At 70.8% G+C, this 54,128-nt stretch carries 54 protein-coding genes (2 of these 54 cut by a window edge); 27 read left to right on the top strand and 27 right to left on the bottom strand.

Annotation, left to right across the window (positions count from 1 at the left end; genetic code table 11):
- The 4 genes in view from CS1GBM4_RS21750 to groL are tightly spaced (at most 26 nt apart) and all read left to right on the top strand, a layout consistent with a single transcriptional unit that may run on beyond the window.
- On the top strand, positions 1–908 hold the 3' end of the coding sequence (locus tag CS1GBM4_RS21750) for an ABC transporter ATP-binding protein/permease (RefSeq protein ID WP_186420847.1). Its footprint begins 922 nt before the window's first position; the window shows 908 of its 1,830 coding nt (coding positions 923–1,830); its start codon lies off the left edge, out of view; the stop codon is at positions 906–908.
- Entirely contained in the window at positions 898–2,181 is a 1,284-nt protein-coding gene (locus CS1GBM4_RS21745) for a glucoamylase family protein (RefSeq protein ID WP_186420846.1), read from the top strand. The genes CS1GBM4_RS21750 and CS1GBM4_RS21745 overlap by 11 nt, the downstream gene beginning before the upstream one ends.
- Complete coding sequence (locus tag CS1GBM4_RS21740; RefSeq protein WP_186420845.1) at positions 2,171–3,751, top strand: glycoside hydrolase family 15 protein; 1,581 nt, start codon at positions 2,171–2,173, stop codon at positions 3,749–3,751. The genes CS1GBM4_RS21745 and CS1GBM4_RS21740 overlap by 11 nt, the downstream gene beginning before the upstream one ends.
- A 26-nt stretch (positions 3,752–3,777) precedes the next feature.
- A complete protein-coding gene (groL, locus tag CS1GBM4_RS21735; RefSeq protein WP_186420844.1) occupies positions 3,778–5,403 on the top strand; it encodes a chaperonin GroEL in 1,626 nt (541 codons plus the stop codon).
- Positions 5,404–5,471: 68 nt separating this feature from the next.
- Here groL and CS1GBM4_RS21730 read toward each other — a convergent pair whose 3' ends face one another.
- Positions 5,472–6,047, bottom strand: a complete 576-nt coding sequence (locus tag CS1GBM4_RS21730; RefSeq protein WP_244607341.1) for an HPF/RaiA family ribosome-associated protein — start codon at positions 6,045–6,047, stop codon at positions 5,472–5,474.
- A gap of 80 nt (positions 6,048–6,127) precedes the next feature.
- Positions 6,128–6,976: a universal stress protein gene (locus CS1GBM4_RS21725; RefSeq protein ID WP_186420843.1), complete on the bottom strand. Its 849-nt coding sequence runs from the start codon at positions 6,974–6,976 to the stop codon at positions 6,128–6,130.
- A gap of 275 nt (positions 6,977–7,251) precedes the next feature.
- Here CS1GBM4_RS21725 and CS1GBM4_RS21720 point away from each other — a divergent pair, with 275 nt between their 5' ends.
- Both CS1GBM4_RS21720 and CS1GBM4_RS21715 read left to right on the top strand, forming a co-directional pair.
- Entirely contained in the window at positions 7,252–7,899 is a 648-nt protein-coding gene (locus CS1GBM4_RS21720) for a BON domain-containing protein (RefSeq protein WP_186420842.1), read from the top strand.
- A 61-nt stretch (positions 7,900–7,960) separates the two neighbouring features.
- Positions 7,961–10,561 (top strand): HAD-IC family P-type ATPase, encoded by a 2,601-nt coding sequence (locus tag CS1GBM4_RS21715; protein WP_186420841.1) that lies wholly within the window; start codon positions 7,961–7,963, stop codon positions 10,559–10,561.
- Here CS1GBM4_RS21715 and CS1GBM4_RS21710 read toward each other — a convergent pair.
- Together CS1GBM4_RS21710 and CS1GBM4_RS21705 are read right to left on the bottom strand one after the other, a co-directional pair.
- Positions 10,511–10,693, bottom strand: a complete 183-nt coding sequence (locus tag CS1GBM4_RS21710) for a hypothetical protein (protein ID WP_186420840.1) — start codon at positions 10,691–10,693, stop codon at positions 10,511–10,513. The two genes, CS1GBM4_RS21715 and CS1GBM4_RS21710, sit on opposite strands and share 51 nt — an antisense overlap.
- A 173-nt stretch (positions 10,694–10,866) precedes the next feature.
- Positions 10,867–11,655, bottom strand: coding sequence for an ATP-binding cassette domain-containing protein (locus CS1GBM4_RS21705; RefSeq protein ID WP_244607340.1), 789 nt, complete (start codon positions 11,653–11,655; stop codon positions 10,867–10,869).
- A gap of 397 nt (positions 11,656–12,052) precedes the next feature.
- Here CS1GBM4_RS21705 and CS1GBM4_RS21700 point away from each other — a divergent pair, with 397 nt between their 5' ends.
- On the top strand, positions 12,053–12,586 hold the full coding sequence (locus CS1GBM4_RS21700) for an Hsp20/alpha crystallin family protein (RefSeq protein WP_186420839.1): 534 nt from the start codon (positions 12,053–12,055) through the stop codon (positions 12,584–12,586).
- 181 nt (positions 12,587–12,767) lie between these two features.
- A complete protein-coding gene (locus tag CS1GBM4_RS21695; RefSeq protein ID WP_186420838.1) occupies positions 12,768–13,658 on the top strand; it encodes a universal stress protein in 891 nt (296 codons plus the stop codon).
- 10 nt (positions 13,659–13,668) lie between these two features.
- On the opposite strand, the gene CS1GBM4_RS21690 is transcribed toward CS1GBM4_RS21695, so the two are convergent.
- Positions 13,669–13,995, bottom strand: a complete 327-nt coding sequence (locus CS1GBM4_RS21690; protein ID WP_186420837.1) for a cytochrome c — start codon at positions 13,993–13,995, stop codon at positions 13,669–13,671.
- A gap of 255 nt (positions 13,996–14,250) precedes the next feature.
- Here CS1GBM4_RS21690 and CS1GBM4_RS21685 point away from each other — a divergent pair, with 255 nt between their 5' ends.
- Genes CS1GBM4_RS21685 through CS1GBM4_RS21675 form a run of 3 tightly spaced genes read left to right on the top strand, consistent with a single transcriptional unit; the run spans position 14,251 to position 19,114 of the window.
- The gene (locus CS1GBM4_RS21685; protein ID WP_186420836.1) at positions 14,251–15,249 is read left to right on the top strand and encodes an HlyD family efflux transporter periplasmic adaptor subunit; all 999 of its coding nucleotides are present in this window, start codon (positions 14,251–14,253) and stop codon (positions 15,247–15,249) included.
- Complete coding sequence (gene rbbA, locus CS1GBM4_RS21680; RefSeq protein ID WP_186420835.1) at positions 15,239–17,980, top strand: ribosome-associated ATPase/putative transporter RbbA; 2,742 nt, start codon at positions 15,239–15,241, stop codon at positions 17,978–17,980. Before CS1GBM4_RS21685 ends, rbbA begins: the two co-directional genes overlap by 11 nt.
- 3 nt (positions 17,981–17,983) lie before the next feature.
- Positions 17,984–19,114 (top strand): ABC transporter permease, encoded by a 1,131-nt coding sequence (locus CS1GBM4_RS21675; RefSeq protein ID WP_186420834.1) that lies wholly within the window; start codon positions 17,984–17,986, stop codon positions 19,112–19,114.
- A gap of 27 nt (positions 19,115–19,141) precedes the next feature.
- Here CS1GBM4_RS21675 and CS1GBM4_RS21670 read toward each other — a convergent pair whose 3' ends face one another.
- The gene (locus CS1GBM4_RS21670) at positions 19,142–20,047 is read right to left on the bottom strand and encodes a cell wall hydrolase (RefSeq protein WP_244607339.1); all 906 of its coding nucleotides are present in this window, start codon (positions 20,045–20,047) and stop codon (positions 19,142–19,144) included.
- A gap of 215 nt (positions 20,048–20,262) precedes the next feature.
- On the opposite strand from CS1GBM4_RS21670, the gene CS1GBM4_RS21665 reads away from it, so the two are divergent.
- From CS1GBM4_RS21665 to CS1GBM4_RS21655, 3 genes are read left to right on the top strand one after another with little or no spacing between them, the layout of a single operon-like run.
- On the top strand, positions 20,263–21,360 hold the full coding sequence (locus CS1GBM4_RS21665; protein ID WP_186420833.1) for an ABC transporter ATP-binding protein: 1,098 nt from the start codon (positions 20,263–20,265) through the stop codon (positions 21,358–21,360).
- Positions 21,357–22,337 carry an ABC transporter ATP-binding protein gene (locus CS1GBM4_RS21660; RefSeq protein WP_186420832.1) on the top strand — a complete coding sequence of 327 codons (981 nt, stop codon included), beginning with the start codon at positions 21,357–21,359 and terminating at the stop codon, positions 22,335–22,337. The genes CS1GBM4_RS21665 and CS1GBM4_RS21660 overlap by 4 nt, the downstream gene beginning before the upstream one ends.
- A 28-nt stretch (positions 22,338–22,365) precedes the next feature.
- Entirely contained in the window at positions 22,366–23,832 is a 1,467-nt protein-coding gene (locus CS1GBM4_RS21655; protein WP_186420831.1) for an alkaline phosphatase family protein, read from the top strand.
- A gap of 265 nt (positions 23,833–24,097) precedes the next feature.
- Here CS1GBM4_RS21655 and CS1GBM4_RS21650 read toward each other — a convergent pair whose 3' ends face one another.
- The 5 genes from CS1GBM4_RS21650 to CS1GBM4_RS21630 form a co-directional block, all read right to left on the bottom strand.
- A complete protein-coding gene (locus tag CS1GBM4_RS21650; RefSeq protein ID WP_186420830.1) occupies positions 24,098–25,660 on the bottom strand; it encodes an ABC transporter substrate-binding protein in 1,563 nt (520 codons plus the stop codon).
- Between the two features lie 66 nt (positions 25,661–25,726).
- Positions 25,727–26,497, bottom strand: a complete 771-nt coding sequence (locus CS1GBM4_RS21645) for a glycerophosphodiester phosphodiesterase family protein (protein ID WP_186420829.1) — start codon at positions 26,495–26,497, stop codon at positions 25,727–25,729.
- 3 nt (positions 26,498–26,500) lie between these two features.
- Positions 26,501–27,382 (bottom strand): ABC transporter permease, encoded by an 882-nt coding sequence (locus CS1GBM4_RS21640; protein WP_186420828.1) that lies wholly within the window; start codon positions 27,380–27,382, stop codon positions 26,501–26,503.
- Positions 27,382–28,323, bottom strand: coding sequence for an ABC transporter permease (locus tag CS1GBM4_RS21635; protein ID WP_186420827.1), 942 nt, complete (start codon positions 28,321–28,323; stop codon positions 27,382–27,384). The genes CS1GBM4_RS21640 and CS1GBM4_RS21635 overlap by 1 nt, the downstream gene beginning before the upstream one ends.
- Before the next feature lie 165 nt (positions 28,324–28,488).
- A complete protein-coding gene (locus tag CS1GBM4_RS21630) occupies positions 28,489–29,214 on the bottom strand; it encodes a Crp/Fnr family transcriptional regulator (protein ID WP_186420826.1) in 726 nt (241 codons plus the stop codon).
- Between the two features lie 217 nt (positions 29,215–29,431).
- Between CS1GBM4_RS21630 and hemN the strand changes: the two genes are divergently transcribed.
- Positions 29,432–30,775, top strand: a complete 1,344-nt coding sequence (gene hemN, locus CS1GBM4_RS21625; protein WP_186420825.1) for an oxygen-independent coproporphyrinogen III oxidase — start codon at positions 29,432–29,434, stop codon at positions 30,773–30,775.
- Positions 30,776–30,926: 151 nt separating this feature from the next.
- Here hemN and CS1GBM4_RS21620 read toward each other — a convergent pair whose 3' ends face one another.
- Together CS1GBM4_RS21620 and CS1GBM4_RS21615 are read right to left on the bottom strand one after the other, a co-directional pair.
- Complete coding sequence (locus CS1GBM4_RS21620) at positions 30,927–31,514, bottom strand: UbiX family flavin prenyltransferase (RefSeq protein ID WP_186420824.1); 588 nt, start codon at positions 31,512–31,514, stop codon at positions 30,927–30,929.
- A complete protein-coding gene (locus CS1GBM4_RS21615) occupies positions 31,511–33,037 on the bottom strand; it encodes a UbiD family decarboxylase (protein ID WP_244607338.1) in 1,527 nt (508 codons plus the stop codon). Before CS1GBM4_RS21615 ends, CS1GBM4_RS21620 begins: the two co-directional genes overlap by 4 nt.
- A gap of 111 nt (positions 33,038–33,148) precedes the next feature.
- Between CS1GBM4_RS21615 and CS1GBM4_RS21610 the strand changes: the two genes are divergently transcribed.
- The 6 genes from CS1GBM4_RS21610 (at position 33,149) to CS1GBM4_RS21585 (ending at position 37,888) form a co-directional block, all read left to right on the top strand.
- Positions 33,149–33,700 (top strand): SCP2 sterol-binding domain-containing protein, encoded by a 552-nt coding sequence (locus tag CS1GBM4_RS21610; protein WP_244607337.1) that lies wholly within the window; start codon positions 33,149–33,151, stop codon positions 33,698–33,700.
- Positions 33,691–34,668 (top strand): peptidase U32 family protein, encoded by a 978-nt coding sequence (locus tag CS1GBM4_RS21605; RefSeq protein WP_186420822.1) that lies wholly within the window; start codon positions 33,691–33,693, stop codon positions 34,666–34,668. The genes CS1GBM4_RS21610 and CS1GBM4_RS21605 overlap by 10 nt, the downstream gene beginning before the upstream one ends.
- 28 nt (positions 34,669–34,696) lie before the next feature.
- On the top strand, positions 34,697–35,632 hold the full coding sequence (locus CS1GBM4_RS21600) for a U32 family peptidase (RefSeq protein ID WP_186420821.1): 936 nt from the start codon (positions 34,697–34,699) through the stop codon (positions 35,630–35,632).
- A 44-nt stretch (positions 35,633–35,676) separates the two neighbouring features.
- On the top strand, positions 35,677–36,048 hold the full coding sequence (locus CS1GBM4_RS21595; protein ID WP_244607336.1) for a hypothetical protein: 372 nt from the start codon (positions 35,677–35,679) through the stop codon (positions 36,046–36,048).
- A 127-nt stretch (positions 36,049–36,175) separates the two neighbouring features.
- Complete coding sequence (locus CS1GBM4_RS21590; protein ID WP_186420820.1) at positions 36,176–36,622, top strand: pseudoazurin; 447 nt, start codon at positions 36,176–36,178, stop codon at positions 36,620–36,622.
- A 57-nt stretch (positions 36,623–36,679) separates the two neighbouring features.
- A complete protein-coding gene (locus CS1GBM4_RS21585; protein WP_186420819.1) occupies positions 36,680–37,888 on the top strand; it encodes an NnrS family protein in 1,209 nt (402 codons plus the stop codon).
- Positions 37,889–37,901: 13 nt separating this feature from the next.
- Here CS1GBM4_RS21585 and CS1GBM4_RS21580 read toward each other — a convergent pair whose 3' ends face one another.
- The 14 genes from CS1GBM4_RS21580 to CS1GBM4_RS21515 form a co-directional block, all read right to left on the bottom strand.
- On the bottom strand, positions 37,902–38,594 hold the full coding sequence (locus CS1GBM4_RS21580; protein WP_244607335.1) for a Crp/Fnr family transcriptional regulator: 693 nt from the start codon (positions 38,592–38,594) through the stop codon (positions 37,902–37,904).
- Positions 38,595–38,705: 111 nt separating this feature from the next.
- Positions 38,706–38,969 (bottom strand): hypothetical protein, encoded by a 264-nt coding sequence (locus tag CS1GBM4_RS21575; RefSeq protein ID WP_186420818.1) that lies wholly within the window; start codon positions 38,967–38,969, stop codon positions 38,706–38,708.
- Position 38,970: 1 nt separating this feature from the next.
- Positions 38,971–39,522, bottom strand: coding sequence for a cytochrome c oxidase subunit 3 family protein (locus tag CS1GBM4_RS21570; RefSeq protein ID WP_244607334.1), 552 nt, complete (start codon positions 39,520–39,522; stop codon positions 38,971–38,973).
- The gene (locus CS1GBM4_RS21565; RefSeq protein WP_186420817.1) at positions 39,519–40,406 is read right to left on the bottom strand and encodes an SUMF1/EgtB/PvdO family nonheme iron enzyme; all 888 of its coding nucleotides are present in this window, start codon (positions 40,404–40,406) and stop codon (positions 39,519–39,521) included. The genes CS1GBM4_RS21570 and CS1GBM4_RS21565 overlap by 4 nt, the downstream gene beginning before the upstream one ends.
- Positions 40,407–40,470: 64 nt before the next feature.
- Complete coding sequence (gene nirK, locus CS1GBM4_RS21560) at positions 40,471–41,598, bottom strand: copper-containing nitrite reductase (RefSeq protein WP_186420816.1); 1,128 nt, start codon at positions 41,596–41,598, stop codon at positions 40,471–40,473.
- Between the two features lie 112 nt (positions 41,599–41,710).
- Complete coding sequence (locus CS1GBM4_RS21555) at positions 41,711–41,995, bottom strand: iron-sulfur cluster assembly protein (protein ID WP_186420815.1); 285 nt, start codon at positions 41,993–41,995, stop codon at positions 41,711–41,713.
- A 2-nt stretch (positions 41,996–41,997) separates the two neighbouring features.
- On the bottom strand, positions 41,998–42,546 hold the full coding sequence (locus CS1GBM4_RS21550) for a DUF2249 domain-containing protein (RefSeq protein WP_186420814.1): 549 nt from the start codon (positions 42,544–42,546) through the stop codon (positions 41,998–42,000).
- The gene (locus CS1GBM4_RS21545) at positions 42,509–43,900 is read right to left on the bottom strand and encodes a hypothetical protein (RefSeq protein ID WP_186420813.1); all 1,392 of its coding nucleotides are present in this window, start codon (positions 43,898–43,900) and stop codon (positions 42,509–42,511) included. The genes CS1GBM4_RS21550 and CS1GBM4_RS21545 overlap by 38 nt, the downstream gene beginning before the upstream one ends.
- Positions 43,901–43,932: 32 nt before the next feature.
- Positions 43,933–44,253 (bottom strand): DUF2249 domain-containing protein, encoded by a 321-nt coding sequence (locus CS1GBM4_RS21540; protein WP_186420812.1) that lies wholly within the window; start codon positions 44,251–44,253, stop codon positions 43,933–43,935.
- A gap of 103 nt (positions 44,254–44,356) precedes the next feature.
- On the bottom strand, positions 44,357–44,512 hold the full coding sequence (locus CS1GBM4_RS21535) for a hypothetical protein (protein ID WP_186420811.1): 156 nt from the start codon (positions 44,510–44,512) through the stop codon (positions 44,357–44,359).
- Between the two features lie 64 nt (positions 44,513–44,576).
- A complete protein-coding gene (locus CS1GBM4_RS21530) occupies positions 44,577–46,469 on the bottom strand; it encodes a VWA domain-containing protein (RefSeq protein ID WP_186420810.1) in 1,893 nt (630 codons plus the stop codon).
- An 8-nt stretch (positions 46,470–46,477) separates the two neighbouring features.
- Positions 46,478–47,302 carry a CbbQ/NirQ/NorQ/GpvN family protein gene (locus CS1GBM4_RS21525; protein WP_186420809.1) on the bottom strand — a complete coding sequence of 275 codons (825 nt, stop codon included), beginning with the start codon at positions 47,300–47,302 and terminating at the stop codon, positions 46,478–46,480.
- A gap of 63 nt (positions 47,303–47,365) precedes the next feature.
- Positions 47,366–48,730: a cbb3-type cytochrome c oxidase subunit I gene (locus CS1GBM4_RS21520; protein ID WP_186420808.1), complete on the bottom strand. Its 1,365-nt coding sequence runs from the start codon at positions 48,728–48,730 to the stop codon at positions 47,366–47,368.
- A gap of 22 nt (positions 48,731–48,752) precedes the next feature.
- Positions 48,753–49,205 (bottom strand): cytochrome c, encoded by a 453-nt coding sequence (locus tag CS1GBM4_RS21515; protein WP_186420807.1) that lies wholly within the window; start codon positions 49,203–49,205, stop codon positions 48,753–48,755.
- Between the two features lie 401 nt (positions 49,206–49,606).
- Here CS1GBM4_RS21515 and napE point away from each other — a divergent pair, with 401 nt between their 5' ends.
- The 6 genes in view from napE to CS1GBM4_RS21485 are tightly spaced (at most 12 nt apart) and all read left to right on the top strand, a layout consistent with a single transcriptional unit that may run on beyond the window.
- Entirely contained in the window at positions 49,607–49,801 is a 195-nt protein-coding gene (gene napE / locus CS1GBM4_RS21510) for a periplasmic nitrate reductase, NapE protein (protein ID WP_186420806.1), read from the top strand.
- A gap of 8 nt (positions 49,802–49,809) precedes the next feature.
- Complete coding sequence (gene napF, locus CS1GBM4_RS21505) at positions 49,810–50,319, top strand: ferredoxin-type protein NapF (RefSeq protein WP_186420805.1); 510 nt, start codon at positions 49,810–49,812, stop codon at positions 50,317–50,319.
- A complete protein-coding gene (locus tag CS1GBM4_RS21500; protein ID WP_186420804.1) occupies positions 50,312–50,590 on the top strand; it encodes a chaperone NapD in 279 nt (92 codons plus the stop codon). Before napF ends, CS1GBM4_RS21500 begins: the two co-directional genes overlap by 8 nt.
- Complete coding sequence (gene napA / locus CS1GBM4_RS21495) at positions 50,587–53,088, top strand: periplasmic nitrate reductase subunit alpha (protein WP_186420803.1); 2,502 nt, start codon at positions 50,587–50,589, stop codon at positions 53,086–53,088. Before CS1GBM4_RS21500 ends, napA begins: the two co-directional genes overlap by 4 nt.
- Entirely contained in the window at positions 53,055–53,558 is a 504-nt protein-coding gene (locus tag CS1GBM4_RS21490; RefSeq protein WP_186420802.1) for a nitrate reductase cytochrome c-type subunit, read from the top strand. The genes napA and CS1GBM4_RS21490 overlap by 34 nt, the downstream gene beginning before the upstream one ends.
- Positions 53,559–53,570: 12 nt before the next feature.
- Positions 53,571–54,128, top strand: partial view of a cytochrome c3 family protein gene (locus tag CS1GBM4_RS21485; RefSeq protein WP_186420801.1) — the 5' portion only. It continues 156 nt past the right edge of the window; 558 of the gene's 714 nt are visible here — the first part of the coding sequence; its start codon is at positions 53,571–53,573; the stop codon falls past the right edge of the window.

Below are 54,128 nucleotides of genomic sequence, written 5' to 3'. Positions count from 1 at the left end.
GCTATTTCGGCGGCAGCCTGTCCTTCGGCAGGCTGATGATGGCGGTGGCGGCCTTCCTGCAGGTGCAGCAGGCCCTGCGCTGGTTCATCGACAATTACGGCCGGATCGCCGACTGGCACGCCACCTTCCTGCGGATCAAGACCTTCCGCGACGCGCTCGCGGCGGTCGACGTCGTCGGCGAGGGCTTCGACCGTATCGCCATCGAGGACCATCCGGATGGCGGCCTGGGCTTCGACGGGCTCGAGGTGACCTCGGCCGCGGGCTGCAGCGTGCTCGATGCGGCCGAGATCGACGTGCCCGCCGGCACGCGCCTGCTGATCGTCGGTGACCGCCGCTCGGGCAAGAGCACGCTCTTCCGGGCCATCGCCGGCCTGTGGCCCTGGGGGCGCGGGCGCCTGCGCCTGCCGCCGCGCGACAGCATGATGTTCCTGCCGCAGCGCGCCTATCTGCCGCTCGGCTCGCTGCGCGAGGCGCTGCTCTATCCGGTGCCCTCGCTGCGTCACGACGACGAGGCGCTGCGCGTGGCGCTGCGTCGGACCGGCCTCGGCCACCTGGCGCCCTTCCTCGACCAGACCCGCCGCTGGGACCGTGAACTCACCATGGACGAGCAGCAGCGCTTCGCCTTCGCCCGGCTGCTCCTGCACGAGCCGCGCTGGGTGATCATGGACGAGGCGATCGACACCATCGACGAGGAGAACCGCCGCCTCGTCCTGTCGATCTTCGAGAAGGAGCTCGCCGCGACCGGCGTGGTGAGCATCGGCCGGCGCGCTTCGCTCAACGGCTTCTACGACCGGCTCGTGCGTCTCGCCCTGCGGCCGGGCCCATGCCCCTGGCCGAGCCGCGTCGCTGCGTCCCATCCCGGGCCGGCGACGGCCGCCGCCACGAGGAAGGCCTCCGATGCGCTCTGAAACGCAGCCGCTGGCCGCGTCGTTCCCGGCCGCGGCCGACGACCCTTCCGACGCGGCCCTCCTCGATCGCGTCCAGCGGCAGACCTTCCGCTTCTTCTGGGACTTCGCCCACCCGGTCTGCGGCCTGGCCCGGGACCGCGTCGACCGGCGCGGGCAGGGGAGCGACCTCGTCGCGATCGGCGGGTCGGGGTTCGGCGTCATGGCGATCGTCGTCGCGGTCGCGCGCGGCTGGGTCGGTCGCGACGACGCGCTTGTCCGGCTGCACAAGATCGTGAGCCATCTCGCCGGGCTGCTGCGCTATCATGGCGTCTTTCCGCATTTCGTCGACGGCCGGACCGGCGCGACGGTGCCCTTTGGCGCCAAGGACGACGGCGGCGACATCGTCGAGACCGCCTTCCTCTTCCAGGGCCTGCTCACGGCGCGCCAGTATTTCTCGGCGGACACGGCCGTGGAGACCGCGCTGCGTGCGGCGATCGACCGGCTGTGGCGCAGCGTCGAATGGAACTGGCACAGCCGCGGCGGCAGGCCGGTGCTCTACTGGCACTGGAGCCCGAACCATGGCTGGGCGCGCGACCACCGCATCGAGGGCTGGAACGAGTGCCTGATCGCCTATGTCCTGGCCGCGGCCGCGCCCGAGCACGCCATCGACGCCGAAGCCTATCACCAGGGCTGGGCCGCGGGACGCGACTTCGTCAACGGCCGGCGCTATTACGGCGTCGAATTGCCCCTGGGGCCGGCCTATGGCGGCCCGCTCTGCTTCGCGCATTATTCCTTCCTCGGCCTGTCCCCCCGCGGGCTCGTCGACCGCTATGCCGACTACTGGCAGCAGAACCGGCGCCACGCGCTGATCCATTACCGGCACGGCGTCGAGAACCCGAACCGGCATCCCGGCTACGGGCCGCGCTGCTGGGGGCTGACCGCGAGCGACGGACCCCATGGGTACGATGTCCACACGCCGGATCACGACCCGGGCGTCGTCGCGCCGACGGCGGCCCTGTCGAGCATGCCCTATCTCCCGGCCGAGGCCATCGCGGCGCTGCGCTATTTCTGCGCCCAGGGCAGCCGCATCTGGGGCGAATGCGGCTTCACCTCCGCCTTCTGCCCGCGCGGGTCATGGGCCTCCGACGACTCGATCGCCATCGATCAGGGGCCGATCGTCGCGATGATCGAGAACCACCGGACGGGCCTGCTGTGGCGGCTGTTCATGAGCTGCCCCGAGGTCCGGCGCGGGCTGGCGAAGCTCGGCTTCGCGGGAGGTGGCGATGGCGCGTGAGCCGGAGCACCCGCCTTCGCCGCGCCCGGCGCCCGCCGGCCCCGACGCGCCGCTCGACCGCTGGATCGAGCAGGAATGCCGCTTCGCCGCCGCGGCGATGCTGCGCCTGGTCTCGGCCAGCGGTTTCGCCTGCGACCGGCCCGCCTTCGGCCAGCATATCGTCCCGGTGAAAGGGTCCGTCCTCGCGGCGCCGCCGGCCATCCAGCAGGGCGACCCCGACTACACCTTCCACTGGCTGCGGGATTCGGCGCTGATCATGGATGCCGTGCGGGTGCTGGCCGAGACCGGCGCCCTCGGCGAAGAGGCGGCCGAGCTCTTCGACGATTTCGTCGGGTTCAGCCTGGCGACGAGCCGCCTCAGCGGCCCGGCCTTCCTCGCGGAGCTCCGCGCCATCCGCCGGCGGACAGACCCGGCCTTCCTGCAATATGTCCGGCCCGACGACGATCTGGTGGCGCTGGTCGGCGACCGCCTGCGCGGCGAGGTGCGCTTCAATCCGGACGGGACGCTCGACATCACCCGATGGGGACGCCCGCAGAACGACGGCCCGGCCCTGCGGGCGCTGGCGCTCCTGCGCTGGATGGACGGCGCCCCCGGCCGGGCCTCGAAGGCCATCGCCGAGCTGCTCATCGGCGACCTGGACTATGTCGCCGCGCATTGGCACGAGCCCTGCTACGACATCTGGGAGGAGGAAAAGGGGCTCCACTACTATACCCATCTCCTGCAGCGCACGGCCCTTGCGCGCGGCGCCCTCTGGCGCGAGTCGGCCGGCGACCGGCCCCGCGCCGAGCGCTACGGCATCGTCGTGCGCGAGCTCGGTCGGGCGCTCGACGCCTATTGGTCGCGCGCCAGGGGCCTCTACCGCAGCCGACGGCAGGTGACGGCCGGCGATCCCGCCCGGGAGCTCGACATCGCCACCATTCTCGCCGTGGTCCATGCCGATCTGCCGGCGGGCGCGCACAGCATCCTCGATCCGCGGGTGCATGCCACGTTGGCGCGGCTGGAGGACTTCTTCGCCACGGAGCTCGCGATCAACGCCGGGCTCCCGCCCGCTGCCGCTCCCGCCGTCGGACGCTATCCGGGCGACGTCTATTTTGCGGGTGGTGCCTATTATTTCGCGACGCTGGGCGTCGCCGAGTTCCATTATCGGCTGGCGGCAGCCATCCGCGCCGGCCGCACCGTGCGGCTCAATGCCGGCAATCGCCCGTTCTTTTCGCGCTTCCTCGTGGATCTGGACCTGTCCGGCAGGAGGCTGCCCGCGGATGGCGGGAGCCGGGATGCCGCCGCGGCGGCGCTGGCGGACAGGGGGGATGCGCTGGTCGCGCTGCTCCGCGGCTTCACCCCGGCTTCGGGCGAGCTCTCGGAACAGCTCGACCGGCAGGACGGCCACCAGACATCGGCCAAGAATCTCGGCTGGAGCTATGCCGCCTTCATCACGGCCGCGGCAGTGAGAGCCCGGGCGGGCCGGCCGACGGGCGTGATGGGGCCGGGGCGAGGGCCCCGCTCGGGCGCTCGCGACGTGCCGATCGTTGACGTGGATCAGGTTCGGCACGGCTCCGACCGGCTAGGATGAACTTCATGTGACACGAGGGCGATCCGATGGCGCACAAACAGGTCCTGTTCCATTCGGCGGCACGCGAGAAGGTCCTGCGCGGCGCCGCTCTCCTCGCCGATGCCGTGCGCATCACCCTGGGCCCGCGCTCGAAATCGGTGCTGATCGAGCGCAAATGGGGCGCGCCGATCGTCTGCAATGACGGCGTCACCATCGCCAAGGAATTCGACCTGAAGGACCCCGAGGAAAATCTCGGGGCGCGCATGCTGCGCCAGGCCGCGGAACGGACCGGCGACATGGTCGGCGACGGCACCAGCACGGCGACCATCCTCGCCCATGCGATCTTCGCCGACGGCGTCCGCAACGTCGTCGCCGGCGCCAGCGCGATCGACATCAAGCGTGGTCTCGACCGTGCCGCGGAGCGCGCCGTCACGGCGCTGCGCGCCCTGTCGCGGCCGGTCAGGACGAGCCTGGAGAAGGCGCAGGTCGCGACGATCTCGGCCCATAACGATCCGCAGATCGGCAATCTGGTCGCCGACGCGATGGACAAGGTCGGCAACGAGGGCGTCGTCAGCGTCGAGGAATCCAAGACCACGGAAACGGTGGTCGAGGTCGTCGAGGGCATGCAGTTCGACCGCGGCTTCCTCTCGCCCTATTTCGTGACCAATCCGGATCGGATGGAGGCCGTCCTCGAGGACGCGCTCGTGCTGGTCTCGGATCGCAAGATCGGCTCGCTCCAGGATCTGGTGCAGCTGCTCGAGGAGGTCGCCAAGCTGGCGCGGCCGTTGCTCGTGATCGCCGACGATGTCGAGGGCGAGGCCCTCGCCACGCTGATCGTCAACCAGCTGCGCGGCGCGCTGCGCTGCTGCGCGGTCAAGGCGCCGGGCTTCGGTGACCGCCGCAAGGCGATGCTGCAGGACATCGCGCTGCTGACCGGAGCGCAGGTGATCTCCGAGGAGCTCGGCATCAAGCTCGAGCGCGTCGGCCTCGACCAGCTCGGCAGCGCCAAGCGCATCGTCGTCGACAAGGACGCCACCACCATCGTCGGCGGCCGCGGCGACCGCAAGCAGATCGACGCCCGCATCGAGCAGATCCGCCGCGAGATCGAGAAGAAGACCGCCAGCGACTACGATCGCGAGAAGCTGCAGGAGCGCCTCGCCAAGCTGGCCGGCGGCGTCGCGGTCATCCGCGTCGGCGCCCCGTCGGAATCGGAGATGAAGGCCCGCAAGGACGCGCTGGACGACGCGATCAGCGCGACCAAGGCGGCCGTCGCGGAGGGCATCGTCCCGGGAGGAGGCCTCGCGCTGCTGCGCTGCGTCCAGGCGGTCGCCGAGGAGGAGGGCAAGGTCGAGGGCGACGAGAGAACCGGCGTCCAGATCCTGAAACGGGCGCTCGAAGTGCCGGCGCGGCAGATCGCCGAGAATTCGGCCATCGACGGCGGCGTCGTCGTCGCCCGCATGCTCGAGGGCAAGGGCAGCGAGGGCTTCGATGCCGGCCGCAAGGCCTATGTCGACCTCATCGAGCAAGGCATCATCGACCCGACCAAGGTGGTGCGTGTCGCGCTCGAGAACGCCGTGTCCGTCGCCAGCGTCCTGCTGCTCACCGAAGCGACCATGACCGAGATTCCGGAGCCTCCGGGCCGGCAGCCGGCGGAGCCCCAGATGGCTCTGTGAGCGCCCGCCCGGCCTCGGCCGGGCGGTGCCGTCATGCCGGGGCCGATCGCGGACCGGCCCCGGCGGATTCAGAGCTTGAGAGCGTGCTTCTTCAGCGGTTTCACGGTGCTGGCCTGCGGACCTTTTTCACCCGCTTCCTCGACATAGACCACGCGCGCGCCGAGACCGAGGCGGGCGAAGCCGCCGTTGAGCACGCTGTTGCGGTGGAAATAGATCTGGCGGCCGTCCGCGGTCTCGATGAAGCCGAACTCGCCGGCGGGGTCGAGCTTCGCCACGGTCCCGATCGGCTGCTCCGCGTGCTGCTTCACGGCTCGCTGCAGCCGGCGGACCCGGTCCTGCAATTGCCGGCGCGCCCGCTTGAACGCGTCGTTGAGCGCGAAGTTGAGGTCGGCATAGCGCTCGTCGTCCTGACGGGTATGGCCGACATTGACCTCGCGCCCCTCCGGCAGGGCGAGGCGGATGTTGATGTCGAACAGCCCGCCCGTGCGGTGATGGCTGCCGGGGCCCTTCAGGATCACCCGCCCGGCAGTGATCCGGCCGAAGCGGCTCTCGAGCTCCTGCAGATGCCCGGCGACCATGTCCTCGACATCCGGCTTGGCCGCCATGCCCTGGAAATCGATCTGGACCTGCGTTTGCATGGTCATGTCTCCCTCGCTGGTACGGACGCGATGGTCGGAGGAAGCCGGGCCAGCGTCGTTGACCTGGCTCAAGGAGCAGGTCTGCCTCAGTGGGACATCAGGCAGCAGACCGGCGCCATCTCCAGCAGATCCGCCGTCATGCCGCCGAGCATCCATTCGCGCATCCGGCTATGGCCGTAGGCGCCGGTGACGAGCAGGTCGGCCTTCCGTCTGCGCACGCATTCGAGCAGTTCCTGCGCCGCGTAATTGGCGATGCTGGGCCGGATTTCGAGTTCGGCGTCGACGCCGTGCCGGGCGAGATAGAAGCGGACGTCGTCGGCGCCCTGCTCGGCCGCTCCCTCGCCCATGGACGCTATGGCCACCGCCTTTGCCTGCTTCAGGAAGGGCAGCGCATCGCGGACGGCGCGGCGCGCCTCGCGCGTGTCGCGCCAGGCGATCACGATGCTCTCGGCCGCGAGCTCGGCGACGTCGGGCGGCGTCACGAGCAGCGGCCGGCCGAGCTCCATGACGATGTCCGCCGGGGCCAGGGCCATCCTGCCTTGCGGCGTGTCGAGGGATGCCTGGCGCGCGACCACGACGAGGTCGGCCGCGCGGGCATTGCCGAGGATGAAGGGCAGGGGCGTCGCGACGGCGCTGCGCCAGACGATGTCGTCGCGATGTCCTGCGACGCGCCGGAAGATCGCCTCGGCCCTCGCGAGATCCTCGGTGGCGGCCTTCGTCGCCTCCTCGACGAGCATCGCGTCGACGGTGACGGTGCCGTCTCCGATGAACAGGACCGCGAGTTCCTGGGCGGCGATGCCGATCAATCTGCTGCCGAAGCGCTCCGCCAGCGACACCGCGAGCCTCGCCCGGTCGGCCGCGCCGGCGCCGAGATTGATCGGCACCATGATGCTGGCGAAGCCGGAATCCTGTGACGGGGCCGCTGTCCGTTCCATGACGATCTCCATCTGCACGGTTTCGAGGCCGGAGTTTCGGCCCGCGATGCGGCAGTGCATTGATCTGTCACAAGCGGCGGGCGGCACCGGCGCCCGGCAGAGCCGCGAGAGCCGGCCCCTCCGGAGCCTTGATGCACGTCAACGCGACCGCCCGGGCCGCAGGGCATGTTTCGGGCGTCGTTCGCCGCGGCGGGGCGCGCATCGGCCGGCCGCGGGGCGGTCCGCAAGGGCGCAGACAGCGGGCGAGCGCGAACCAACCGGGCGAGGAGGCGGATATGACTGATCTGGCGCTTCGAGAAAACGTGCTCGGCGAGCTCGAATTCGAGCCCAGCCTGAACGCGGCCCATATCGGCGTCGCGGTGGAAAAGGGCGTCGTGACGCTCTCCGGCCATGTCGGCAGCTATGCCGAAAAGCTCGCCGCCGAGCGCGTGGTCCAGCGGGTCAAGGGCGTACGGGCCATCGCCCAGGAGATCGAGGTGCGGCTGCCGTCCGACAAGAAGACGAATGACGACGAGATCGCGCAGCGAGCCCTGAGCGTGATCAGCTGGGACACGACGATCCCGGACGACAGGCTCAGGATCAAGGTCCAGGACGGCTGGATCACGCTCGCCGGCGAGGTCGAGTGGTATTTCCAGCGGCAGGCGGCCGAAGCCGCCGTCCGCAAGCTCTCGGGCGTCGCCGGCGTCATCGACCTGATCGTGGTCAGGCCGCGGGTCGAGGCGACCGACGTCAAGCACCGCATCGAGAATGCCCTGCTGCGGAACGCGGAGCTCGAAGCCGGGCAGATCCGCGTCGAGGTGTCCGGCGGCCGCGTCAAGCTCGAGGGCAAGGTCAAGGCCTGGCACGAGCGGGATGTCGCCAAGCGGGCCGCCTGGGCGGTTCCGGGCGTCACCGCCGTCGAGGATCATCTGGCGATCGCATAACCTCTGCGCGCCGGGCGAGGCCCGAACTTTCTGCCGGCAATGCCCGCGAACACGGTCTGAGATGGCGAAGACGGACGCAAACCCGGTACCCTGGCACTGCCTGAGCTGCGCCGAGGCGCTGGTCAGGACAGGCTCGTCCGCCGCGGGGCTGGGCCAGGCGGAAGCCGCGAGCCGCCTCGCGCGGCTCGGGCCGAACCGCCTGCCCGAGCCGCGCGGCAAGACGATCGCCGGCGTCTTCCTCGCGCAGTTCCGCAGCCCGTTCATCTATCTGCTTCTGGCGGCGGGAGGCGTCTCGCTCGGCCTCGGTCACGTCGCCGACGCCGCCTTCATCTTCGCTGTCCTCGTCATCAACGCCGTAATCGGCACCGTCCAGGAATGGCAGGCCGAGACGCGCGCCCGCGCCCTCAAGGCGCTGATCGCCGGCACCGCCGCGGTCTGGCGCGAGGGAACGCTGATCCGGGTTCCGACCGAGCAGCTGGTGCCGGGCGACATGGTCCAGGTCGCGAGCGGCGAGAGGATCGCCGCCGATCTGCGTCTGGTCGAGGCGCAGGGGCTGGCCGTCGACGAGAGCCTGCTGACCGGGGAATCCCTCGCCGCCGGCAAGTCCGCGACGGCGGTCCTGCCGCGCGAGACGCCGCTCGGCGACCGGGCGACCATGCTGCATGCCGGAACCACGGTCGCGACGGGCCGCGGCCTCGCCGTCGTCGTCGGCACGGCGCGCGACACGCAGGTCGGGCAGCTCGCGGCGGCGCTGGAGCGGCCCGAGCCGGCCCCGCCGCTGGTTCGGCGGATGGCGCGCTTCACCCACCATGTCGCCATCGCGATGGTCGGCATGATCGCGCTGGTCGCGCTGCTCGAGATGCTGCGCGGCGCGCCGGCGGCAGACATCCTCGTGCTCGCCATCGCGCTCGCCGTCTCCGCGATTCCCGAAGGCCTGCCGATCGCCATGACGGTGGCTCTCTCGATCGCCGCCCAGCGCATGGGGCGGCGCCATGTCGTGGTCCGCGGCCTCGCCGCGGTCGAGGGGCTCGGCGCCTGCACGCTGATCGCGACCGACAAGACCGGCACGCTGACGCTCAACCAGCTGACCGTGGCGCGGCTCTGGCTGCCCGGCCATGGCGAGGTCGCCCCGGACGCTCCCGTCGCCCGCGATCTGCTGGCGGCGGCAGCGCGCGCCAGCGAGACGCCGTCCGGCGGCACGGACGGCCCGTCCGGCGATGCGGTCGATCTCGCCTTGCTTCGCGCCGCGGCCGCCCAGGGCGTCGGCGACGACGGCAGCCTGCCGACGCACCGTCACCCCTACGAGCCGGAGCGGCGCTACGCGGCGACGTTCTACCATGACGGCGAGAGCCTCGTCGCCCATGCCAAGGGCGCGCCGGAGACAATCGCGGCGTTCTGCGCGGGCGACGACGACGAGGCCCTCGCCGCGGCCCGGCGGCTTTCCGCCGCTGGCTACCGCGTCATCGCGGTCGCGGCCGGCCGCACCAACCTGCTGGCTGCCGGCGAATTCGGAGGGCTGCGCTTCCTCGGCCTGGCGGCGCTCGCCGATCCGCTCCGTCCCGAGGCGAAGGAGGCGGTGGCCCGCGCGCAGCGCGCCGGCCTGGAGGTCGTCCTGATCACCGGAGACCATCCGCTGACCGCCCTCGCGATCGCGCGCGAGCTCGGTCTCGCCGAGCACCAGGACGAGGTCGTCACCGGCGCCGAGCTCGCCGCCAGCGAAGGCACCGCCTTCGACATGCTGGTCGCCGGGGCGCGCGTCTTCGCCCGCACCGAGCCGATGCAGAAGCTCGCCATCGTCGAGAGCCTGCGCCGGCGGGGTCATGTCGTGGCGGTGACCGGCGACGGCATCAACGACGCGGCGGCCCTGCGCGCCGCCGATATCGGCGTTGCGATGGGCCGGAACGGCACCGATGTCGCCCGCGACGCCGCCGACCTGATCCTGACCGACGACAATTTCGCCTCGATCGTCGCCGGGATCGAGGCCGGCCGGGTCGCCTATGCCAATCTGCGCAAGGTGATCGTGCTCACCCTGTCGACGGGGGCGGCCGAGATCCTGCTCATGCTGCTCGCCACGCTCTTCGGCCTGCCGCCGCCGCTGACGGCGATGCAGCTGCTCTGGCTGAACCTGATCACCAACGGCATCCAGGACGTCGCGCTCGCCTTCGAGGGCGGGGATCCCGACGTGCTGAAGCGGCCGCCCCGGCCGGCCGACGAACCGATCTTCGACCGCCGCATGATCGAGCAGGTGCTGCTCGGCGGCGCCGTCATCGGATTGACCGCCTTCGGCTATTATTATTACGCGCTCGGCATCGGCATGCCGCATCTCGCGGCGCAGGGCGCGGTGCTCTGGCTCCTGGTCTGGTGCGAGAACGCCCATTGCTTCAATTGCCGCTCGGAGGAGCGTTCGGCCTTCGCCGTCCCGCTGGCCTCCAATCCGTTCCTGATCGCAGCGGTGCTCGGCACGCAGGCGCTCCAAGTAACCCTGCTCTGGCTGCCGCCGCTGCGCGACCTGCTCTCGCTGGGGTCGCTCACCGTGGCCGACGGCATGGCCCTGGCCGCGGCCGGCCTGCTCGTGCTGGCGGCGATGGAGCTCTACAAGCTGGCGCGGGCGTCACTCGCGATGCCGCGGCGTCCGGGGCCCTTCGGAGGCGCGCCCGCCTGAGCGGCCATACTCGCGCCCGGCGCGGCCGGCATGGCCGTCCCTGGCCAGGACGATCTGTCTCACCAGGCTGAGGAAGCCCCTGACGTGCATCCAGATCGAGATGCGCGGCTCGCTGTCGAGATCATCGGCCATGTGAGCGGGCTGATCGTCGTTCCGGCGGGATGGCCGGAGCTTCGCGAGGAGGCTGGAAAGAGCTGTCCGGAGCATGGCGGCCACGTCGACGGTCGGGGTTGAGATCGGCAGGTTGAGGCAGTGCGCGATCCTGTCCTTGATGCCGATCAACCCGCACGGGCCGCAGGGCGGCGTCAGCCCCTCTCGTCCGCGAAGATGGTGCGGCCGCGCTCGCCGGCGAAATAGGCCTGCAGCCAGGCGTCGTCATGCGCCAGCAGGTGGTTGAGCGTCCCGACCGCGATGACCTTGCCGCGTGCGATCGCGGCGATCCGGTCGCAGGTGGCATGCAGGCTGCTGAGGTCATGGGTGATCATCATCACCGTCAGGTTCAGGCTCGCCCGGAGCGTCAGCAGCAGCTGGTCGAACGCATCCGCCGCGATCGGGTCGAGGCCGGAGGTCGGCTCGTCGAGGAACAGGATTTCGGGGTCGAGCGCGAGAGCCCGCGCCAGGGCGGCGCGCTTGATCATGCCGCCCGAGAGCTGCCAGGGAAACTTGTCTGCCGTGTCCCTCGGCAGCCCGACCAGCTCGATCTTCAGCATTGCCATCTCGCTCATCAGCCCGGGCGAGATCTGCAGGCTTTCCCGCATCGGGAACATGATGTTGTCGGCGACGGTCAGGGACGAGAACAGCGCGCCGTGCTGGAACATCACGCCGAAGCGCTGCTCGATGGCGCGGCGCTCCTCGATCGGCAGCGCGTCCACGTCCTTGCCGAAGATCTCGATGGTGCCGCCGCGCTTCGGCAGCAGCCCCAGGATCGTGCGGGCGAGGACCGATTTTCCCGATCCGGACGCGCCGATCACGCCGAGGATCTCGCCGCGCTCGATCTCGAGATCCAGCCGGTCCAGGATGGTCTTGTCGTCGAACCCGACCTCGAGCCCGCGGACCCTGACGACGATCTCGCGCGTGTCGGATGTGGTCGCCACGTCGGCCAGTCTCCATCATGGCTTCGCGCCGATGCCCTGCGCGACTCCGCGCTCGGCCGGCCTTGGATACCGAGCCGCGGCAAGTCTGCCCCCGGCGCCGGCGGCCGCAATTGACCGGGATCAAGAAACCGGCGCGATCGCGGTCGTGGCGCCGCAGCGGCCGGCCCATATGGTGAAACGAACTCTTTTCCGCTCTTTGAGGTGCGTCAAAGTCGCCCCGGCGCTGTCGCGCTCATATCGGGTGCCCGTCGCAGACGGTGAGCAGAGCCGCGGAGCCCGACCGACCGCCGAGGGCGGTTGCGGCAGGCGGTTCTGCAGCGAACCGACCGAGATGGTCGGCGCGGCCGGCTGAGGATTGCGACGGTATCACTCGAGCGGACCTTGGAAGGAGAGCGTCATGGCCGAAGCCGAAACCAGACTGCCGATCAAGACTGAAAAATCCGCTGCGCCTGTCCCGACTGGCTGGACGCCGTTCGAGAGCCTGAGGCGGGAGGTCGACCGCCTGTTCGACGACTTCCATCCCTTCGGCTGGCACCTGCCGACGCCGCGCTCGCTCTTCAACGCCGCGCCGTCCGCGCTGTCCCGCGCCGGCTGGCCGGTCGCGCCGGCGATCGACCTGGCCGAGAAGGAGACCGAATACGAGATCACCGCCGAGCTTCCGGGCCTCGAGCAGAAGGACGTCGAGGTCAGGCTCTCGAACCATACCCTGACGATCACGGGCGAGAAGAAGGAGGAGAAGGAGGAGAAGCGGAAGGACTATTATCTGTCGGAGCGGCGATACGGCTCCTTCCACCGCTCCTTCCAGCTGCCGGACGGCGTCGATGCCGAGAAGATCGACGCCACCTTCGCCAAGGGCGTTCTGACCATCAAGCTGCCCAAGACCGCGGAAGCCCAGAAGGCCGAGAAGTCGATCGCGATCAAGGCGGCCTGAGGCAGCATCGCCGCGGTCGGGCGGTCGCCGGGGCGGGGGCCGTGCCGGAGTCGTGGTCGAGACCCGACTCCGGCACATCCACGTCATGCCCCCGGCGCCCGGACGGCTTGACCAGAATCAATGCGCCGGCGGTTCGTTCGCCGTCCGATCGCCGAAGATCAGCGCCTGTGCGGAGACCGACATGAACGACATCTCACAATCGCCGGATAGCGTCGCCGCCGCGCAGCGCGCACTCGGCACCGCCTATCGCGACATCGCGGTCCATCTCGACGGCTCGCCGGAGGACGAGGCCCGCCTGGCCCAGGCCGAAGCGCTGGCCGCCCGCTTTCCCGCCCGGATCACCGGGATCTTCACCAATCTGCTGCCCGACCCCGCGCTCTTCGCCGGCGATTTCGGCATGACCGCGATCGGACAGCTGACGGATGCCATGATCGAGGAGGGCAACGCCGTCGAGGCGCGCCTGCGGCAGCGCCTGGCCCGTCTCGGAGCCGTCCATGAGCTGCGCCGCCTCGACGCCTTCCCGGGCTTCATGGAGCAGGCCGTCGCCACCGAGGCGCGCTGGAACGACCTCTTCGTCGCGACCTGCCCGCGCGACGGCGACCCTGCGCGCTGGCGTGCGATGATCGAGGGCGTGATGTTCGAGGGCGGACGCGGGCTCTACCTGCTGCCGCCGGCGGCCGAGCTGCGCTCGGCGATCCGGACCGTTCTGGTCGGATGGGTCGATGCCCGCCAGAGCGCGCGTGCGGTCGCGGAGGCGATGCCCCTGATCCTGCAGGCGTCGCAGATCCATGTCGTGACGGTTCGCGAGGAGGCGCATGGGCGGATGGGCGGCGCCGAAATCCTCGCCGACATCACCGCGCATCTCGCGCGCTACGGCGTCAAGGCGACGGCCAATGTCCTGAACACCGACACCACCGCGGCCGACGCCCTTCTGGCGGAAGCGGACAAGGTCTCGGCGGACCTGATCGTGGCCGGCGCCTACGGCCATTCCCGCTTCAGGGAATGGGTGCTGGGCGGCGCCACCGAGGACCTGCTGATGGCCGCTCCCGTGCCGCTGCTGCTCGCCCATTGACGAGCCGCCGTCACGGCGATCTGAGGCTCAGGATGTAGGCGATGATGTCGTCGAGCTCCGCGCGGGAGAACTGGTAGCGCGGCATCTCGCCATGCGGGGTCTGCAGGAAGACCCGCAGCGACATCTCGGTCTGCCGGGGCATCGCCGCGACCGCGCCGAAATCGGGCGGGACGCGGCTGGGATCGCGATCGCGGCCGGAGATGCGGTGGCAGGAGGCGCACCAGGTCGAGGCCAGCTGGCGCCCGGCCGCCACGTCGCCGATCTCCTGCGCGGAACTCGGAGCGGCGCCGGCCAGCGCGCAGAGAGCGAACAGGGCGCCCCGGAACGGCATGCTCATCTCGTCCTCCCTTCGATCGCGCCGACGCCGCCGGCGCGCCTCTCGACCGTCGCCTCGCCGGAAAGCCCAGCATAACCGATCCCGGCGGCTTCGTCGTGGGGCGGCTCGGCCGATGCCGAGCGCCGGGACGGGCGGATCGCCGCGCGGATTGAGTGAGATCAACGACCGGCGCGCCGGACGCGCCATGCTCGGCCGCGGCGTCGCCGGCCCGCAGCCGAGCGCGGCGCCGGCCATCTCGAAGAGCACCGCCGCCCGATGCGCATATCTCCGATCCTGCTGGCGCTGGCTGCCGTCGCCGCCCTCGGCGGCTATGTCTTCGTGACCCGGCAAGGGTCGTCGGATCTGCCGGCCGGCCTCGCCCAGGCCAATGGCCGCATCGAGGTCGAGCGCGTCGACGTCGCCACCAAGCTCCCCGGCCGCATCGCCGACATCCTGGTTCGCGAGGGCGATTTCGTCGGCAAGGGCGCGATCATCGCCCGCATGGACGTCTCGGATCTCCTGGCGCAGCTGGCCGTCGCCCGTGCCGGCCTGCGCCGGGCGGAGGAAGGTGTCGGCAAGGCCAGGGCCGATCTCGGCAGCAGGGAGGCGGAGCTGCGGCTCCACGAGGTCGAGCTGCAGCGGGCGCTCGATCTCGGCCGCCACATCATGACCCAGGCCGAGGCGGACAAGCGCCTCGCCCAGCGCGACGTCGCCAAGGCCCTGCTGGTCGGCGCCAGGGCCGGGGTCGCCGACGCCGAGGCGGCCCGCGACGCGGCGCAGGCCCAGGTCCATCTCGTCCAGGTCAGCATCGACGACATGACGCTGTCGGCGCCGGTCGCCGGCCGCGTCGAGTATCGCCTCGCCCAGCCGGGAGAGGTGATCGCGGCCGGCGGGCGCGTGGCGACGATGCTGGACGTCTCGGACGTCTTCATGACGATCTTCCTGCCCACCTCCGAGGTCGGCCGGGTCGCGCTCGGATCGGACGCCCGGATCGTGCTGGACGCCGCGCCGCAATATGTCGTCCCGGCCAGCGTGTCCTTCGTCGCGGGCGAGGCGCAGTTCACGCCGAAATATGTCGAGACCAGGAACGAGCGCGAAAAGCTGATGTACCGGGTCAAGCTGAAGATCGACCCGAAGCTGCTCGACGCCTATCGCGACTACGTCAAGGCCGGGCTGACCGGGACGGCGACCGTCAAGATCGCCGCGGACGCGGCCTTCCCCGACAGGCTGCGCCCGAACCTGCCGCTGCCGCCGAGGACGGGCGATGTCCGGTGAGCCGCGGGAGCCGGCGGATGCCGTCCGCCTTGCCGGCGTGCGGCATCTCTATGCCGGCGCCGCCGCGCTCGACGACGTCTCCTTGCGCTTTCCGGCCGGCTCCGACACCGCGATCATCGGTCCGGACGGCGTCGGCAAGTCGACATTGCTCGGCCTGATCGCCGGGGCGCGGATCATCCAGCAGGGCCGCATCGAGGTTCTCGGCGGAGACATGGCGAGCTCCGCTCATCGCAGCCTCGTCGCGCCGAGGATCGCGTTCATGCCGCAAGGCCTCGGCAAGAACCTGTATCCGACGCTGTCGGTCGCCGAGAATGTCGACTTCTTCGCCTCCCTCTACGCCACTCCGAAGGCGGATCGCAGGGAACGCCGCGACCAGCTTCTGAAGGCGACGGGTCTCGACCCCTTTCCGGACCGGCCCGCCGGCAAGCTGTCAGGCGGCATGCGGCAGAAGCTCTCGCTCTGCTGTGCGCTCGTCCACGACCCCGAGCTGCTGATCCTGGACGAGCCGACGACCGGCATCGATCCGCTGTCGCGCCGCCAGTTCTGGCAGCTGATCGACGAGATCCGGGCCCTGCAGCCGCAGATGACGCTCGTCGTCGCGACCGCCTATATGGAGGAGGCCGAGCGTTTCGGCCGCCTCGTCGCCATCGACGCCGGGCGCATCCTGGCCGCGGGAACCCGGCAGGAGGTGCTGGCGCGGAGCGGCGAGAGCAGCGTCGAGGCGGCTTTCATCCGGCTCCTGCACCCGCAGGCGGATGCGGCCTCCCTTGCGCCGGCCCTGCCTGCCCGGACCGCCTTCGCCGGACCTCCCGCCATCGTCGCCGAGGGGCTGACGCGCCGTTTCGGCGATTTCGTCGCGGTCGACCATGTCAGCTTCCGGATCGAGCGCGGCGAGATCTTCGGCTTCCTCGGCTCGAACGGCTGCGGCAAGACCACCACCATGAAGATGCTGACCGGCCTGCTGCCGAGCTCGGAGGGCAGGGCCGAGCTGCTGGGCAGGGCCGTGGACGCGACCGATCTCGGCACGCGCCGGCGCGTCGGCTACATGTCGCAATCCTTCTCGCTCTATGGCGAGCTCACCGTTCTGGGCAACCTGCTGCTGCATGCCAGGCTCTACCGTCTCGACGGTGCGGAGCGCGACAGGCGCATCGCCGAGACCCTGAAGCGCTTCGATCTCGAGGCGCTCGCGGAGGCCTATCCCGCCGGCCTGCCTCTCGGCGTGCGCCAGCGGCTCCAGCTCGCCGCCGCCTGCCTGCACGGGCCCGAGGTTCTCATCCTCGACGAGCCGACCTCGGGGGTCGACCCGGAGGCGCGCGACCGCTTCTGGCATCATCTCGGCGAATTGTCCCGGCGCGACGGCGTCACCGTCTTCATCTCCACCCATTTCATGAACGAGGCGGAGCGCTGCGACCGCATTTCCTTCATGCACGCCGGCAAGGTCCTCGCCGTCGGCGCTCCGGACGAGCTGTGCGAGGCCCAGGGCACGCAGACGCTGGAGGGCGCGTTCATCGCCTGTCTGGAGCAGAGCGGCGAACAGGCCGCCCCGAAGGAGAGGACGGCCGCGCGCCTGGCCGCGCACCGCCCGGCCGGGCGCAGGAGCCCCGCCGGCGCCTGGCTCAGCTGGGTCGCCGCCTTCGCCATGCGCGAGGCGCGCGAGGTGCTGCGCGACCCGATCCGCCTGAGCTTCGCGATCCTGGCGCCGCTCATCCTGATGGTCACCTTCGCGCGCGGCATCTCCTTCGATATCGAGGCTCTGCCCTTTTCCGTCTATGACCGCGACCGTTCGGCCCAGAGCCTGTCGCTGACGATGCACCTCGCGGGCTCGCGCTATTTCTCCGAACGTCCGCCGATTGTGGCCGATGTCGACGTCGACCGGCGCCTCCAGTCCGGAGAGGCGGCGCTCGTCGTCGAGATCCCGCCGGGCTTCGGCCGCGACCTGCTCCGCGGGCACCGGCCGACGATCGGCCTCTGGCTCGACGGCGCCAATCCGTCCCGCGCCAACACGGCGCGCGGCTATGCCGAAGGCATCACGCAATCCTTCATCGCCTCGCTCGGACGGGAGGAGGCGGCGCAGCCTGCCCAGGCGCGCTTCGGCCTCGAGCCGCGCTTCGTCTACAATCAGGATTTCCGCAGCGTCTACGCCATGACGCCGGGCGTGATCATGTTCCTGCTCATGATGATCCTGGCGATGATGACCGCGCTCGGCGTGGTCCGCGAGCGCGAGATCGGCTCGATCGTCAATCTCGCCGTGTCGCCGGCGACGACCGGCGCCTTCCTGGTCGGCAAGTTCCTGCCCTATGTCGTCATCGGCGTCGTCACCCTGGCGCTGATGATCGCCCTGGCGGTCTTCGGCCTCGGCCTCACGGTCAAGGGCTCCCTCGCCGCGCTCGCGCTCGGCGGCACGCTCTATGTCGTCACTGCCGCGACCTTCGGCATCCTGGTTTCGAGCGTCGTGCGCTCCCAGGTCGCCGCCATCTTCGCCTGCGCGCTGCTGACCCTGATGCCGGCCCTGAACTTCTCCGGCTTCCTCCAGCCGATCTCGAACCTGTCGCCGGCGGCGCAACTGATCGGGCTCGGCTTCCCCTCGTCCTGGTTCCAGCAGATCAGCATGGGCGTCTTCGCCAAGGGCCTGCCGTTCGACAGCTTCCTGCAGGCCTTCTGGGCGCTGGCGCTCTTCCCTGTGGTCTACCTGCTGCTCGCCCGCGCGCTGCTCGACAAGCAGGAGCCCTGAGCGATGAGGCGCTGGGTTGCCAACGTACTGCATCTCGGGGTCAAGGAGCTGGCCAGCGTCTGGCGCGACCGCGGCATGATGATCTTCATCATCTGGGCCTTCACCGGGGCGATCTATCTCGTCGCCTCCGGCGCCAACACGGAGATGCGCAACGCCTCGGTCGGCTTCGTCGACGGCGACGGCTCGCAATTGTCGAGCCGGATCCGCGATGCGCTCCGTCCGCCCAGCTTCGCGCCGCCCGTGTCACTGGACCGCGCCGAGATCGACCGCGCGATGGACACCGCGCGGTTCACCTTCGTCGTCGACGTGCCGCCGCGCTTCGAGCAGGACCTGCTGGCCGGGCGCAGCCCGACCCTCCAGCTGCTCGTCGACGCGACCGCGATGACCCAGGCCGGCATCGGGACCGGCTATGTCGGCGAGATCGTCAACGACGAGATCGAGCGCTTTCTGGAGCTGCGCGGCCTGCCGGCGACCGCGCCGGTTTCCTTCACCGTCCGCGCCTTCTTCAACCCGAACCTCGAGGACAAGCGCCATATGGCGGTGATGGAGATCGTCAACAATGTCTGCATGCTCTCCATCATCCTCGTCGGCGCCGCCGTGGTCCGCGAGCGCGAGCACGGAACGATCGAACATCTGCTGGTGATGCCGGTCGGTGCCGGCGAGATCGTCTTCGCCAAGATCTGGGCGAACGGGCTGCTGGTGCTGGTCGCCGTGCTCCTCTCGCTCGTGCTCGTGGCGCAGGGGGCCCTCGGCATCGCGATCAACGGCTCGATCCCGCTCTACATGCTGGGCGCCGTCGTCTTCCTCTTCGCGGTGATGGCGCTCGGCGTCATGCTGGCGACGCTCACCCCCTCGATGCCGCAATTCGCGCTTCTCGCCTTCCCGACGGTGATCGTCATGGAGGTCCTGTCCGGCGGCATGACTCCGATCGAGAGCATGCCCGCCTATCTCCAGGCGGTGATGAGCGCGGTGCCCTCGACCCACTACGTCAAGTTCTCGCTCGGCGTGCTCTTCCGCGACGCGCCCCTGTCGCTGGTCTGGCCGCAGATCGTCTGGATGGCGGGGCTCGGCGCCGTCTATGTCGCCATTGCCCTCGGCCGCTTCCGGGTCATGCTCGCAAGCGTGAGCGGCTGACGCTTCCGCGCTCGCGCGGCTTGCCGGTCAGTCCAGCGGCAGGCTGCCGCGAAGATTGCGCGAGCCGGGCATCAGCGCAGCGAGCCGGGCCTCGCTCCTCGGCGGCGCGATCAGCGCCCGGGCGATCGTCTTCGGCATGCCGAGGTCGAACGGCCGGCTGGGCGGCAGCGGCGCATTGCCGACGAGCTGCGTGGCCGGGCCAGCCGGCGCCGCGGCCGCCGGCGCGGGCGTGGCCGGTGCGAAAGCCAGCGGAGCGCTCGCGAAGGAGGTCGGCACGGAGGAGGAGGTGGTGGCGACCGGCGCCGGCGTGGAGACCGCCGCCAGCTGATAGCTCGGCTCCTCGATGCGCCGCCGCTCGGGCCGCTCGCCCTTGACGTAGAAGGCATTCCCGCCCGCCACCGTCACATAGTGCATGTTGGCGTAGGAAAAGCGCATGCCGGCCATGTGGAAGTGCTTGGCCGCCCCGACGGCGTCGTTGCGGCGGCCGTTGAGGATGGCGTCCGCGGCGGCCTCGACCTTCGGCAGGTCGCGCGCCGCCATGGGGCGCGTCAGCACGCCGGCGGCGAACTGGCGCGGCGCGCCGACGACGCCGCAGATCGTCTCGGGATAGCGCGGCGATTCGACCCGGTTCATCACCACCGTGCCGACGCCGAGCAGGCCGGCCTCGCTCGACCGGTTCGATTCGAAATACATCGCGCGGACGAGGCACTCCTTCTCGCGCGGGTCCGCCTTCGCCAGCGCGATGGCGCGCTTGCGGGCGGCATGGGGCTCCTTCGCCGCGGGGGCGGCGGTCGCGGCGGTCTCGACGGACGACATGCTGCAGGCGCCCAGCGCCGGCGCGGCCAGCGCCACCAGGAGCGGGATCGCCTTGCGGCCGTTACGGCTCGAACCGGTGGAACGAACGGCATTCGCGGCGATCACGGCCCGCTTCATGCGACGACCTCCTGGATTTCGGGATCAGGGCTGCCTTGGTCGGCGGCCCATCGTCACCGGAAAGGAACCCGAACCTCTTACCAGAAAGTTAATTTGGAACGGAAGAGGCAAGGACGATCGCGGCTGCGGGCTCCGCCCGACGGCGCGCGCTCCCCGGCGAGACATCGCGCACGGCGTCACAAGACGGTCATGGGCCGGGCGGTATGCCTGCCGCCATGCCGCCATCATCACCACCGAACGGGCAGGATTGGCTCGCAGCGGCCGGCCCTGCGCTCGCCGACGCCGCAGCCGCGCCGGCACTGCTCCGCCTGCAGGATTTCACCGTCTCCGTCCGGGGCGAGGTGCCGATCGTCCGCGGCGTCGGCCTGTCGGTCGCCCGCGGGGAGGCGCTCGGCATCGTCGGCGAATCGGGCTGCGGCAAGAGCATCACCTGGCTCGCGGCGCTGCGCCTGCTCGGGCAGGGCATGACGACGGCCGGGCAGGTGCTGCTCGACGGGCGGGATGTCGCGCAGCTGTCCGAGCGCGAGCTCGCGCGGGTCCGCGGCGGCCGCATCGCGCTGATCTTCCAGGACCCCTCCAGCGCCCTGAACCCGGTGCAGCGCATTGGCACGCAGCTGGCGGAGGTGCTGCGCCTGCATCGCGGACTGACGGGCGACGCCGCCCGCCGGGAGGCCTTGCGGCTGCTCGACCGGGTCGGCATCCCCGACGGCCCGCGGCGCCTGCGGCAATATCCGCACGAATTCTCCGGCGGCATGAACCAGCGCGTCATGATCGCGCTGGCGCTGGCGGGCGAGCCCGATCTGCTCGTCGCCGACGAGCCGACGACCGCCCTCGACGCCACCATCCAGGCCCAGATCCTCGACCTGATCCGCGACATCCGCCGCGAGGCCGGCATGGCGCTCGTCCTGATCTCGCACGATATCGGCGTCGTCGGCGACCTCTGCGACCGGGTCGCGGTGATGTATGCCGGGCGCATCGTCGAGACGGCGCCGACGCGCGATCTGCTCACGCGCCCGCGCCATCCCTATACCCAGGGCCTGCTCGCGGCCCTGCCGACGCTCGAAGGGCCGCGCCGGCGCCTGCAGCCGATCGCCGGGACCGTGCCGGCCCCCGCCGCGATTCCGCCGGGCTGCGCCTTCGCGCCGCGCTGCCCGGTCGCGGTGGCGCGCTGCGGCGGCGAAGTGCCGGAGCTCGTCTTCGCCGGACAGGACCGGCGCGCCGCCTGCCTGCGGCTCGGCGAGCTGCCGTCGCGGCATGCGGACGACGCCGCCCCGGCCGCGGCGCCGTCAGGACGTGAGCAGGTGCCGGCATGACGCCGCTCCTCGATGTCGGCGACCTCGCCCGCGAATATCCGGTCTCGGCGGCGGGAGGGAGACGCATCCTGCATGCCGTCGACGGCGTCAGCTTCTCGCTCGGGCGCGGCCGGACGCTCGGCATCGTCGGGGAATCCGGCTGCGGCAAGTCGACCACCGCCAAGCTCACGCTCGGCCTCCTGTCGGCGACGCGCGGTGAGATCAGCTTCGACGGCGAGCCGGTGACCGCGCAGCGCGACCGGCGCTGGCGCGCCATGCGCCGGCGCATGCAGATGGTGCATCAGGACCCGCTCGCCGCGCTCGACCGCCGCCTGCCCGTCGGCCGGCAGGTGGTCGAGCCGCTGCTCATCCACCGCCTGGTGGACAGCGCCGGGGCGGGGCGGGACAAGGCGCTCGCCCTGTTCGAGGCGGTGGGGCTCGCGCCCGGTCTCTTCGAGCGCTACCCACACGAGCTCTCCGGCGGGCAGCGCCAGCGCGTCGTGCTCGCCCGCGCTCTGGTGCTCGACCCGCTGCTGCTCGTCTGCGACGAGCCGATCTCGGCGCTCGACGTCTCGGTCGCGGCGCAGGTCGTCAACCTGATGCAGGATCTCCAGGCCCGCTTCGGCATGGCCTATCTCTTCATCAGCCACGACCTCAAGGTGGTCAGGCAGATCGCGGACGAGGTCGCGGTGATGTATCTCGGCCGCATCGTCGAGCAGGGGCCGCCGGATGCGCTCTTCCACGCGCCGGCCCACCCCTACACGGAGGCGCTGGTCTCGGCCGTGCCGACGCCGTTGCGCGGCACGCAGGGGCGGATCATCCTGAAGGGCGACCCGCCGAATCCGGTCGACCGGCCGTCCGGCTGCGCCTTCCATCCGCGCTGCCCGCGCGCCTTGGCCCGGTGCCGCGAGGAGGTGCCGGCCCTGCGGCCCGCCCCGGACGGCCGCCTCGCCGCCTGCCATCTCGTCGCCGCCGCGCCGGCGGCGGCCGCCGCCTGACCGATTGCCTGCCGATATCGGAGACACAATGAGCACCCCGGACCAGCCGACCGCCGACCGCGTCGTCATCGCCGTCTTCGACGGCCTGCGGCCCGATCTCGTCACCGCCGAGCTGACGCCGAACATCCTGCGCCTCGCCGGGCAGGGCACCTGGTTCCGCCAGGCCCGCAGCGTCTTCCCCTCGGTGACGCGCGTGGCGACGAGCTCGATCGCGGCGGGCGCGCCGCCGATCGTGCACGGCATCGTCGGCAATGCCTTCTATCATCGCGCCGCCATCGCCGACCGCATGTTCGATACCAGCGACGCGGCGCTGATCCGCCGCGCCGAGGCCCATCATGACGGGCGCCTGCTCGCCGCCGACACCTTCGGCGACGTGCTCGCGCGCGCCGGAAAGCGGCTCGCCGTCGTCCATACCGGCTCGGCCGGCTCGGCGCATTTCATCAACCCGCGCGCCCGCGCCAACGGGCACTGGACCTTCTCCATGCACGGCACCGGCGCGACGCAGACGCCCGAGGCGGTCGAGGCGGCGGTCGCGCGTCTCGGCCCGCTGCCGGAGCGCGAACTGCCCCGGCTTCAGGAACTCGCCTATGGCGGGCGCGTGATGACCGAGCTCGTCCTGCCCGAGCTCCGGCCGGAGGTCGCGCTGATCTGGTTCAACGAGCCGGACACCACCTTCCACTACCGCGGCCTGGGGTCTCCCGACGCCATGGCCGGCCTGCGCGAGGCGGACAGGGCCTTCGGCGCCATTCTCGACTGGGTCGAGGCGCAGCCGGAGGCCGAGCGCATCGCGGTGATCGTGGCGTCCGACCACGGCCAGATCTCGACGGGTTCGGTCGAGCCGCTGTTCGAGACGGCGCGCAATGCGGGGTTCGACCTCAGCGCCGCGAAGGCCATCGACGGCGCGACCCTCGTCGCCACCGGCGGCATGAGCGGCGAGATCCGCCTGCGCGAGGGCGACCGCGCCGAGATCGGGCGCATCGCCGACTGGCTGATGCGGCAGCCCGCCATCGGCCATGTCTTCTCGCCCGACCGCAACGGCGTCGAGGGCGAGGTGCCGGGCACGCTCTCGCTCGCGCTGATGGGCGCCGGCCATGCCGAGCGCCAGCCCGAGCTGATGTTCGTGCTGAAATCCAGCCTCGACCAGGACGAATACGGGCTGCCCGGGCTCGGCGCGATGACGCCCGGCGACGTGCCGCTCGGCGGCGGCATGCATGGCGGCATCAATCCGCACGAGCTGAACACCGTCCTGATCCTCGGCGGCAGCGGCGACGGCGCCGTCTCGCAGGAGCCGGCCGGCATCATCGACATCGGCCCGACCGTGCTCGGCCTGCTCGGGCTCGCTCCGGCGGCCGGCATGGTCGGCCGCAACCTCGCCGCGCCGGCGCGGGAGGAGGCGCGCCTCGCGCGCCATTCGGCCGGGGCGGGCGCCTTCGCCCAGCATGTCGACATCGTCGAGCAGGACGGCCGCCGCTTCATCCTCGGCGGCGGGCAGTAGATCACGCTGCATTTGGACGGAATCGTCCAGGTGCAGATAGCGCGCGAGCCGTCATTGCGAGGAGCGCAGCGACGAAGCAATCCAGGGACGGCAGCGCTCCACGTCTCCCTGGATTGCTTCGCTGCGCTCGCAATGACGCTTCGGCCCGGTCGAAAAAGCGCCCTAGATGTGAGCTCTCAACAGGTTGTCCATCCGGTCCTGAGCGAGGAACGACGAAGGGCGGCCATATCGGCCGCCCTTCTCGTTTCGGAGGCTGCGCCCGCTCTCAGGCCTTGGCGAAGCTGAGATTATCCGGGCGCAGATCCATGAAATAGAAAGTCGTCGGCCGCCAGCCGATCGACTTCTTGATCGCATAGGCCTCGCTCGGCTGGTACAGGATCGTCGCCGGCGCCTCGTCCTCCCAGATGTCGAGCATCTGCGTGAACAGCGCCTTGCGCCTGGCGGGGTCGACCTCGGCTTCCAGCGCCGTGCCGGCCTTGTTGAAGGCCTCGGTCGAGGTCCAGAATTTCGAGACCTGGACCTCGCCGGCCGGGCCCCAGGCCACCCAGATCGCGCCGAGCGGGTCGGGCAGGCGGGTGGAGTTCGACCAGTTGAAGATCTGCGCGCCGGCCCCACGCATCTGCGCCGAGTTCTCGACCACCTGCAGCGAGGCGTTGATGCCGACGGCCTTCCACTGCTCGATCAGGATCTGCGCCGCCTCCACCGCATTGGTGTAGTAGTTGGCCTGGGTGCGGTAGACGATCGGCTCGCCCTTGTAGCCGGCCTGCTGGAGCAGGGTCCTGGCCTTGGCCGGGTCGAAGGAGAGCTTGCGGCCCTCGACGAACATCTGGCCGTATTCGGGGAAGTTGTGGCTCGCGGGCACCTGCGCCGTGCCCTGCCAGAGCGAGTCGACCAGCTTCTGCCGGTCGATCGCGTAGCACAGCGCCTGGCGCACGCGCTTGTCGGCGAGGACCTTGTCCTGCTGGTTGAAGGCGAGGACATGGACATTGGCGAGCACGACGGAGCGCACGTCGATGTCCTTGTAGCCGCCGACGACGCTCATCTGGTCGGGCGGGACATTGGTGATCAGGTCGTAATCGCCCGCGACCAGCCCGGCGACCCGCGCCGCCAGCTCCGGCACGCGTCGGAAGGCGACGCGCTTGGCCGTCGGCCGGCCCATGAAATAGTCGTCGAAGGCTTCCAGCACCGTCGCCTCGGCGGCGGAATGCGAGACGACGCGATAGGGTCCGGTCGCCACCGGCTTGCGCGAATAGGCCTCGAAGCCCATCGCCTCATAGGCGCGCTTGTTGACGATCCAGGCGCACCAGGAGGCGAGCCGCTGCTCCAGCAGCACGTCGGCGACCCTGGTGCGGAAGCGCACGGTATAGCGGTCGATCGGCTCGACGCTGGCGAGGATGCCGAAATACGGCTTGCCGCCGGGGATCTGCGCCTTGTCGCCCCAGAGACGGCCGTCGCGGAAGGTGTAGGCGACGTCCTCCGAGGTCAGCTCGTCGCCATTGTGGAACTTGACGCCCTGCCGCAGCGTGACGATCAGCTCCTGCGGCGAGACGCGCTCCCATTTCGTCGCCAGATGCGGCTTCAGCTCCGAGCCGCCGCCATCGGCGGCGCCGAGGAAGTCGCGCCGGATCAGCGTGTCGAAGATCGAATAGGTGACGCGCGTGCCGACATTGGAGAGCTCGCGCGCCGGCTCCAGCGTCGCCGGCAGGTCGGCGACCGCGATGGTGAAACTCGGGCGCGTGTCGCCGGCAGCCAGAACCTGCGGAGCCATGAGCAGGGCGGAGCCGGCTGAGGCGCCCTCGAGGAAGCGGCGGCGGGAGATCGTGATCATGGCATATCTCGCATCGGTGTCGGCGGCGGGCCCGGTCGACCTGCCGCGCGCTCCGGCTGCCATGCCTCAGCTTGACGACAGGGCCGTGACGGAACGGGCCGCGAGCAGCTGCCGGGGATCGTCGAGCATCACCGCGTCGGGCGCGAGCGCGAGGACGCGGCCGATTCCCTCCGCATCGATCCGCCCGACCGGGAAGGGCGGATACCCGGCCGCGGCCGCCTCGCGCGGCTGCCCGACCATGACGACGCTGCGCAGGCCGAGGGCGCGCGCCGCCGCGATGCGCGCGGCCGTGGCCTCGCCCTGCCAGAAGCGGAACCAGTCCGCGCCGAGACCCCGCGCGCGCTCGCAGGAATCCGGCTCCGGCACCAAAGCGAGGATCGCGATCTCCTGCGACAGGGCGCGCGCCGCCGCGATCAGGTCGAGCATGCGCAAGCCGAGCAGCACGCGCTGCATGGCGCCGGCGGCTGCGACGGTCGCGAGGATGCGGGGCAGAACGGCGGGGTCGGCGAGCTTGAGGTCGAGCAGCAGGCCGATCGGCGCGGAGGCGGCGATGGCCTCCTCCAGCGTCAGCAGGGCGGGCAGGGCGGCGCGCAGCCGGGCGAGCTCCGTCTCGGCGACGAGGTGTGGATCGCCGGCGAGGCGCCGCAGGTCGGGGTCGTGCAGGCAGACCAATGCGTCGTCGGCGCTGAGCCGCAGATCGGTCTCGACCATCTCGGCGCCGGCGGCCCTTGCCCGCGCGAACGCCTCGGCGCTGTTCTCGGGGCCGAGCAAGGCGCCGCCGCGATGGGCGATGGCGAGCGGGCGGGGGGCGGCAATCCCGCGCAGGACGAAGCTCATGGTTCAGTGCCGCTCGCTGGTCGGGTCGAAACGGTCGCGCAGCCAGTCGCCGAACAGGCTCATCGACAGCGTCGTCAGGAAGATGGCGAGCCCCGGGAAGACTGCGATCCACCAGGCGTTCAGCAGGTAGCGCCGGCCCTCGCCGAGCATCAGCCCGAGCGAGGTCCCGGGCGGCTGCACGCCGAGGCCGAGGAAGGAGAGCGAGGTCTCGAGCAGGATCGTGCCGGGGAAATTGAGCGTCGCCTGCACCACCAGCGCCGCGGCGATGTTGGGCAGCAGATGGCGCAGGATCACGCGCGGGGCGCCCGCGCCGAGGGCTTCGACGGCGTTGATGTAGTCGCTCTCCTGCTCGGAGACGACGAGCCCGCGCGCCAGCCGGGTATAGCGGTCCCAGCCGTCGACGCTGACGAGAATGATGAAGAGGACGATGTTGTTGCCGAAGAAGGCGAGCATCGTCAGGGCGAGGAACAGCGCCGGGATCGCTGCCTGCGCATCGACCGCCATCATGATCGCCTGGTCGACCACGCCGCGCAGGCGTGCCGCCGCGAAGCCGAGCGCCGTGCCGACGACAGCGCCGATCAGCGTCCCCATCACGGCGATCAGGATCGAGCTGCGAATGGCGAAGACCATGCGGCTGAGGATGTCGCGGCCGAGCTGGTCGGTGCCGAGCCAGTGCATGGTGCCGCCCGCCTCCGTCAGCGGCGGCTTCAGCCGCGCGGCGAGGTTCTGCGCGGTGTAGGGCAGCGGCGCCAGCCAGTCGGCGAGCAGCGCCACGAGCACGATGACGAGCAGGAAGCCGGCCGAGAGCTTCACCACCGGCGACATCGCGCAGGTGCGGGGGCGGGCCGCCGGGGCCGTGACGGAGGGCAGGTCGACGGTCGTCATCAGGCCGGCCTGCCGGCGGCGCGGGAGAAGCCGCCGAGCCGCGGATCGATCAGGATGTGGACGATGTCGACGAGGAGGTTGGCTCCGACCATGATGATCGTCACCGTGACGATGACGGCCTGGACGACCGCGAGGTCCCGCGTCGAGACCGAATCGACCAGCAGCCGCCCGACGCCGGGCCAGGCGAAGATGGTCTCGACCACGGCGCTGCCGGCGAGGATGTGGCCGATCTCGATGCCGATGAACATCAGCAGCGGCACGGCCGCATTGGGAAGGGCGTGCCGCACGATCACCGCGAGCGGCATGACGCCCCGCCCGCGCGCCGCCCTGATATAGGGCTTGCCCAGCACCTCCAGCGTCGCGGTGCGGGCGAAGCGCGCCAGGCGCCCGGCGAGCGGCAGGCCGAGCGTCACGGTGGGCAGGATGAGGTGCCGGAGGCTGTCGGAGCCGGCCGAGGGCAGGATGCGCAGCTTCAGCGCGAACAGCAGGATCAGCAGGATGCCGAGGAAGAACACCGGGATCGCATAGCCGAGGACCGCGACGGCCATGGCGAGCCGGTCGGCGGCGCGGTTGTGGCGCAGGGCGGCGAGGACGCCGAGGGGGAGGCCGATGGCGAGCGCGAGCAGCAAGGCCGAGGAGCCGAGCAGGACGGTGTTCGGCAGGGCCTCCGTGACGGCGGCGAAGGCGGGCCGGTCGTCGGCGAAGGAGAGGCCGAAATCGCCGCGGACCGCGCTGGCGAGATAGAGCAGATATTGTTCGGCCAGCGGCCGGTCGAGCCCCCACAGCTCGCGGTAATGCGCCCGCACGTCCGGCGGCGTCTCGATCGAGAGCATGATGTCGGCCGGATCGCCCGCGAGGCGCAGCGCGACGAACACGGCGGTCACGCAGGCCAGGACGGTCAGCAGGGCGCGCAGGAGCCGGAGGGAGAGGAAGCGGAGCATCGTTGCCGTGGTGAGTTCGATGCGGTGCTTCTGCAAACCGCTTCACGACAGGCTGATGACAGGCGCGCGCTTGAGACGAACGTGGCCCGGCCGTCCGCGCATGGCCGGTACCGGCGCACGGCTGCCGGAGGCGGCTCGGCGCCGGGCGGGTCGCGTCGATCTGACCTAGCGCGGGCGATGCATCAGGTTCAGATAGGTCGGGTCGAAGCCGGCCAGCCGCGCGAGGCCGTCGAAATCCTGGATCTCGATCCGGCTTCCCCGCCAGGTCAGCAGCCTGCGCGCCCGCAGGGCCCGCAGCGTGCGGTTCACATGCACGGGCGACACCCCCATCACATCCGCGAGCACCGCCTGCGACAGGGGCAGTTGCATCGCGCGGTCCGCCGCGAGGCCGACGGCCCGCAGCCGCAGATAGAGCTCGCAGACCAGATGGGCCATTTGCTCCAGCGCGTCGCGCCGGCCCATGCTCACCGCCCAATGGCGCTGAATGGCGGCGTCGATGGCGGCGGTCATCCAGAGCAGCCGGGTCAGATGCGGGCTTTCCTCTGTCAGCCTGCGCAGGGCGGCGTGCTGGATCTGCACCGTGCGGCAGTCGGTCAGGGCGACCACGCCGTGGTCGATGCGCTTGAGCAGGAAGACGTCGAGGTCGAGGAAGTCGCCCGGCACATGCAGCGCCGTCAATTGCCGGCTGCCGCTCTGGAGCACGACCTCGCGACCGGCGATGCCTTCCAGCAGCAGGCCGGCTTCCTGCGGTTCGGAATGCGGGCCGATGATCGACTGGCCCTTGCGGAACGTCCGCTCGTAGCGGGAGAGTTCGGAGAGCGCGGTCCGTTCGGCTTCGGTCAGGACGTCGCGCTGTGACAAGGCGCGAAGCAGCAATTCGACTGCGGGCATGGTTCAGGCGGTATCCGATCGGGCTTGAACCGGGGCCGTCCCCTGGTGTTTGGGCAGGCAGTGTAGACGGTTTCGGTGGTCCAGTCAGCCTCGCCGCCGCAGCGGAGAGCGCGTCCGGGACGACCGAGCCGAGGCGCGCGTCTTTGCAGCATGTCAAAGAATGCTGCGCGCGCGCCGGCTATGACGAGGGCGAGAAACGGCCGACTGGAACCGCCCGATGCAGGCAACGCCTTACAGAGACGAGCGCCTTCCGCGCTATACCAGCTACCCGACCGCGCCGCATTTCAATGCCGGCGTCGATGCGCAGACCTATGCCGACTGGCTGAAGGCCCTGGCCCCGGGCACCGCGACCTCGCTCTATCTGCATGTGCCGTTCTGCCGCTCCATGTGCTGGTATTGCGGCTGCCATACCACGGTCGCCCTGCGCGACGGGCCGATCGTCGACTATCTGGCGGCCCTGCGCGGCGAGATCGCGCTCGTCGCCGCGCGGCTCTCCGGCCCGCTCGACGTGCGCCATGTCCATTTCGGCGGCGGCACGCCGACCATTCTCGAGCCGGCCGATTTCGTCGCGCTCGTCGCGCTGCTGCGAGAGCGTTTCGCCATTCATCCGCAAGCCGAGATCGCGGTCGAGATCGATCCGCGCCGGCTCGGACCGGCGATGACGGCGGCGCTGGCGGCGGCCGGCGTCAATCGCGCGAGCCTCGGCGTGCAGAGCTTCGATCCCGCCGTGCAGAAGGCGATCAACCGCGTCCAGAGCGTCGAGCAGACCGCGGCGGTGGTCGCGGGGCTGCGCGGCGCCGGCATCGCCGCGGTCAGCTTCGACCTGATCTACGGCCTGCCGAAGCAGACGGTGCAATCCTGCCTCGACACCGTCGAGCAGTGCCTGGCGATGCGGCCCGACCGGTTCTCGATCTTCGGCTACGCTCATGTCCCCGAATTCAAGAAGCACCAGCGCCGGATCGCGACCGCCGATCTGCCGGACGGGGAGGAGCGGCACGCGCAGGCGCTGGCGATGGCCGAAAGCCTCGCCGCCGCCGGCTATGTCCGCATCGGCCTCGACCATTTCGCCCGGCCCGGGGATCCGATGGCGCTCGCGCTGGCACAGGGCCGGCTCCGCCGCAATTTCCAGGGCTACACCACCGATCCCTGCGAGGCGCTGATCGGCTTCGGCGCCTCGGCGATCGGGCGGCTGCCGCAGGGCTATGTCCAGAACGAGGTGGTGATCGGCCGCTATGCCGAGCGCGTCGCCGACGGTGCGCTGCCCATCGCGAAGGGCTATCGGCTGACGGCCGAGGATCGCCTGCGCGCCGAGCTGATCGAGCGGGTGATGTGCGATCTCTCGGTCGACATCGACGCCGTCCGCGCGCAGCACCCCGTCGCCCCGGAGGTTCTCGAACCCGCCCTGCGCAAGCTCGACCAGCTGGCGCGCGAGGGCGTGATCGATTTCGACGGGAGCCGCGTCGTCCTGCCGGAGAATGCGCGCCTGCTGGTGCGCAAGGTGGCCTCGGCCTTCGACGCCCATCTCGACCAGCCGCCGCGCCAGTACAGCCGCGCCGTCTAGGGTGTTTCCCGATCGGGTGGTCGACGGCTCCAGCCGCTTAGAGCCCGTTCCAATCAGCTTGCGCCGCTAGCTGTTTGGCAAAACGGTCTCTAAACTAGAAGCGAGAGACGGATTCACCGATCAGATTGGTTTAATCTGATCGGATCCGGCTCTAGCCGCGCTCGCCGGTCCATTCGGCCGCGGCCGGCCCGGCCGGGCCGAGGTCGAGCAGGCCGATGGCGCGCAGCGCGATCTGGTCGACGATCGCGGCGATGTCGCGCGGCTGCAGATAGAAGGCCGGGACCGGCGGCGCGACGATGGCGCCATATTCGGTGACCTGCGCCATGGCCCGCAGATGCCCGAGATGCAGCGGGCTCTCCCGCACCAGCAGCACCAGCCGGCGGCGCTCCTTGAGCTGGACGTCGGCGGCGCGCGCCAGCAGGTCGTCGAGCTGGCCATAGGCGATGGCGCAGAGGCTGCGGATCGAGCAGGGCGCGACGATCATGCCGGCGGTGCGGAACGAGCCGCTGGCGATGCTGGCGCCGATATCGCGATGGTCGTGGCAGCAGCTCGCGAGCTCGCGCGCCCGCGCCGAGGCCGCCGGGCCGATCTCGGCGGCGAGCGTCCGCTCGGCCGCGGGCGAGATCACGAGATGGCTCTCGATCCGCCCGGTCTCGGCCAGGCGCTCCAGCACCCGCAGCCCGATCGCCGCGCCCGAGGCGCCGCTGATCCCGACGATGACGCGGGCGGGCTGGCTCATGGCGAGGCTCCGGGAGGGGTGGCGAGCCCGAGCGCGGGCCAGAGCGCGTCGATGCGGGCGCTGACGGCCGGGTCCATCGCCATCGGCCGGCCCCATTCCCGCTCGGTCTCGGGCGGCAGCTTGTTGGTGGCGTCGATGCCGAGCTTGCCGCCGAGGCCCGGCTTCGGCGAGGCGAAGTCGAGATAATCGATCGGCGTGTCGGCGAGGTTGACGAGGTCGCGGCTCGAATCGGCCCGGGTCGCGACCGCCCACATCACCTGCGCCCAGTCGCGCGGGTCGATGTCGGCATCCACGACGATGACGAGCTTGGTGTAGCTGAACTGCGGCAGAAGCGACCACAGGCCGAGCATCAGGCGGCGCGCCTGGCCCGGATAGCGCTTGGCGATGGCGATCACGGCGATGCGGTAGGAGCAGGCTTCCGGCGGCAGCCAGACGTCGACGACCTCAGGGAACTGTCGGCGCAGCAGCGGCAGGAACAGCACGTTGAGCGCCTCGCCGATGCGAGAGGGCTCGTCCGGCGCCCGGCCGGTGAAGGTCGAGAGGTAGAGCGGCGCGCGCCGCATCGTCACCGCCGTCACCCGCATCACGGGGAAGGGCTCGACCGAATTGTAGTAGCCGGTATGGTCGCCGAACGGGCCTTCGGGGGCGCTCTCGTCGGGCGAGACCAGCCCCTCGATCACGATCTCGGCCTCGGCCGGCACGCACAGCGGAACGCTGACGCAGGGCGTCAGCGCCGGCCGCTCGCCGCGCAGCAGGCCGGAGAAGCGGAGCTCCGGAACCGTCTCCGGCAAGGGCAGCACCGCCGACAGGATCGTCGCCGGATCGGCGCCGATCACCACCGCGACCGGCATGTCGCGGCCGAGCCGGCGCCATTGCGCGTGATGGCGCGCGCCGCCGCGATGGGCGAGCCAGCGCAGGATGGCGCGGTCGCGGCCGAGAACCTGCATCCTGTAGACGCCGAGATTACCCTCGTCCTCGTCCTCGGCCGAAGGCTCGGGTGGCACGGTCAGCACCAGCGGCCAGGTGATCAGCGGGGCGGGCTCGCCCGGCCAGCAGAGCTGCACCGGCAGCGCGCCGAGATCGACGGCCTCGCCGCGGAAGACGAGCTCCTGTACCGGTGCGCGGCGTTGCCGGCGTGGCCGCATCGACAGGGCGGCGCGCGCCAGCGGCAGCGCCTGCCAGGCCTCGGCCAGCCCGCGCGGCGGTTTCGGCTCGCGCAGCTCGGCGAGCGTGCGGCCGAGCGCCGGCAGCTTGTCCGGCTGGACGCCCAGCCCCCAGGCGACGCGCTCGACCGTGCCGAACAGGTTGGTCAGCAGCGGGATCGGCGAGACCGTGCCGTCCGGCTGCACCGGCCGTTCGAACAGCAGCGCCGGCCCGCCCTCGGCGATGACGCGGCGGTGGATCTCGGTGATCTCGTGCACCACGCTGATCGGCTCGGCGATCCTGCGCAGCTGTCCGGCGGCGTCGAGATAAGCGAGGAAGGCGCTGAGGTCGCTGAAGCGGGGCAGGTCGCGAATGGGCAAGGGCAGGGGCTCCGGTTGCCCGACCATGGCGGCATCTTCCGGAGTTGTCTTTGAGCCGGAGCAAGGACGGCGGCGGCCGGCGGCCCTAGTCTCCGCCGCCGGAGGTGATCGATGCCGGATACGAACATGACCGGGCCGCAGGCGGCTCCCGTGCGGCTGCCGCCATGGCTGGCGCGCGCCATCGCGCCGCTGCCGCTCGCGCCGCTGCAGCCGGCCCTGGCGCTGATGCTCGCCCGCATCGGCCGGGCCCATCCCGATCTCTACGACCGCCTCGGCGAGCATGCCGACAAGCGCTTCGGCATCGCCCCGACCGACCTGCCCTTCGCCTTCGTGCTGGAGCCGAAGCCGCGCCGGCCGCTCGCCCGCGCCGTGCGGACCTTGCCGGCCGGGCTCGACGCCAGCATCCACGGCCCGCTGTCCGGATTGATCGGCATGGCCGAGGGACGGCTCGACGGCGACGCGCTGTTCTTCTCGCGCATCCTCTGGGTCGAGGGCGACGTTGCCGCCGCTTTGGCGCTGCGCAACGCCGTCGACGACGCAAGGATCGATTTCGGCGCCGTCCTGCTCGGCGGCTTCGGGCCGCTCGGCCGGCATCTCGCCGACGCCGTCTGGCAGCGGCTGCAGGGCGCCTCGGCCGCCCCGGGAGGCCGGGGATGGAACTGATCTGTCCGGCCGGGACGCCGGCGAGCCTGGAAGCAGCCGTCACGGCGGGGGCCGACGCGGTCTATTGCGGCTTCCGCGACGAGACCAATGCCCGCAACTTCCCCGGCCTGAACTTCTCGCGCGAGGAGCTGCGCAAGGGCATCGCCTTCGCCCATCGCCACGGCGTCAAGGTGCTGGTCGCGATCAACACCTTCGCCCGGGCCGGCTCGTTCGGCCTCTGGCAGTCCGCGATCGACGATGCGGTCGCGGCCGGCGCCGACGCGCTGATCCTGGCGGACCTGGCGACGCTCGACTATGCCGCCAGCCGCCACCCGGCCCAGCGCCTGCATGTCTCGGTGCAGGCCGGGGCCGCCAACCCGGACGCGATCCGCTTCTATGTCGAGAGCTTCGGCGTCCGCCGGGTCGTGCTGCCGCGCGTGCTCAACGTGACCGAGATCGCCGCGATCGTGCCCGAGACCGGCTGCGAGACCGAGGTCTTCGTCTTCGGCGGCCTGTGCGTGATGGAGGAGGGGCGCTGCTCGCTGTCGAGCTACGCCACCGGCCAGTCGCCGAACATGAACGGCGTCTGCTCGCCGGCGAGCCATGTCGCCTATGCCGAGCGCGGCGGCCGCATCGTCTCGACGCTGGGTGGCTTCACCATCAACAGTTTCGGCAAGGACGAGCCGGCCGGCTACCCCACCCTGTGCAAGGGGCGCTTCGCGGTGCCGACGGGCTCGGGCTACATCTTCGAGGAGCCCGTCAGCCTCGACGCCGCAGTGATGCTGCCCGCCCTGAGCAAGGCCGGCGTGACCGCCCTCAAGATCGAGGGGCGCCAGCGCGGGCGCGCCTATATCGCGCAGGTGGTGCGCCATTTCCGCGAGATCCTCGCCGCCTTCGAGCAGGGGCGGGAGGTCCGCCCCGCCGGCCTCGCGGCCATGGCGGAAGGGCAGGCGAGCACGGCCGGCGCCTATCGCCGCGGCTGGCGCTAGGGCCGCCGGCCAGTCAGGACAATTCGAGATGCAGCTCACCCTTGGTCCCGTGCTCTATCACTGGTCGCCGGAACGCTGGCGCGACTTCCATTATCGCATCGCGGACGAGGCGCCGGTCGACACCGTGGTGGTCGGCGAGGCGGTGTGCTCGAAGCGCGCCCCCTTCAAGCAGGATCACGTCGCCGGCGTGGTCGAGCGGCTGGAGGCGGCCGGCAAGCGCGTGCTGCATGCGAGCCTGATCCTGGTCTCGCTGCCGCGCGAGCGCCGCCAGGCGCGCGAGCTGATGCAGGCGCCGGAAGCGCTGGTCGAGGTCAACGACCTGAGCTGCCTCGCCTCGCTGGCGCCGAAGCCCTTCGCCGTCGGGCCGTTCGTCAACGTCTACAACGAGATGGCGGCCGGTTTCCTGGCCCGGCGCGGCGCGCAGCGCATCTGCCTGCCGCCCGAATTGCCGCTCTCCGCCGCCGCCACCATCGCCGCCGCATTGCCGCAGGTGGCGATCGAGGTCTTCGCCTTCGGCAAACTGCCGCTGGCGATCTCGGCCCGCTGCTATCATGCGCGCGCCCACAAGCTGACCAAGGACAATTGCCGCTTCGTCTGCGAGCAGGATCCCGACGGCATGCCGGTCAGGACGCTCGACGGGGCCGGCTTCCTGTCGGTCAACGGCGTGCAGACCCTGTCGCATGGCTGCGCCAGCCTGCTCGGCGACATTCCCGCCTTGCGGCAGGCCGGCCTCGCCTCGCTGCGCCTCTCGCCGCAAGGCTGCGACATGGTCGCGGTGGCGCGGCTGTTCCGCGAGGTCGCCGACGGGCGGCTCGACCCGGAAGAGGGCGAGCGGCGCCTCGGCGAGCTCTATCCCGACCAGCCTCTCGTCAACGGCTTCCTCCATGCCGCTCCCGGACATCGCCATGTCGGAGCCGGTGCGGGAGGCGGGCGCGGCGCCGGCACATCGGCCGGCGGCGGCTGAACGGAACGGGCGCCGGGCGCCTGCCCGGGGCGAGGGAGGCCGGCATGAAGGGCGGGCACGGCAAAGGCATCTCCGACGAGCTGCTGCGCGGAGAACCACCGGCGTCGGTAAGCGATCTGATCGTCCGTCTGCGCCGAGTGCTGCGGCCGGAGGACCTCGACTGCACCTGCCGCGAGGCCCTGGATGGCGCGCTCGACCGTTTCGACCGGCTCGAGCGCCGGCGCGAGGCGCGCCGGCGGCTCGCGGCCGCCCGCGACCACAAGGACCGGATCGCCGCGCTGCTCTCCTTTCTCGCTGAGCTCGACACGCTGACCGAGGCCGAGACGGATCGCAGCGTCTTCGAGGAGATGGCGCTGCTCCTGGTCGAGATCGCGCGCAGCGCCGAGGCCGGCGCCGCGGCGCTGCGTGAGCTGTAGGATCGGCCGCGCCCCGCGCCGAACCGGTCGCGAGTTTGCGTTTTCTCAACGAGCCGCCGGGCGTCCGTCCCTAGTGTCGCGATGCAGCGAGGGGCCGATGAGCCCGCCGCGACCATGGAGAAGACAGATGTTCAGGACGATTCTGGCCGGCGCGCTGATGGCGTTGGCCGCGGCCGGCGCGAATGCGGCCGAGATCGAGGTCAAGATGCTCAACAAGGGCGCCGCGGGCGCCATGGTGTTCGAGCCGGCCCTGGTGAAGATCGCGCCGGGCGACACGGTGAAGTTCGTCGCGACCGACAAGAGCCACAATGCCGAGAGCATCGCCGAGATGCTGCCGACCGGCGCCGAGGCCTTCACGGGCAAGATGAACGAGGACGTCACCGTCACCTTCAAGGAGAACGGCGTCTACGGCGTGAAGTGCAAGCCGCATTACGGCATGGGCATGGTGGCGCTGGTGGTGGTCGGCGAGCCGACCAATCTCGAAGCCGCCGCGGCCGCCAAGCATCCCGGCAAGGCCAAGCAGGTCTTCGCCGATCTCGTCGCCAAGGCCAACCAGGTCGCCAAGGCGCAGTAATTCCGACAGGACGGATCGGGCGCGGCCGGCGGGTACCGGCCGCGCGGGAGGGCGCGCATGGCACCGATACCGAGGCTCAGGGCCTATGAAGGGCCCGCCCTTCTGTCCTACGGGTTCCGCCCGTTCTTCCTGCTGGCGGCCCTGCAGGCCGGGCTGGCGATCCTGGTCTGGCTGCCCTTCGTCACCGGCCATCTCGCCGTGCCGACCGCCTTCGCGCCGGTGGACTGGCATGTCCACGAGATGCTGTTCGGCTACCAGGCGGCGGCGATCGCCGGCTTCCTGCTGACCGCCATCCCGAACTGGACCGGCCGGCTGCCGGTCCAGGGCGTGCCGCTGCTCGTGCTCGTCCTCGCCTGGCTCGCCGGGCGGCTCGCGGTCACCGCCTCGGCCGTGATCGGCTGGCCTCTCGCCATGGCGGGCGACACCCTCTTCCTCCTCCTGCTCGCCGGCGCGGCGGCGCGCGAGATCGTGGCCGGGCGCAACTGGCGCAATCTCACGGTCGTCGCGCTGGTGATGCTGCTGCTCGCCGCCAATCTCGCCTTCCATCTCGAGGCGGGGCTGACCGGCAGCGCCGAGCTCTCCCGCCGGGCCGCGATCGCCGTCGTGCTGATGCTGGTCGCCCTGATCGCCGGGCGGATCGTGCCGAGCTTCACGCGCAACTGGCTGGCGCCGCGTGGCGCCGGCCGGCTGCCCGCGCCGTTCGGCAGCTACGACAAGCTCGTGCTCGCGGCGACCGCTCCGGCGCTCGGCCTCTGGATCGCCCTGCCGGACACCCAGGCGGCCGGCGCGGCGCTGGCGCTCGGCGCCGGGCTCCACCTCGCCAGGCTGGCCCGCTGGGCCGGCGAGCGGTGCTGGCGCAATCCCCTGCTCGTTATCCTGCATGTCGGCTATCTGTTCGTGCCGGTCGGATTCGCGCTGACGGCGGCGGCGAGCTTCGGCCTGGTCGCGCCGGGGGCCGGCCTGCACGCCTGGACCGCCGGCGCCTTCGGCACGATGACGCTCGCCGTGATGTCGCGCGCCAGCCTCGGCCACACCGGCCGGCCGCTCGTCGCGACGATGGCGACCCAGGCCGCCTATGTCCTGCTCGTGATCGGCGCCGTGGCGCGGATCTGCTCGGCGCTGGGGCACGGCCCGACCCTGCTGCTCCACCTCGCCGGGCTGTGCTGGTCGCTGGGCTTCCTCGTCTTCGCGCTGGCCTATTGGCGGGTGCTGACCGGCGCCCGCCTCGGCCCGAAGGCTGTCTCCGGCGCGCCGCAGCCCGCCTGAAGGCCCGGGGAGCCTATTCGGCATTCTCCGCCAGCCGCTTCAGGCCGGCGACATCGCAGACCACGAGCTTCTGGCGCCCGCCCTCGACCAGCCCTCGCGTCTCCCAGGCGCTGAGGATGCGCGAGACGGTGTGCAGCGTCGTGCCCGTCATCTCGGCGATGTCGCGCCGCGAGATCGGGAAATCGACGCGCAGCCCGACATCGTCGCGCTTGCCGGCCTGCTCGACCAGGCGCAGCACCGCATGCGCCACGCGCCGCTCGACCTCCTCGGTCGACATCTCGCGGATGCGGGTATGGGCCTCGTCGAGCCGCTGACCGATCGTGCGGATGGCGTTCATCGCCAGATGCGGGTTGCCCTCGACGAAGCTGTCCCAGGATTCGGTCGGCCAGGCGGCGACGAGGCTGTCGACCGCGGCGGTGGCGGTGCCCGGATAATCGGCGCGGCTGAGGGCACGGGCGAAGCCGAACAGGTCGCCGGGATGGACGACGCGCACGATGATCTGCTGGCCGTCGCGGGTGACCTGCGTCACCTTCAGCCGGCCATGCAGCAGCAGGTAGAAGGCCTTCGCCGGATCTCCCTGCTCGAACACCGAATCGCCCTGGGGCACCCGCCGCGCGCTGGCATGGGCCGTCATGCGCTCGAGCTGCGCATCGTCCATCGCCGCGAACAGCGGGATGTTGCGCAACACGCTGCGGTCCATTCCCACGTGATTGTCTTTCCCTTGCGGCGGATCCGCGCCCCGGTCCGCGACGAGCCGCCGGCCGGCGCCCGGGCCGGATATGACCGCAATCGCCGGGACCGTTCAAGTGCGGCGCGATCACCCGGCGAGGGCGATCCGGAGCCCGGCCAGCGCGCACAGCAGCGCGGCATAGCCGATCAGGCCGCCGGCGAGCGCCGCACTCTCGCGATGCAGGCGCATGAAGCCGAGGATCACCAGCCCCGCCTTGACCAGGCTCAAGGCGGCGACGGCGAAACCGCGCGGGCCGGCGGGAAGCCAGGCCACGGCGAGCAGGCTCGCGCCCGTCGCGAGCAGCAGGGCGCACAGGGTCGCGGCGAGGGGAATGTCGCGGCGAAGCTGCATCTCAGCCCAGATAGATCACGGGAAGGATCAGCAGCCAGACCAGGTCGACCAGGTGCCAGACCGTGGCCACCGTCGCGACCTGGCGCGGGGCCGGCCGCCAGGCGACGGCGAGCAGCAGCAGCGCGACGAACAGCACATGGGCGAGATGGAAGCCGGTGATCAGGAGATGGAGTTCGGGCAGGCGGCCGTCCATGGCCGCCAGCGCCGGCAGCTCGTGGCCGAAGGCGGCGAGCTTCAGCGCGCAGAAGCCGAAGCCGCCCAGGGCAGCCGCGACGAGGTTGCGGCGCGGCGCCGCTCCGGAGGCGGCGCGCGCCGCGAAGAAGCCGCTGCCGAGCAGCGTCGCGGTGGCGATGCCGGCGAGCGGCAGGTCGAGCGCGCGGTGCAGGACGGTCAGCGCCGGCGGATCGAGCGCCGACAGGAGCAGGAAGGCGCCGAGCAGCGCGCCGAAGACGGCGAGCTCGCTCCAGATCAGGATCCAGAGCAGGAGCTCCATCCCGCCTTCCTGCGCCGGTGGCGCGGCGTCGAGGCTGCTGGCGCGGACTGCGATGGTCATGCCGGCAGAAGCCGGCGCAGGCCGGCCGGGAGCCGCTCGCGCCAGCCGGGCTCCCTGACGAGCCGGAAGCCGAGATTGTCGGGCGGGGTCGCGACGGAGCAGCCGCCCGCCTTGGGATTGCGCATGAAGAAGCTCATCGGGGCGCGGTGCTGGCCCTCGACGACGTAGACGCCGCAATTGCTGGTCTCGCCGAGCGTGCGGCCGGCCGCGTCGAGCGAGACGCGGCGCAGGCAGGTCTGCGTCCATTCCCAGACATTGCCGGCGATGTCGTGGACGCCGTGCTCGTTGACGCCGAAGCTGCCGACCGGGCGCGGAGCGGGGTCGCTCGCCGCCTTGCGGTTGGCCTCGCGCTCGTAGTCGGCGAGCCAGCGCAGCGCCGGATTGGTCTCGCCGCCGTCGAGGCCGCGCCCGTCGTCGACGAAGCGCGATCCGGCCGCATGCGCCCATTCGACGTCCTTCGGCAGCCGCCAGCGCGTGCCGGTCTCGCGCGAGAGCCAGCCGGCATAGTCGGTGGCGTCGCTGTAGCTCACCCCGGTCACGGGCAGGTCGCCGCGCCCCGGCGGGTTGTCGAGCCGCTTGCAGGCGCCGGCGGCGACGCAGCGCGCATAGTCGGCGGCCGTCACTTGGTAGCGCATGATCTCGAGCGGGCTGTCGAGCGCGATCGCGACGCGCGGCGCGTCGACCGGGCGGCCGGCGCGGCTGTATTCGCCGTCGAGCCGGTGCAGCAGCGTCGTCGGGGGAATGGTCGCCGTCTGCGGCAGCGGAAGCGCGGGGAGGGGCCGCCTTGCGGGACCGGCGAGCAGCAGCGCCGCGGCGCCGGCCATGAACAGGAGCCCGAGCGAGGTCGTCACCCCGGGAAGCGAAAGGCGCAGCGTCGTGACCATGGCGAGCGGTCCCGTTCGGAGAGAAGGGCCGCCTCCCCGCCGGAGCGGGAAGGCGGCAGGCAGGTCAGATGCCGGCGGGAGCCCGGATCTGCTTCATCAGGTCGTCGTTCCACTCGCCCTCGACCTTGAAGTGCCCGGCGGCGCCGAGTTCGAAGGCCTCGATCAGGTTGTGGTTGACATAGGCGTAGATGCCCGGCTGCAGGAAGGTGTAGAGCGCCGCTCCCGCGCAGCCGCCGGGGATGAACCAGGTCTCGAGGTCGCGCTCCGGCGGGTTGCGGAACTTGCCGGTGGCCCAGACATAGTCGCCATGGCCGCCGATCAGGTGCGGGCGCGTGTCGCGATTGGCCTGCGAATGCACGATCAGCACGGTCTCGCCGACCTTGGCGGTCATGGCGTTCTTGCCGGTCAGGCCGCCGACCCGGCCGTTGAAGACGACATGGCTCGGGGTCAGCGTCCGCATCGCCTTGACCACGTCGTCATGCGACTCGCCGACGCTGGCATAGCGCTTGAACTTGCCGGTCTCGTCGCGCGGCACGTAGAAGTCCTGCTCGCCGACATAGTAGACCTTGTCGTATTTCAGCGCCTTGCCCTGATGATCCTTCAGCCCGTCGCGCGGCAGCACCATGATGGCGCCGTTCATGCCGGCGGTGACGTGCCAGGGCACCATCCCGGGAGGGGCGCAGTGGTAGACGAACACGCCCGGCCTCGTCGCCTTCCAGCGCAGCACCACCCGCTCGCCGGGGCCGACCTCGGTCAGCGCCCCGCCGCCGAGCGCGCCGGTCGACGAATGGAAGTCGATATTGTGCATCAGCTCGTTGGTTTCGGCGTTGATCAGGGTGAGCTCGACATAGTCGCCCTCGTGCACGACCATCAGCGGCCCGGGCACGGTGCCGTTGAAGGTGAAGGCGAAGGTCTCGGTGCCGGCGTCGTCGAGGACGATCTTCTTCTCGTGGATCGTCATCTCGAACTCGACGAGCTTCGGCCCGCCGGTCGCGATCTGCTCATGCGCATGCACGAAGGGCGGATCGACCAGCTTCGGCTTGACGCGCGGCAGCTTGGCCACGTCGGTGGCCGTCGCCTTGCTCATCACGGCCTGAGCCTGCGCCGGCGCGGAAGCAGCCTGGACGAGTGCCCCGGTGGCCGCCGCTCCCGCCAGAATGCTGCGGCGGGTCAGTTTGAGCTCTTCGCCCATGACTTGTCTCCTTGCCAAAGACCGGAGGTCCACCGGTCGTGAGGACTTTAGGAGCCTGGCGAAAGCGCTCTTTGTTGCAGCACAATATTTTCGACGATCTTGCGGGCGCCGATCATTCGGCGGTGACCATCGCCGGCTCCCAGGCCGGCTCGTAGGTCAGCGTCACCGTGACGGCGGTGACGCCCTCGATCGCTCCGGCCGCGGCGGCCACGGCCTCCCTGAGGAAGCCGGCGAGCGGGCAGCCGCGCGTGGTCGTGGTCATGGTGATCGCGACCTTGCCGTCGGGCGCGGCGGCGATGGCGTAGATCAGGCCGAGCTCGACGACGCTGCGGCCCATTTCTGGGTCGAGCACGTCGCGCAGCGCGATCTCGACGAGGCGTTCCAGCCGGGAGCTCATCGTCAATGCCCCTTGCCGCCGCCATGGCGGATCAGCAGCCGGTAATCCGTCCCGGACGCGTCGAAATTGCCGGCCCATTCGTGCCGGCGCTTCGCCAGCTCGGGGAAGAGGAAGACCGGCTCGCGCGCCAGCAGCGCGAACAGCACGTCTCCGGGCTCCAGGGTCTCCAGCGCTTCCAGGATGCGCACCATCGGCTCGGGCGGCTCGAGCCCGCACAGGTCGAGCTCCAGCACCGGGTCGCCCCAGAACACGGCCGAGGGGCTGCTGCCGACGGCGAGGTCCTCGCTCTCCGGCGTCTCCTGCATCCCGGCGACCGGCGAGAACGTCACCTCCCAGTCGCCGTCCGCGAGCGGCCGGTCGCTGGCGGCGAAGCCGCGATTGGCCATGACGGAGAACAGCGGCACCGGCCGGAACGGGGCGATGAGGCGCAGCGTCTGGCCGGGCGCCAGCGCGCCGACCGCGTCCATGATCGCCTGGAACGGCTCCTCGCCGGCCCGCAGCATCGGCCTGACGTCAAGCACGCGGGGCGAGGGTGCTTCGGTGATCGGCATGGGCGGAACTCCTTTCGTCGGCACGCACCAGCAGCAGCAGCGGGTAGTCATGCGCCGCCGGCCGCTCCGCGGCCTTGATCTCGGACAAGCGGCGGACGCGGACGAGTTCGGCGGCGATTCCCACGGTGCCCGCCAGGCCGGGCAGCAGGGCCCAGCGGAAACCCTGCGCCGCATCCAGGGCCAGCGCCGCCGCCGCCAGCGCGCCCCCGCCGTAATAGGCGAGGAACCACCAGCCCGTGCGCGGCATGGCGACGAGGTCGCCGACGCGCGGCGCCGGGGCGCGCCCGAGCCGGGGCGCGTAGGTCTCGAGCCAGGTGACGAAGGAGACGATCTTCACCAGCTGGGCGAGCGTGAGGCCGCCGAGCCAGCCGAAGGCGAGCAGGAATCCGAGCGCCGCGATCGGCTTCTCTCCGGCGTCGACCAGGATCGCGACGGGCAGGAGGGCGAGGCCGGCTGCCAGCGCGGCGAAGGCCGGGATGCTGGCGAGCATGTTGATCTCCAGCGCCTTGCGCCGGCGCGTGCGATAGAGGGCGAGGATGTCGCGGCCGTAGCAGGCGCCCGCGCCGGCGAGCGCGGCCAGCGCCGCGGCGAGCCAGCCCGCCCCCGGCTCCACGCCGGCGAAGGGGGCGAGGAGCCCGGCGGCGGCGAGGCCGAGCCCGAGGCCGGCGCCGATCAGCACCGGGCGCACACGGCGCGCCGGTGGCTCAGGCGCCATCATGAACATGACGAACAGCCGGTAGCTGACCCCGAAGGCGATGAGGCCGAGCCAGCCGCCGAAGCCGAGCACGGCATGGAAGGGCAGGCCGCCCGGCAGCAGCGCCGCGCCGCCGAGCCAGTCGCCCCGGCCGGACAGGACCAGCGCGAAGGTGCCGCCGCTCAGCGCCGTGGCGGCGAGGCAGGCGAGGCCGGTGAGGACGAAGCGGGCGAACAGCGCGACCGGCCGCGCGCTCAAAAGCGTCGCCGTCAGCATCAGGCCGAGCAGGGCGAAGCCGGCAAGCAGGGCTGCGGCCGCCAGTGGCAGCAGGTCGAGGGTCACCTCGATCCAGCCGGCGAGCGCCGCGAAGCCGGCGCAGAGCAGCAGCAGCCCGGTAGCGAGCGCGACCAGCGCGGGCAGGGCGAGCTGCGGGAAGGCGAGGGGGCGGTTGACCAGGACGGGAACGAACTGCAGCAGCGCCCCCGCCATGGCGAGGCTGAGCCAGCCGATCGCGACGAGATGGACGATGACGAGCGTCGCCGGCTCCGCGAGGCCGCTGGCAGGGAAGCCGACGCCGGCGACGGCGAGCGCCTCGGCCGCGATCAGGAAGGCGAGCGCCGCCGCGAAATAGCTCATCGTCCAGCGGGATAGCGACGCCATCGGCATGGCCGCAGGTCTCCCCGGCGGGCCCCTCAGTGGCCGCAGGTGCAGGAATGGCCGTCGTCATGGCCGCCGCAATCGGCGGCCCCGGCCCCGGCCCCGGCTTCGGCGCCGGCTTCGTGCCGGCCGATCTCGACCTGCCAGATCTCCGGCCCCTGCACGATGTAGGTCCAGGAATAGGCGCCGGGATAGCGCGACTCCATCTGCCGCCGCAGCGGCGCCGGATCGTGATCGTTGACGATGCTGAAAGCCTCGCCCGGGGGCAGGCGCTCCAGGATGCCGAAGATCGTGGCGTGGCGGACGACCGGCGGGATGCTGCGCACGTCCAGCGGTTCGAGGGGCAGTGTCGTCATGGGGGCCGGCTCCGGTTGCGCCTCCGCTCGGGGAGGTTCGCAAACCCTAGCCGGCCGGCGGCTGCGGCAACTTGTCGAAGCGCAAACTCTGCCGCGGCTCGCCCTATTGTTCGAGGAACAGCATGGTCGCGATGGCGAGCGACATCAGCACGGCGGCCGCGACTCCGCCCCGCTGCAGCACGCCCATGCGGTAGAGCGTCAGCGCCATCACGATGATGGCGGGCGTGGCGACGGCAAGTCCCATCTGGGCATCGGTCATCATGGTCTCCTTCCGGCGCGGCCCCGCGCAGCCTTCCCGAGGGGACGACGCGGCGCTCGGGGGCTCAGGCGGCGAGCGCGCGATAGATCGACGGCAGCGCCGCCGGCAGGCGTTCGAGCTTCGAGATCACGGCATGGCCGTTGCGGCCGAAGAGGTGCGGGATATAGGCCCGCGACTCGCGGTCGACGGTGACGGCGAAGACGCAGATGCCGGCTCGCCGGGCCTCGATCACCGCCATGCGGGTGTCCTCCATCGCGAAGCGGCCCTCGTAGTGGTCGATGTCGTTGGGCTTGCCGTCGGTCAGCACGAGCAGGAGCTTGCGCCGGTCGGGCCGGGCCTTGAGCCCGGCCGCGGCATGGCGGATCGCCGTGCCGATGCGGGTGTAGTAGCCCGGCGTCAGCGCCGCGATGCGCGCCTCCACCGCCGGCCCCATCGCCTCGTCGAAGCGCTTCAGCGTCTCGATCCGGACCCAGTCGCGCCGGCGCGAGGTGAAGGTCAGGATCTCGTGCCGGTCGCCGCAGGCCGCCAGCCCATGGGCGAAGACGGTCAGCGCCTGTTTCTCGACATCGAGCACGCGCAGATCGTCGAACCAGGAATCGGTCGAGAGCGAGACGTCCATCAGCGTCGTAACGGCGAGATCGTGCGCCTGCGGCCGGCTGGCGCGATGGATGCGGTCGCTGCCGGGCCCGCCCGCGGCGAGGTCGGCCTGGCGCCGCACCACCGCGTCGAGATCGAGGTCCGGGCCGTCGATCTGGCCGCGCTGCGGCTCGCGCAGCGGGCGCAGCGCCTCGAACTGGCGGCGGACCTGCCGCACCAGCGCGCGCGTCGCGGCGTCCTGCGCCGGCGGCTCGCGCTCCTGGCGCGCGGTGGCGGCGAGGACGCGGCAATGGTCCTCGCGATAGCAGGCGCTGCGGAAATCCCATTCCGGATAGGTCAGCGCCCCGGCGAGCGCGGCCTCGTCGATCGCCTCGGGCGGCAGGTCGAGATCGAAGCGGAAGCGCGAGGCCGGGCGGCCCTTGCGCTCGCTCAGCACCATGTCGTCGAGCTCGTCCGCCGCCTCGGGATCATGGTCCTCGCTGTCGTCGGAGGGGCGGTCGACCGCCACCATCTCCGACATCGCCAGGATCTTCTCGAAGCGGTTGAGGATGAAGGGGCTGCGCTCGCGCCAGTCCTCGGCGGTCTCGTCGCGGCTGGCGGCATAGGCCTTGGCCTGCTCTTCGGCGCGGGCCTGGGCCGGCGGCGGCCGGTCCTCCTCGCGCCGCCGCGTACGGACGGGCGCGGCCGCGGCCGCCAGCGGCCAGAGCGGGACGCCGAGCGCCGGCAGATAGCCCGGCGGAGCCTTGGCCGGCCAGCCTTGCCCGGGGATGTCGGCGTCCTTGTCGTGCAGCAGGGCGCGGATCAGTTCCTCCACCCTGGCCTCCGTCGCAGGCAGCCCCTCCCGCCGCCGGCTCGCGAGCATCGCCGCAGCCAGCCGCCAATAAACCGGCTGCAGGCCCGGGAAGGCCGCCAGGACCGCCGCGACCAGCAGGCGCGCCGCCGCGATCAGGGCGATGTCGCGCTGGAGCGGATCGGTTTCCGTCACCGGGCGGGGCGGCATCAGGGCCATGCAGGCGGCCAGCCAGACATAGAGGTCGCGATTCAGCGCGGGCTCGGGGAAGAGCGCGATCTCGCCGGGGAGCTGCAGGCTGTCCGGCGTGCGCACCGCCAGCGACAGGCGTTCCTCGCCGAGGCCGACGCGCTGGCGCAGGTTGAGTCGGTGCGCCGCGGCGCGCCCGCGCGCCGGTACCAGCCTGACGCCGGGCTCGCCGCCGAAGCCGCGGAAGCAGACCGCGAGCGTCGGTGCGATCGTCGTCAGCGTCACCGCCGCCTGCGGGTGGTGCGGCAGGCTCGCCGTGTCGCCGACCAGCCGGTGCCAGAGGCGCCCGACCGTCTCTTCCAGCTCGAGGAAGTCCAGCATGGCGGCACCTAGCCGAGCACGGCGCGCGCGACCTCGACGAGGCCGGTCCGGACCTCCGGCTCGTCGGTCAGCGGCTCGATGATCGCGGCCAGCACCGCCTCCTGCCGCGGCAGCCCGGCTGCGATCAGGCTGGCGGCGTAGACGACGAGACGGGTCGAGACGCCTTCCTCGATATCCTGCCCCTTCAGGCTGCGCAGACGCCGGGCGAGGTCGACCAGCGGCGCCACGGCGCTTTCCGCCAGCCCGCTCTCCTGCGCCACCACGGCGATCTCCGCGTCGCGCGGCAGGAAGTCGAAGCTGATCGAGACGAAGCGCTGGCGGGTCGAGGGCTTCAGGTTCTTCAGCAGGTTCTGGTAGCCGGGATTGTAGGAGACCGCGATCATGAAGGAGGGCGGGGCGGCGAGCAGCTCGCCGGTGCGCTCCAGCGGCAGGATGCGGCGGTCGTCGGTCAGGGGATGCAGCACCACCGCGACGTCCTTGCGAGCCTCGACGATCTCGTCGAGATAGCACAGGCCGCCCTCGCGCACGGCGCGCGTCAGCGGCCCGTCGACCCAGACGGTCTCGCCGCCCCTGAGCAGGTGGCGGCCGGTCAGGTCGGCGGCGGAGAGGTCGTCATGGCAGGCGACGGTGAACAGCGGCAGGCCGAGCCGGGCCGCCATATGCGCGACGAAGCGCGTCTTGCCCGAGCCGGTCGGCCCCTTGAGCAGTAGCGGCAGGCGCCGCTCCCAGGCCTTCTCGAACAGGAAGCACTCGTTGCCGGAGGCGGTGTAGGCGGGGATGGCGAGCGCGTCGGCCGCAGGCGGCGCGACGGGCAGGCGCGGGATCATGTTCATCGGGAGAACCTTCGCGGAGGGAGGGGCGGCGGCCCGCCGGCCGGAAGCCGGCGGGCGGGGCGGTCATTCCGCCGGCTGGGCGAGGGCGATCGGCGCCGCGCTGCGCTCGCGGCCGGGCACGAGCACGGCGAAGACGAACATCAGCGCCGAGATCACCACGACCACGCCGGAGCCGAGCCGGACCCAGTAGAACAGGGCGACCTGGTCCTGCACGTCCATGAAGCTCTGGCCGAGCACGCGCTGGAGATGGACCTGGACCACGCCGGCGAAGGTCAGGGCGAAGGTCATCACCGACATCGCCGTCACCATCATCCAGAAGCTCGCGATCGAGAGCCACTGGTTATAGGGCGCGCGTCCCTTCAGCTCAGGGATGGCATAGGCCATCACCGCGAGGTTCAGCATCACATAGGCCCCGAAGAAGGCGAGGTGGCCATGGGCGGCGGTGACCTGCGTGCCATGGGTGTAGTAGTTCACCGAGGACAGGGTGTGCAGGAAGCCCCAGACGCCGGCGCCGAAGAAGGCCATCACCGAGCAGCCGATCGACCAGAGCAGCGCCGCCTTGTTCGGATGGTTGCGGCCCGCCTTCCAGGTCATCTGGAAGGTGAAGATCACCATGGTGAAGAAGGGCGCGACCTCGAGAGTCGAGAACAGCGAGCCGATCCACTGCCAGTATCCGGGCGCGCCGATCCAGTAATAATGGTGGCCGGTGCCGAGGATGCCGGAGAACAGGGCGAGGCCGACGATGACGTAGAGCCACTTCTCGACCACCTCGCGGTCGACGCCGTTGAGCTTGATCATCAGGAAGGCCAGCACCGAGGCCATGATCAGCTCCCAGACGCCCTCGACCCAGAGGTGGATGACGTACCACCAGTACATCTTGTCCAGGGCGAGGTTGATCGGGTTGTAGAAGGCGAACAGGAAGAAGATCGCCAGGCCCCACAGGCCGAAGAGCAGGATGTTGGTGACGGTGGTCTTGCGGCCCTTCAGCGAGGTCATGGTGATGTTGAACAGGAACATCAGCACGACCACGACGATGCCGACCTTGATCGCGAAGGGCTGCTCGAGGAATTCGCGCCCCTCGTGGATCCGGAAGAGATAGCCGACCACGGCGACGGCGGCCGCCACGAAGAACAGCCAGAACTGGATGACCGCGATCCTGCGGCTGTAGAGCTCGGTCTGCGCCTCCTCGGGCAGCAGGTAATAGGTCGCTCCCATGAAGCCGAGCAGCAGCCACACCACCAGCGCGTTGGTGTGGATCATGCGCACGATGTTGAAGGGCAGGATGACCGAAAGCGTATTGGGCAGGACATAGATCAGTCCCGCCACGACCCCGAAGGCGACCTGCGCGATGAACAGGGCGAGCGCTCCGTAGAAATAGAGCATCGCGACGTTCTGGGTCTCGTATCTCGTCGTGTTGTAGCCTGGCATGGCTCTCTCCTGTCGCGACGTCTCAGCCGGCCTCGTTGGGCGGCCAGTTCTGGGTCTTGATCCGGCTCGTCCATTCGAGGAAATCGGCGAGATCGTTGAGTTCCTGATCGGTCAGGTTGAACTGCGGCATCTGGCGCCGGCCCTCGATCCCGGTCGGCTGCGCCGCCATCCAGGCCTTGAGGCTCTCGCGCGCCCCGGCCGCGTCCTTGTCGCCGCCATAGCGCTTCCAGACATTGCCGAGCTCGGGCGCGAAATAGGCGCCCTCGCCGAGCAGCGTGTGGCAGTTGATGCAGGAGTTGCGCTCCCAGACATGCTTGCCGCGGGCGACCGCCGGCGTGAGCGTCGATTCGTCGGTGGATTTGGTCCGCATGAACCAGTGGCTGTGGGCGGTGAGCCCGACGAAGATGGCGAAGAAGAAGATCGATCCGCCGTAGAAGACATTGCGGGCTCCCGCCTTTGTCAGACGTTCGGCCATGCGTTCACCCTTCCCTTGCGAGCGTTAGCGGGGCGGCGCCGGCGGGGCCGGCTTGAAGCGCCCCGCATGCGGGCGGCAGGGGGCTCGCCGGTGATAGCGACGCGGCCGGCGGGCTTCTTTGCGTTTCGGCAAAGAGGGCGCCGCCTGGACGGGTGGCGGGACGGCGCGGGCCCGGCCGATCCGCGCGAAAGCGGCGGCTCCGCCCCGGAGCGAGCGCCGCGCCTTGCCGGATCGGTGGCATTCGGCGGGTCCTGTTTGCGGGGCGTCAAAGACGGCGACGAAAGCCGGCCGCCATGCCCCGGCCGGGATGGACAAGGTCGCCGCGATCCTTATGCTCCTTGGTCGATCTCCAATCTGGCTCCGGCGCGGTATGTGACCGCCCGCCGCCCAAGGGACGAGACATGGCGACCGAGACTGCAGAGACGAGCAGCCCCGAGGCCCTTCCGGACAAACCGAGCAGGCGCGCCGAATTCCTGGCTTTCCTGACGCTCGCGGTCCTGATCTGGCCCGTGGTCGCGGTCGGCGTGGTCGGCGGCTACGGCTTCCTGGTCTGGATGTCGCAGATCGTCCTCGGCCCTCCCGGCCCCCCGCGCTGAGGGCGGCCATGGACAGGGACGCCATTGATCTCGGGCGGCGCGGTTTCCTGACCGGCCGGCGCCTGCCGCGGCCCGACAGAGTCTATCCGCCATGGTCGCGCGCCGCCTCGCTCGCCGCCGCCTGCACCGGCTGCGGCGCCTGTGTGCCGGCCTGTCCGCAGCACATCGTCGCGCTCGATGCGGACGGCTATCCGGCCCTGGATTTCGCCGCGGGCGAGTGCAGCTTCTGCGGCGCCTGCGAGCAGGCCTGTCCCGAGCCGGTCTTCGACCGGTCCTTGCCCGCCTTCGCCCATGTCGCCGCGATCGGCGCCGAGTGCTTCGCCGCGCGCGGCATCGTCTGCCAGAGCTGCGGCGACGCCTGTCCCGAGGCGGCGATCGGCTTCCGGCCGCGGCTCGGCGGCCCGGCCCTGCCGGAGGTGGCGGCGGATCGCTGCAGCGGCTGCGGCGCCTGCATCGCGGCCTGCCCGGCGCGGGCCGTCGTCTTGGCGGCGCCGGGCATGGAGGCGGCTCATGGCTGAGCGCTCCGCCCCGCGCTACCATCATATTTCGAGCGCGGTCGTCTCGGCGCTTCCGGCGCATCTCGACACCGTCCTCGCCTGCATCGGGCAGATGCCGGACACCGAGGTGCACCGGGTCGAGAACGGCAAGATCGTGATCGTCCTGGAAGGCGCCAGCACCGGCGTGATCGGCGAGCGGCTGGCCGCGATCGGCCTGCTCGACGGCGTGCTCTCGGCCAACATGGTGTTCGAGCAGATCGAAGACCTCGACGATCCTGGAGTAGACCCATGACCCTGTCCCGTCGCGAGATGCTGAAGGCGCAGGCGGCCGGCGTCGCCGCGCTCGCCGCCAATATGAGCGTTCCGGCCGAGGCTCAGCCCGTCACGGGCGGCGTCGACAGCCTGCAGATCAAATGGTCGAAGGCGCCCTGCCGCTTCTGCGGCACCGGCTGCGGCGTCATGGTCGGCGTCAAGGAAGGCAAGGTCATCGCCACCCATGGCGACATGAAGGCCGACGTCAACCGCGGCCTCAACTGCATCAAGGGCTATTTCCTCTCGAAGATCATGTATGGCAGCGACCGGCTGACCCAGCCGCTGCTGCGCAAGAAGAACGGCGTCTACGCCAAGGACGGCGAGTTCACCCCGGTCTCCTGGGAGGAGGCCTTCGACACCATGGCCGCCAAGGCCAAGGCGACCCTGAAGGCCAAGGGGCCGACCGCGCTCGGCATGTTCGGCTCCGGCCAGTGGACGATCTTCGAGGGCTATGCCGCGACCAAGCTGATGCGGGCCGGCTTCCGCTCCAACAATCTCGACCCCAACGCCCGCCACTGCATGGCCTCGGCCGCCTACGCCTTCATGCGCACCTTCGGCATGGACGAGCCGATGGGCTGCTACGACGATTTCGAGCATGCCGACGCCTTCGTGCTCTGGGGCTCGAACATGGCGGAGATGCACCCGATCCTGTGGACCAGGGTGACCGACCGCCGGCTCGGCCACCCGCACGTCAAGGTCGCTGTGCTCTCGACCTTCACCCACCGCAGCTCCGACCTCGCCGACATCCCGATCGTGTTCAAGCCGGGCACGGACCTGGCGATCCTCAACTACATCGCCAACCACATCATCTCGACCGGGCGGGTGAACAAGGACTTCGTCGACAGGCACACCACCTTCGTGAAGGGCGCGACCGAGATCGGCTACGGCCTCCGGCCGGACGATCCGCGCGAGGTCAAGGCGAGGAAGGCGGCCGACGCGGCGGCGACGACCCCGATCGATTTCGACGCCTACGCCGCCTTCGTGAAGGACTACACGCTGGAGAAGGTCTCGGCCTTGACCGGGGTCGAGCCCGGCTTCCTGCAGCAGCTCGCCGAGCTCTACGCCGACCCCAAGCGCAAGGTCGTCTCGCTCTGGACGATGGGCTTCAACCAGCATGTGCGCGGCGTCTGGGCGAACCAGCTCGTCTACAACCTGCATCTGCTGACCGGAAAGATCTCCGAGCCCGGCAACAGCCCGTTCTCGCTGACCGGCCAGCCTTCCGCCTGCGGCACCGCCCGCGAGGTCGGCACCTTCGCCCATCGCCTTCCGGCCGACATGACGGTGGTCAATCCCGAGCACCGCAAGCATGCCGAGGAGATCTGGCGCGTCCCCCATGGCATCATCCCGGACAAGCCGGGCTACCATGCCGTCGAGCAGGACCGGATGCTCAAGGACGGCAAGCTCAATTTCTACTGGATCCAGGTCAACAACAACCTGCAGGCCGCGCCGAACAGCACCGGCGAGACCTATCCGGGCTATCGCAATCCCGATAATTTCATCGTCGTCTCCGACGCCTATCCCACCGTCACGGCGATGGCGGCGGACCTGATCCTGCCGGCGGCGATGTGGGTCGAGAAGGAGGGCGCCTACGGCAATGCCGAGCGGCGCACCCATGTCTGGCATCAGCTGGTCAATGCGCCGGGCCAGGCGCGCTCCGACCTCTGGCAGCTGATGGAGTTCTCGAAGCGCTTCACCACGGACGAGGTCTGGCCGGCCGAAATCCTGGACGCCAATCCGAACTACAAGGGCAAGACCCTGTTCGACGTGCTGTTCAGGAACGGCCAGGTCGACAAGTTCGCGCTCTCCGAGATCGATCCCGGCTACGAGAACCATGAAGCCAAGCATTTCGGCTTCTACGTCCACAAGGGGCTGTTCGAGGAATACGCCTCCTTCGGCCGCGGCCACGGGCATGATCTCGGCCCCTACGAGCTCTATCACGAGGTCCGCGGCCTGCGCTGGCCGGTCGTCGACGGCAAGGAGACGCTCTGGCGCTACCGGGAGGGGCTCGACCCCTATGTGAAGCCGGGCAAGGGCGTCGAGTTCTACGGCAACAAGGATGGCAAGGCGCGCATCATCGCGGTCCCCTACGAACCGCCGGCGGAGGTGCCGGACGGCGAATACGACCTCTGGCTGGTGACCGGCCGCGTGCTCGAGCACTGGCATTCCGGCTCGATGACCATGCGCGTGCCGGAGCTCTACCGGGCCTTCCCCGGCGCGCGCTGCTTCATGCATCCCGAGGATGCCCGCAAGCGCGGGCTCAACCAGGGCTCCGAGATCAGGCTGATCTCGCGGCGCGGCGAGATGCGCACCCGCGTCGAGACGCGCGGGCGCAACCGCATGCCGCCCGGCGTGGTCTTCGTGCCCTGGTTCGACGCCAGCCAGCTCATCAACAAGACGACGCTCGACGCCACCGATCCCATCTCCAAGCAGACGGATTTCAAGAAATGCGCGGTCAAGATCGTTCCGGTCTCGGGCTGATGCGCTCGCTGACCGTCCTCGGGGCCGCCGTCGCGGCGGGCCTCGTCCTCGCCTTCGGCGCGGCGCTCTCGCAGGAGGGCGCGCCGGTGAAGATCGTGCCGCGCCTGACCGGCACGGCCGATCCGATGGCGCTCGAGCGGGTGCCGGCGCTCGGCCGCCCGGTCGTCGACGACGTCAGGCGCATGCGCAACTACCCGGAGCAGCCGCCGGTGATCCCGCATGCGATCGACGGCTATCAGCTGACGCTGAACACCAATCGCTGCATGGACTGCCACAAGCGCGAGTTCACCGAAGGCTCGGGCGCGCCGATGATCAGCGTCACCCATTTCCAGGACCGCGACGGGCAGGTGCTCTCGGACGTGACGCCGCGGCGCTATTTCTGCACCGCCTGCCATGTCCAGCAGAGCGATGTGCCGCCGCTGGTCCAGAACCGGTTCCAGGATGCCAAAGACATCGGCCGGAAGCCGTAGCGGGGCGGGATCATGGCGAGGCTCAAATCCCTTTTCCTGCGGCTGTGGGGCGCCCTGCTGCGCTTCTGGCACATCGTCAGCCGGCCGAGCGCCTATCTGCCGCTCGGCTTCCTGACGCTGGGCGGGTTCGTCTGCGGCGTGATCTTCTGGGGCGGCTTCAACACCGCGCTGGAGATCACCAACACCGAGAAGTTCTGCACCTCCTGTCACGAGATGCGCGACAACGTCTATCAGGAGCTGACGCAGACCGTGCACTTCTCCAACCGCTCGGGCGTGCGCGCGACCTGCCCGGACTGCCATGTCCCGCACAACTGGACGGACAAGATCGCCCGCAAGATGCAGGCCTCCAAGGAGGTCTGGGGCAAGATCTTCGGCACGATCTCGACGCGCGAGAAGTTCCTCGACATGCGCCTCGAGCTCGCCAAGCACGAATGGGCCCGGCTCAAGGCGAACGATTCGCTCGAATGCCGCAACTGCCACTCCTCGGTGGCGATGGACTTCACCAAGCAGACCCGCCGCGCCGCCGAGATCCACGGCCGCTTCCTCACCACCGGCGAGAAGACCTGCATC

The sequence above is a fragment of the Allobosea sp. CS1GBMeth4 genome (assembly GCF_900185715.1).
In the GTDB taxonomy this organism is placed as follows: Bacteria; Pseudomonadota; Alphaproteobacteria; order Rhizobiales; family Beijerinckiaceae; genus Allobosea.
The sequence above is the reverse complement of the archived record's forward strand: the minus strand, read 5'-3'. Positions and strand labels throughout refer to the sequence as shown.

What these genes read in the sequence shown, in the direction of transcription:
- CS1GBM4_RS21745 (WP_186420846.1), top strand. Translation starts at nt 898, where the DNA reads ATGCGCTCTGAAACGCAGCCGCTGGCCGCGTCGTTCCCGGCCGCGGCC.
- CS1GBM4_RS21740 (WP_186420845.1), top strand. Translation starts at nt 2,171, where the DNA reads ATGGCGCGTGAGCCGGAGCACCCGCCTTCGCCGCGCCCGGCGCCCGCC.
- groL (WP_186420844.1), top strand. Translation starts at nt 3,778, where the DNA reads ATGGCGCACAAACAGGTCCTGTTCCATTCGGCGGCACGCGAGAAGGTC.
- CS1GBM4_RS21730 (WP_244607341.1), bottom strand. Translation starts at nt 6,047, where the DNA reads ATGACCATGCAAACGCAGGTCCAGATCGATTTCCAGGGCATGGCGGCC.
- CS1GBM4_RS21725 (WP_186420843.1), bottom strand. Translation starts at nt 6,976, where the DNA reads ATGGAACGGACAGCGGCCCCGTCACAGGATTCCGGCTTCGCCAGCATC.
- CS1GBM4_RS21720 (WP_186420842.1), top strand. Translation starts at nt 7,252, where the DNA reads ATGACTGATCTGGCGCTTCGAGAAAACGTGCTCGGCGAGCTCGAATTC.
- CS1GBM4_RS21715 (WP_186420841.1), top strand. Translation starts at nt 7,961, where the DNA reads ATGGCGAAGACGGACGCAAACCCGGTACCCTGGCACTGCCTGAGCTGC.
- CS1GBM4_RS21710 (WP_186420840.1), bottom strand. Translation starts at nt 10,693, where the DNA reads ATGGCCGATGATCTCGACAGCGAGCCGCGCATCTCGATCTGGATGCAC.
- CS1GBM4_RS21700 (WP_186420839.1), top strand. Translation starts at nt 12,053, where the DNA reads ATGGCCGAAGCCGAAACCAGACTGCCGATCAAGACTGAAAAATCCGCT.
- CS1GBM4_RS21695 (WP_186420838.1), top strand. Translation starts at nt 12,768, where the DNA reads ATGAACGACATCTCACAATCGCCGGATAGCGTCGCCGCCGCGCAGCGC.
- CS1GBM4_RS21690 (WP_186420837.1), bottom strand. Translation starts at nt 13,995, where the DNA reads ATGAGCATGCCGTTCCGGGGCGCCCTGTTCGCTCTCTGCGCGCTGGCC.
- CS1GBM4_RS21685 (WP_186420836.1), top strand. Translation starts at nt 14,251, where the DNA reads ATGCGCATATCTCCGATCCTGCTGGCGCTGGCTGCCGTCGCCGCCCTC.
- rbbA (WP_186420835.1), top strand. Translation starts at nt 15,239, where the DNA reads ATGTCCGGTGAGCCGCGGGAGCCGGCGGATGCCGTCCGCCTTGCCGGC.
- CS1GBM4_RS21675 (WP_186420834.1), top strand. Translation starts at nt 17,984, where the DNA reads ATGAGGCGCTGGGTTGCCAACGTACTGCATCTCGGGGTCAAGGAGCTG.
- CS1GBM4_RS21670 (WP_244607339.1), bottom strand. Translation starts at nt 20,047, where the DNA reads ATGAAGCGGGCCGTGATCGCCGCGAATGCCGTTCGTTCCACCGGTTCG.
- CS1GBM4_RS21665 (WP_186420833.1), top strand. Translation starts at nt 20,263, where the DNA reads ATGCCGCCATCATCACCACCGAACGGGCAGGATTGGCTCGCAGCGGCC.
- CS1GBM4_RS21660 (WP_186420832.1), top strand. Translation starts at nt 21,357, where the DNA reads ATGACGCCGCTCCTCGATGTCGGCGACCTCGCCCGCGAATATCCGGTC.
- CS1GBM4_RS21655 (WP_186420831.1), top strand. Translation starts at nt 22,366, where the DNA reads ATGAGCACCCCGGACCAGCCGACCGCCGACCGCGTCGTCATCGCCGTC.
- CS1GBM4_RS21650 (WP_186420830.1), bottom strand. Translation starts at nt 25,660, where the DNA reads ATGATCACGATCTCCCGCCGCCGCTTCCTCGAGGGCGCCTCAGCCGGC.
- CS1GBM4_RS21645 (WP_186420829.1), bottom strand. Translation starts at nt 26,497, where the DNA reads ATGAGCTTCGTCCTGCGCGGGATTGCCGCCCCCCGCCCGCTCGCCATC.
- CS1GBM4_RS21640 (WP_186420828.1), bottom strand. Translation starts at nt 27,382, where the DNA reads ATGACGACCGTCGACCTGCCCTCCGTCACGGCCCCGGCGGCCCGCCCC.
- CS1GBM4_RS21635 (WP_186420827.1), bottom strand. Translation starts at nt 28,323, where the DNA reads ATGCTCCGCTTCCTCTCCCTCCGGCTCCTGCGCGCCCTGCTGACCGTC.
- CS1GBM4_RS21630 (WP_186420826.1), bottom strand. Translation starts at nt 29,214, where the DNA reads ATGCCCGCAGTCGAATTGCTGCTTCGCGCCTTGTCACAGCGCGACGTC.
- hemN (WP_186420825.1), top strand. Translation starts at nt 29,432, where the DNA reads ATGCAGGCAACGCCTTACAGAGACGAGCGCCTTCCGCGCTATACCAGC.
- CS1GBM4_RS21620 (WP_186420824.1), bottom strand. Translation starts at nt 31,514, where the DNA reads ATGAGCCAGCCCGCCCGCGTCATCGTCGGGATCAGCGGCGCCTCGGGC.
- CS1GBM4_RS21610 (WP_244607337.1), top strand. Translation starts at nt 33,149, where the DNA reads ATGCCGGATACGAACATGACCGGGCCGCAGGCGGCTCCCGTGCGGCTG.
- CS1GBM4_RS21605 (WP_186420822.1), top strand. Translation starts at nt 33,691, where the DNA reads ATGGAACTGATCTGTCCGGCCGGGACGCCGGCGAGCCTGGAAGCAGCC.
- CS1GBM4_RS21600 (WP_186420821.1), top strand. Translation starts at nt 34,697, where the DNA reads ATGCAGCTCACCCTTGGTCCCGTGCTCTATCACTGGTCGCCGGAACGC.
- CS1GBM4_RS21595 (WP_244607336.1), top strand. Translation starts at nt 35,677, where the DNA reads ATGAAGGGCGGGCACGGCAAAGGCATCTCCGACGAGCTGCTGCGCGGA.
- CS1GBM4_RS21590 (WP_186420820.1), top strand. Translation starts at nt 36,176, where the DNA reads ATGTTCAGGACGATTCTGGCCGGCGCGCTGATGGCGTTGGCCGCGGCC.
- CS1GBM4_RS21585 (WP_186420819.1), top strand. Translation starts at nt 36,680, where the DNA reads ATGGCACCGATACCGAGGCTCAGGGCCTATGAAGGGCCCGCCCTTCTG.
- CS1GBM4_RS21575 (WP_186420818.1), bottom strand. Translation starts at nt 38,969, where the DNA reads ATGCAGCTTCGCCGCGACATTCCCCTCGCCGCGACCCTGTGCGCCCTG.
- CS1GBM4_RS21570 (WP_244607334.1), bottom strand. Translation starts at nt 39,522, where the DNA reads ATGACCATCGCAGTCCGCGCCAGCAGCCTCGACGCCGCGCCACCGGCG.
- CS1GBM4_RS21565 (WP_186420817.1), bottom strand. Translation starts at nt 40,406, where the DNA reads ATGGTCACGACGCTGCGCCTTTCGCTTCCCGGGGTGACGACCTCGCTC.
- nirK (WP_186420816.1), bottom strand. Translation starts at nt 41,598, where the DNA reads ATGGGCGAAGAGCTCAAACTGACCCGCCGCAGCATTCTGGCGGGAGCG.
- CS1GBM4_RS21555 (WP_186420815.1), bottom strand. Translation starts at nt 41,995, where the DNA reads ATGAGCTCCCGGCTGGAACGCCTCGTCGAGATCGCGCTGCGCGACGTG.
- CS1GBM4_RS21550 (WP_186420814.1), bottom strand. Translation starts at nt 42,546, where the DNA reads ATGCCGATCACCGAAGCACCCTCGCCCCGCGTGCTTGACGTCAGGCCG.
- CS1GBM4_RS21545 (WP_186420813.1), bottom strand. Translation starts at nt 43,900, where the DNA reads ATGGCGTCGCTATCCCGCTGGACGATGAGCTATTTCGCGGCGGCGCTC.
- CS1GBM4_RS21540 (WP_186420812.1), bottom strand. Translation starts at nt 44,253, where the DNA reads ATGACGACACTGCCCCTCGAACCGCTGGACGTGCGCAGCATCCCGCCG.
- CS1GBM4_RS21535 (WP_186420811.1), bottom strand. Translation starts at nt 44,512, where the DNA reads ATGACCGATGCCCAGATGGGACTTGCCGTCGCCACGCCCGCCATCATC.
- CS1GBM4_RS21530 (WP_186420810.1), bottom strand. Translation starts at nt 46,469, where the DNA reads ATGCTGGACTTCCTCGAGCTGGAAGAGACGGTCGGGCGCCTCTGGCAC.
- CS1GBM4_RS21525 (WP_186420809.1), bottom strand. Translation starts at nt 47,302, where the DNA reads ATGAACATGATCCCGCGCCTGCCCGTCGCGCCGCCTGCGGCCGACGCG.
- CS1GBM4_RS21520 (WP_186420808.1), bottom strand. Translation starts at nt 48,730, where the DNA reads ATGCCAGGCTACAACACGACGAGATACGAGACCCAGAACGTCGCGATG.
- CS1GBM4_RS21515 (WP_186420807.1), bottom strand. Translation starts at nt 49,205, where the DNA reads ATGGCCGAACGTCTGACAAAGGCGGGAGCCCGCAATGTCTTCTACGGC.
- napE (WP_186420806.1), top strand. Translation starts at nt 49,607, where the DNA reads ATGGCGACCGAGACTGCAGAGACGAGCAGCCCCGAGGCCCTTCCGGAC.
- napF (WP_186420805.1), top strand. Translation starts at nt 49,810, where the DNA reads ATGGACAGGGACGCCATTGATCTCGGGCGGCGCGGTTTCCTGACCGGC.
- CS1GBM4_RS21500 (WP_186420804.1), top strand. Translation starts at nt 50,312, where the DNA reads ATGGCTGAGCGCTCCGCCCCGCGCTACCATCATATTTCGAGCGCGGTC.
- napA (WP_186420803.1), top strand. Translation starts at nt 50,587, where the DNA reads ATGACCCTGTCCCGTCGCGAGATGCTGAAGGCGCAGGCGGCCGGCGTC.
- CS1GBM4_RS21490 (WP_186420802.1), top strand. Translation starts at nt 53,055, where the DNA reads ATGCGCGGTCAAGATCGTTCCGGTCTCGGGCTGATGCGCTCGCTGACC.